59 protein-coding genes and 1 other RNA gene (1 of these 60 cut by a window edge) are annotated in these 57671 nt (G+C 33.1%); 55 read left to right on the top strand and 5 right to left on the bottom strand.

The genetic code is table 11. The features are described from left to right. Both ffh and AC37UB_RS02920 read left to right on the top strand, forming a co-directional pair. Positions 1-605: the 3' end of a signal recognition particle protein gene (ffh, locus tag AC37UB_RS02925; protein WP_117972928.1), read on the top strand. It extends 829 nt beyond the left edge of the window; the window shows 605 of its 1434 coding nt (coding positions 830-1434); the start codon falls outside the window, past its left edge; it ends in the stop codon at positions 603-605. Positions 606-770: 165 nt separating this feature from the next. Continuing rightward, a complete protein-coding gene (locus AC37UB_RS02920; RefSeq protein ID WP_490685310.1) occupies positions 771-2216 on the top strand; it encodes an amidase family protein in 1446 nt (481 codons plus the stop codon). Between the two features lie 21 nt (positions 2217-2237). On the opposite strand, the gene AC37UB_RS02915 is transcribed toward AC37UB_RS02920, so the two are convergent. Further along, the gene (locus AC37UB_RS02915; protein WP_490685309.1) at positions 2238-3452 is read right to left on the bottom strand and encodes an FtsW/RodA/SpoVE family cell cycle protein; all 1215 of its coding nucleotides are present in this window, start codon (positions 3450-3452) and stop codon (positions 2238-2240) included. 190 nt (positions 3453-3642) lie between these two features. Between AC37UB_RS02915 and AC37UB_RS02910 the strand changes: the two genes are divergently transcribed. The 33 genes from AC37UB_RS02910 (at position 3643) to AC37UB_RS02750 (ending at position 35392) form a co-directional block, all read left to right on the top strand. Then, entirely contained in the window at positions 3643-4806 is a 1164-nt protein-coding gene (locus AC37UB_RS02910; protein WP_158559432.1) for an MFS transporter, read from the top strand. 80 nt (positions 4807-4886) lie between these two features. After that, positions 4887-5855: an asparaginase gene (locus AC37UB_RS02905; RefSeq protein WP_117972922.1), complete on the top strand. Its 969-nt coding sequence runs from the start codon at positions 4887-4889 to the stop codon at positions 5853-5855. 272 nt (positions 5856-6127) lie between these two features. Beyond that, the gene (locus AC37UB_RS02900) at positions 6128-8578 is read left to right on the top strand and encodes a 5'-nucleotidase C-terminal domain-containing protein (protein ID WP_490685308.1); all 2451 of its coding nucleotides are present in this window, start codon (positions 6128-6130) and stop codon (positions 8576-8578) included. A gap of 146 nt (positions 8579-8724) precedes the next feature. Continuing rightward, entirely contained in the window at positions 8725-9471 is a 747-nt protein-coding gene (locus tag AC37UB_RS02895) for an NADPH-dependent oxidoreductase (protein ID WP_241699095.1), read from the top strand. Positions 9472-9500: 29 nt separating this feature from the next. Beyond that, positions 9501-10409: a YitT family protein gene (locus AC37UB_RS02890; RefSeq protein ID WP_233519174.1), complete on the top strand. Its 909-nt coding sequence runs from the start codon at positions 9501-9503 to the stop codon at positions 10407-10409. 221 nt (positions 10410-10630) lie between these two features. Continuing rightward, a complete protein-coding gene (gene fabT, locus AC37UB_RS02885) occupies positions 10631-11071 on the top strand; it encodes a fatty acid biosynthesis transcriptional regulator FabT (RefSeq protein ID WP_117972919.1) in 441 nt (146 codons plus the stop codon). Positions 11072-11089: 18 nt separating this feature from the next. Next, positions 11090-12058: a beta-ketoacyl-ACP synthase III gene (locus AC37UB_RS02880; RefSeq protein WP_241699094.1), complete on the top strand. Its 969-nt coding sequence runs from the start codon at positions 11090-11092 to the stop codon at positions 12056-12058. Positions 12059-12078: 20 nt separating this feature from the next. Continuing rightward, positions 12079-12324: an acyl carrier protein gene (locus tag AC37UB_RS02875; protein WP_117972917.1), complete on the top strand. Its 246-nt coding sequence runs from the start codon at positions 12079-12081 to the stop codon at positions 12322-12324. A gap of 67 nt (positions 12325-12391) precedes the next feature. Beyond that, positions 12392-13366 (top strand): enoyl-[acyl-carrier-protein] reductase FabK, encoded by a 975-nt coding sequence (gene fabK, locus AC37UB_RS02870; protein ID WP_241699093.1) that lies wholly within the window; start codon positions 12392-12394, stop codon positions 13364-13366. Between the two features lie 3 nt (positions 13367-13369). Beyond that, positions 13370-14314 (top strand): ACP S-malonyltransferase, encoded by a 945-nt coding sequence (gene fabD, locus AC37UB_RS02865; RefSeq protein ID WP_490685307.1) that lies wholly within the window; start codon positions 13370-13372, stop codon positions 14312-14314. Then, positions 14315-15049: a 3-oxoacyl-[acyl-carrier-protein] reductase gene (fabG, locus tag AC37UB_RS02860; protein WP_490685306.1), complete on the top strand. Its 735-nt coding sequence runs from the start codon at positions 14315-14317 to the stop codon at positions 15047-15049. It abuts the gene before it with no gap. 10 nt (positions 15050-15059) lie between these two features. Continuing rightward, complete coding sequence (gene fabF / locus AC37UB_RS02855; protein ID WP_490685305.1) at positions 15060-16298, top strand: beta-ketoacyl-ACP synthase II; 1239 nt, start codon at positions 15060-15062, stop codon at positions 16296-16298. Between the two features lies 1 nt (position 16299). Next, positions 16300-16770 (top strand): acetyl-CoA carboxylase biotin carboxyl carrier protein, encoded by a 471-nt coding sequence (gene accB, locus AC37UB_RS02850; protein WP_490685304.1) that lies wholly within the window; start codon positions 16300-16302, stop codon positions 16768-16770. Positions 16771-16782: 12 nt separating this feature from the next. Beyond that, positions 16783-17211 (top strand): 3-hydroxyacyl-ACP dehydratase FabZ, encoded by a 429-nt coding sequence (fabZ, locus tag AC37UB_RS02845; RefSeq protein WP_117972911.1) that lies wholly within the window; start codon positions 16783-16785, stop codon positions 17209-17211. Positions 17212-17214: 3 nt separating this feature from the next. Then, on the top strand, positions 17215-18576 hold the full coding sequence (locus tag AC37UB_RS02840) for an acetyl-CoA carboxylase biotin carboxylase subunit (protein WP_125956753.1): 1362 nt from the start codon (positions 17215-17217) through the stop codon (positions 18574-18576). A gap of 20 nt (positions 18577-18596) precedes the next feature. Then, on the top strand, positions 18597-19463 hold the full coding sequence (gene accD, locus AC37UB_RS02835; RefSeq protein WP_490685303.1) for an acetyl-CoA carboxylase, carboxyltransferase subunit beta: 867 nt from the start codon (positions 18597-18599) through the stop codon (positions 19461-19463). Continuing rightward, positions 19456-20244, top strand: a complete 789-nt coding sequence (gene accA / locus AC37UB_RS02830) for an acetyl-CoA carboxylase carboxyl transferase subunit alpha (protein WP_117972908.1) — start codon at positions 19456-19458, stop codon at positions 20242-20244. The genes accD and accA overlap by 8 nt, the downstream gene beginning before the upstream one ends. An 84-nt stretch (positions 20245-20328) precedes the next feature. Then, positions 20329-20664, top strand: a complete 336-nt coding sequence (locus AC37UB_RS02825; RefSeq protein ID WP_117972907.1) for a metal-sulfur cluster assembly factor — start codon at positions 20329-20331, stop codon at positions 20662-20664. 502 nt (positions 20665-21166) lie between these two features. Continuing rightward, positions 21167-23104, top strand: coding sequence for a cation:proton antiporter (locus tag AC37UB_RS02820; RefSeq protein WP_242093581.1), 1938 nt, complete (start codon positions 21167-21169; stop codon positions 23102-23104). 184 nt (positions 23105-23288) lie between these two features. After that, positions 23289-23489: a hypothetical protein gene (locus AC37UB_RS02815; protein WP_117972891.1), complete on the top strand. Its 201-nt coding sequence runs from the start codon at positions 23289-23291 to the stop codon at positions 23487-23489. 390 nt (positions 23490-23879) lie between these two features. Continuing rightward, positions 23880-24581, top strand: a complete 702-nt coding sequence (nagB, locus tag AC37UB_RS02810; RefSeq protein WP_117972890.1) for a glucosamine-6-phosphate deaminase — start codon at positions 23880-23882, stop codon at positions 24579-24581. A 107-nt stretch (positions 24582-24688) separates the two neighbouring features. Further along, the gene (locus tag AC37UB_RS02805; RefSeq protein ID WP_490685302.1) at positions 24689-25729 is read left to right on the top strand and encodes a hypothetical protein; all 1041 of its coding nucleotides are present in this window, start codon (positions 24689-24691) and stop codon (positions 25727-25729) included. After that, complete coding sequence (locus AC37UB_RS02800) at positions 25726-26451, top strand: CPBP family intramembrane glutamic endopeptidase (RefSeq protein ID WP_117972888.1); 726 nt, start codon at positions 25726-25728, stop codon at positions 26449-26451. Before AC37UB_RS02805 ends, AC37UB_RS02800 begins: the two co-directional genes overlap by 4 nt. Positions 26452-27224: 773 nt before the next feature. Next, positions 27225-27635: an Ohr family peroxiredoxin gene (locus AC37UB_RS02795; protein WP_117972887.1), complete on the top strand. Its 411-nt coding sequence runs from the start codon at positions 27225-27227 to the stop codon at positions 27633-27635. A gap of 599 nt (positions 27636-28234) precedes the next feature. Continuing rightward, complete coding sequence (gene tsaB, locus AC37UB_RS02790; RefSeq protein WP_158559426.1) at positions 28235-28960, top strand: tRNA (adenosine(37)-N6)-threonylcarbamoyltransferase complex dimerization subunit type 1 TsaB; 726 nt, start codon at positions 28235-28237, stop codon at positions 28958-28960. Positions 28961-28978: 18 nt separating this feature from the next. After that, positions 28979-29437, top strand: coding sequence for a ribosomal protein S18-alanine N-acetyltransferase (gene rimI, locus AC37UB_RS02785; RefSeq protein ID WP_241699086.1), 459 nt, complete (start codon positions 28979-28981; stop codon positions 29435-29437). Positions 29438-29447: 10 nt separating this feature from the next. Continuing rightward, entirely contained in the window at positions 29448-29876 is a 429-nt protein-coding gene (rimI, locus tag AC37UB_RS02780) for a ribosomal protein S18-alanine N-acetyltransferase (RefSeq protein WP_117972883.1), read from the top strand. An 11-nt stretch (positions 29877-29887) separates the two neighbouring features. Further along, complete coding sequence (gene tsaD, locus AC37UB_RS02775) at positions 29888-30904, top strand: tRNA (adenosine(37)-N6)-threonylcarbamoyltransferase complex transferase subunit TsaD (RefSeq protein WP_117972882.1); 1017 nt, start codon at positions 29888-29890, stop codon at positions 30902-30904. A 151-nt stretch (positions 30905-31055) separates the two neighbouring features. Further along, positions 31056-31871, top strand: a complete 816-nt coding sequence (gene racE / locus AC37UB_RS02770; protein WP_117972881.1) for a glutamate racemase — start codon at positions 31056-31058, stop codon at positions 31869-31871. Between the two features lie 3 nt (positions 31872-31874). Then, entirely contained in the window at positions 31875-33236 is a 1362-nt protein-coding gene (gene rph / locus AC37UB_RS02765; RefSeq protein WP_117972880.1) for a ribonuclease PH, read from the top strand. Beyond that, positions 33233-33751 (top strand): metallophosphoesterase, encoded by a 519-nt coding sequence (locus AC37UB_RS02760; protein WP_117972879.1) that lies wholly within the window; start codon positions 33233-33235, stop codon positions 33749-33751. Before rph ends, AC37UB_RS02760 begins: the two co-directional genes overlap by 4 nt. Positions 33752-33778: 27 nt before the next feature. Next, positions 33779-34243 carry a cyclic-di-AMP-binding protein CbpB gene (gene cbpB / locus AC37UB_RS02755; protein ID WP_117972878.1) on the top strand — a complete coding sequence of 155 codons (465 nt, stop codon included), beginning with the start codon at positions 33779-33781 and terminating at the stop codon, positions 34241-34243. A 15-nt stretch (positions 34244-34258) separates the two neighbouring features. After that, entirely contained in the window at positions 34259-35392 is a 1134-nt protein-coding gene (locus AC37UB_RS02750) for an N-acetyldiaminopimelate deacetylase (protein ID WP_490685301.1), read from the top strand. Positions 35393-35438: 46 nt separating this feature from the next. Here AC37UB_RS02750 and AC37UB_RS02745 read toward each other — a convergent pair whose 3' ends face one another. Beyond that, complete coding sequence (locus AC37UB_RS02745; protein ID WP_158559419.1) at positions 35439-36338, bottom strand: mechanosensitive ion channel family protein; 900 nt, start codon at positions 36336-36338, stop codon at positions 35439-35441. A 121-nt stretch (positions 36339-36459) separates the two neighbouring features. Between AC37UB_RS02745 and AC37UB_RS02740 the strand changes: the two genes are divergently transcribed. From AC37UB_RS02740 to AC37UB_RS02695, 10 genes are all read left to right on the top strand, one after another. After that, entirely contained in the window at positions 36460-36888 is a 429-nt protein-coding gene (locus tag AC37UB_RS02740; protein WP_117972875.1) for a DUF948 domain-containing protein, read from the top strand. Between the two features lie 22 nt (positions 36889-36910). Then, positions 36911-37351: a YtxH domain-containing protein gene (locus AC37UB_RS02735; protein WP_117972874.1), complete on the top strand. Its 441-nt coding sequence runs from the start codon at positions 36911-36913 to the stop codon at positions 37349-37351. Positions 37352-37636: 285 nt separating this feature from the next. After that, complete coding sequence (locus AC37UB_RS02730) at positions 37637-38215, top strand: MptD family putative ECF transporter S component (protein WP_117972873.1); 579 nt, start codon at positions 37637-37639, stop codon at positions 38213-38215. A 22-nt stretch (positions 38216-38237) separates the two neighbouring features. Beyond that, on the top strand, positions 38238-38942 hold the full coding sequence (locus tag AC37UB_RS02725) for an energy-coupling factor transporter transmembrane component T (protein WP_490685300.1): 705 nt from the start codon (positions 38238-38240) through the stop codon (positions 38940-38942). Further along, on the top strand, positions 38939-40342 hold the full coding sequence (locus AC37UB_RS02720) for an ABC transporter ATP-binding protein (protein ID WP_117972871.1): 1404 nt from the start codon (positions 38939-38941) through the stop codon (positions 40340-40342). Before AC37UB_RS02725 ends, AC37UB_RS02720 begins: the two co-directional genes overlap by 4 nt. 42 nt (positions 40343-40384) lie before the next feature. Beyond that, on the top strand, positions 40385-41443 hold the full coding sequence (locus AC37UB_RS02715) for a YdcF family protein (protein ID WP_233519179.1): 1059 nt from the start codon (positions 40385-40387) through the stop codon (positions 41441-41443). Positions 41444-41632: 189 nt separating this feature from the next. Then, positions 41633-43351 carry a phospho-sugar mutase gene (locus tag AC37UB_RS02710; protein WP_242093577.1) on the top strand — a complete coding sequence of 573 codons (1719 nt, stop codon included), beginning with the start codon at positions 41633-41635 and terminating at the stop codon, positions 43349-43351. Positions 43352-43366: 15 nt separating this feature from the next. After that, on the top strand, positions 43367-43669 hold the full coding sequence (locus tag AC37UB_RS02705) for an ArsR/SmtB family transcription factor (RefSeq protein WP_117972868.1): 303 nt from the start codon (positions 43367-43369) through the stop codon (positions 43667-43669). Positions 43670-43824: 155 nt separating this feature from the next. Continuing rightward, positions 43825-44191: a transfer-messenger RNA gene (gene ssrA, locus AC37UB_RS02700) on the top strand. A 141-nt stretch (positions 44192-44332) separates the two neighbouring features. Further along, a complete protein-coding gene (locus AC37UB_RS02695; protein ID WP_117972867.1) occupies positions 44333-44551 on the top strand; it encodes a hypothetical protein in 219 nt (72 codons plus the stop codon). 165 nt (positions 44552-44716) lie between these two features. On the opposite strand, the gene AC37UB_RS02690 is transcribed toward AC37UB_RS02695, so the two are convergent. The 3 genes from AC37UB_RS02690 to AC37UB_RS02680 all read right to left on the bottom strand — a co-directional run bounded on the left by AC37UB_RS02690 (position 44717) and on the right by AC37UB_RS02680 (position 46332). Continuing rightward, entirely contained in the window at positions 44717-44866 is a 150-nt protein-coding gene (locus AC37UB_RS02690) for a hypothetical protein (RefSeq protein WP_199500898.1), read from the bottom strand. A gap of 180 nt (positions 44867-45046) precedes the next feature. Further along, positions 45047-45964 carry a membrane protein insertase YidC gene (gene yidC, locus AC37UB_RS02685; protein ID WP_117972866.1) on the bottom strand — a complete coding sequence of 306 codons (918 nt, stop codon included), beginning with the start codon at positions 45962-45964 and terminating at the stop codon, positions 45047-45049. 92 nt (positions 45965-46056) lie between these two features. Continuing rightward, positions 46057-46332 (bottom strand): acylphosphatase, encoded by a 276-nt coding sequence (locus AC37UB_RS02680; RefSeq protein ID WP_117972865.1) that lies wholly within the window; start codon positions 46330-46332, stop codon positions 46057-46059. Positions 46333-46447: 115 nt separating this feature from the next. Between AC37UB_RS02680 and AC37UB_RS02675 the strand changes: the two genes are divergently transcribed. From AC37UB_RS02675 to AC37UB_RS02630, 10 genes are all read left to right on the top strand, one after another. Continuing rightward, complete coding sequence (locus AC37UB_RS02675; RefSeq protein ID WP_117973189.1) at positions 46448-47206, top strand: TrmH family RNA methyltransferase; 759 nt, start codon at positions 46448-46450, stop codon at positions 47204-47206. A gap of 116 nt (positions 47207-47322) precedes the next feature. Continuing rightward, complete coding sequence (locus AC37UB_RS02670; protein WP_117972864.1) at positions 47323-47823, top strand: HD domain-containing protein; 501 nt, start codon at positions 47323-47325, stop codon at positions 47821-47823. Between the two features lie 85 nt (positions 47824-47908). Further along, the gene (locus tag AC37UB_RS02665) at positions 47909-48235 is read left to right on the top strand and encodes a winged helix-turn-helix transcriptional regulator (protein ID WP_117972863.1); all 327 of its coding nucleotides are present in this window, start codon (positions 47909-47911) and stop codon (positions 48233-48235) included. Positions 48236-48537: 302 nt separating this feature from the next. Next, positions 48538-49584, top strand: a complete 1047-nt coding sequence (gene pheS / locus AC37UB_RS02660) for a phenylalanine--tRNA ligase subunit alpha (protein WP_117972862.1) — start codon at positions 48538-48540, stop codon at positions 49582-49584. Positions 49585-49590: 6 nt separating this feature from the next. After that, positions 49591-52017: a phenylalanine--tRNA ligase subunit beta gene (gene pheT / locus AC37UB_RS02655; RefSeq protein ID WP_490685299.1), complete on the top strand. Its 2427-nt coding sequence runs from the start codon at positions 49591-49593 to the stop codon at positions 52015-52017. A gap of 119 nt (positions 52018-52136) precedes the next feature. Then, positions 52137-53552: a DUF1958 domain-containing protein gene (locus AC37UB_RS02650; RefSeq protein ID WP_490685298.1), complete on the top strand. Its 1416-nt coding sequence runs from the start codon at positions 52137-52139 to the stop codon at positions 53550-53552. Between the two features lie 33 nt (positions 53553-53585). Continuing rightward, positions 53586-54434 (top strand): aldo/keto reductase, encoded by an 849-nt coding sequence (locus tag AC37UB_RS02645; RefSeq protein ID WP_117972859.1) that lies wholly within the window; start codon positions 53586-53588, stop codon positions 54432-54434. A 60-nt stretch (positions 54435-54494) separates the two neighbouring features. Continuing rightward, a complete protein-coding gene (cls, locus tag AC37UB_RS02640) occupies positions 54495-56027 on the top strand; it encodes a cardiolipin synthase (protein ID WP_241699078.1) in 1533 nt (510 codons plus the stop codon). Positions 56028-56062: 35 nt separating this feature from the next. Then, positions 56063-57211 (top strand): cysteine desulfurase family protein, encoded by a 1149-nt coding sequence (locus tag AC37UB_RS02635; protein ID WP_241699077.1) that lies wholly within the window; start codon positions 56063-56065, stop codon positions 57209-57211. Positions 57212-57270: 59 nt separating this feature from the next. Beyond that, a complete protein-coding gene (locus AC37UB_RS02630) occupies positions 57271-57612 on the top strand; it encodes a cysteine desulfurase (RefSeq protein ID WP_117972856.1) in 342 nt (113 codons plus the stop codon). The last annotated feature ends 59 nt before the right edge of the window (positions 57613-57671 follow it).

Here is a 57671-nt window from a genome sequence, read left to right as displayed (position 1 = left end):
GTGAAAAATTAACTGATATTGAAGTATTCCATCCTGATAGAATGTCTAGTCGGATTCTTGGTATGGGAGACATGTTAACCTTAATTGAAAAAGCACAAAAAGAATATGACGAAGAAAAAGCAGAAGAATTAGCGCAAAAAATGCGTGAAAATAATTTTGATTTTAATGATTTTATCGAACAACTTGATCAAGTAATGGGCATGGGGCCATTAGAAGATTTGATCAAGATGATTCCAGGAATGAATAACATGCCTGGTCTTGACCAATTACAAGTTGATCCAAAAGATGTGGCTCGTAAAAAAGCGATTGTCTTCTCAATGACACCTGAGGAACGAGAAAATCCAGAATTGTTAAATCCAAGTCGTAGAAGGCGTATTGCAGCAGGTTCAGGTAATTCAGTTGTTGAAGTCAACCGTATGATTAAACAATTCAATGAATCTCGTAAAATGATGCAACAAATGTCTAAAGGAAACATGCCAGCTGGACTTGAAAATATGATGGGTAGTGGTGTACAAGGTAAATTAGGTAAGATGGCTATGAATAGAATGATTAAGAAAAATAAAAAGAAAATGAAAAATAAAAACAAAAAGAAAAAGAAAAAATAAGAGGAGGCTATGAGCCTTCTTTTTTTATAAAACAATGTTGTCTTTTTTTTATTCTTATTATTGATTAAATCGTTTAATTAACATAATTTAACCTTATTTTATAGTAAAAACGCCACAAGATAGTTAGACTTTATGTATCTTATTAAATAAAAGGAGTTTTATCGGATGAAAGATGCGACCTTTTGGGCAAATGAAATTAAACAAAAACACATATCAGTAGAAGAATTATTAAATGAAACATATAGTAAAGTTATCAAACATAGTGAATTAAATTGTTTCGTTGGATTCGATGAAGAAAGCTATCATCAACTATTACAGTCTTTAAAAACGTCTAATCAAGAAAGCCCATTTTATGGGGTACCTTTTCCATTAAAAAATATTGGTCAACAAAAAAAAGGATGGCTTAATACTGCTGGAGCTAAGTTAATGACTGGTAATCAATCGTCATCAACGGATAATTACGTGAAACAGATAGAAGAAGCTGGATTCATTCCATTTGGTAAAACCAATGCACCAGAATTTGGATTTAAAAATGTGACAGATCCTTTAATCTATGGCGTAACAAAAAATGCTTGGAATAAAGATTATCATGCAGGGGGTAGTAGTGGTGGTGCTGCTTCAGCCATAGCTTCAGGTGTTATCCCATTAGCAGGCGCAAGTGATGGTGGTGGTTCTATTAGAATTCCAGCGAGTTTTTCTGGATTATTAGGACTAAAACCAAGTCGGGGGAATATAGTGACAGGGCCTGATGAGTGGCGTGCTTGGCAAGGTGCTTCTGTTAATTTTGTGTTGGGCGTTTCAGTCAGAGATGCAAGAGCGATGCTAGAGATATTAAAACCGACACAACAAATTTCACCATTTTTAGTCCCACAAAATTTTTATAAACAGAAAAAAACACTAAAAATAGCTGTTTGCAATGACTCACCAGTTGGCAATAAGGTCTCACATGCAGCCAAACAATCAGTTGAGAAAGCTATTAAATTTTTAGTGAGTGAAGGACATGATGTGGTTGAAATTCCCTATCCGGTTAATGGAGATGAGTTAATTCGAAGTTATTATACAATGAATGGCGGAGAAACATCTGCCATGATGACTTCATTCAAAACACATTTGCAACGAGAATTATCTATTGAAGATATGGAACAAATGACATGGACGTTATATCAGTATGGCGAAACATTATCTGCCTCAGATTATGTTCAAAGTTTTTACGCATGGGATAAAGCTACACAAGTTATGGAAGAATTATTTGAGGAATATGATTTGTTTTTATCACCATCTGCTACAACAACAGCTCCTAAAATAATAGAAGATTTACAAAGTAATCAAATTCGACAATCAATGAGGATGGCACATGAATTGACTAAAAATGAATTAGCAGAATTAGTGTATGCGATTTTTGAAAAAAGCTTGCACATGACACCCTACACGCAGTTAGCTAATTTAACAGGTCAACCTGCGATTAATTTACCAATCTATGTAGCAGAAAATGGGTTACCAATTGGCGTTCAATTTATGGCTGCTAAAGGAAACGATAAACTACTCCTTGATGTGGCAGAATTATTCGAATACCATCAGCAATTTGTTTTGCCAATGTATTATAATCATTAAATAAACATGACTAAGAGGGAATTAAATCTCATTAGTCATGTTTATTTGTTTGTAAGGTTGTATTTCTAAAGCGTGTCCTTCATATAGTTGATGACGTTTTTCATCGGCGCTAATATTAAGAGCAATACCAACTAATATGGATAATGTCATTAAGTTAGATCCTCCGTAACTCATGAAAGGAAATGGCACACCAGTCATTGGCATAATACTTAAAATCCCACCTAGATTAACAAATGATTGAAGTAAAATTGCTGTGCTAATTCCAATACAAGCCAAAGAGTTAAAGGCATTAGTTGAACGAATCCCAATGGATAAAATTCTTAGAATTAGATAGAAAAGAATCATTAAAATAATAATACTGGCGATTAATCCGAGTTCTTCCATGGTGATAGAAAAAATAAAGTCCGTTTCAGCAACTGGTAAGAACCCTTTTTTCTGAATACTTTTTCCTAACCCTTTACCAAACCACCCACCATTGTAAATCGCAAAATATGAGTTTACTAATTGGAAACCATTGTTTAACTTATCCTCGAACGGATTACTCATTACAGAAAAGCGTTTATATACATGGGAAAAACGCTCAGGTATTAGCATCCCCCCATTGAACATAACAATTTGCCAAACTAGTCCAATAAACACGACAAGCCCGCCAAAACTTAGAAAGGTATACCCCGCAGGAATCCCACTTGAGAGAATTAATACAGAAAATAAGAAGAAAATAATGGCTGCACCGCCAACATTTGGTTGAATTAACACTAATAAAATCATCCCACCAACGATGGCAGTCGGGACCATAACAGATTTGAAAAAATCTTGATTGATGGTTTCCTGTCGTTTTGAAAAAATAAACGCACAATAGAGAATAGTTGAAATCATAACAAATTCTGATGGTTGAAAACTAAAACTACCAATAGAAATCCACCTTTGTGCCCCACTTATTGTCTTTCCAAGACCCAAGACACTGGTGGCAACGAGTAAAATATATGTAAGACCAAGCATAATTTTTTGAAAAAGATCTGTTTGATAAACCTTTAATTTTGTTTTATAAATAACAGCAATTAAAATTAGCGAAATCACAAAGAAAATCCCTTGCTTGGTTGCAATAGAAAAAATACTTTTTCCTTGCTGGTTGAGTTTATAAGAGCTAGCACTAAAAATCATGATGATACCAATAATATTTAGTACAATATATGGAATCAAAATTTTAAAATCTATAAATTGTAATTTTTTTCTCATGGAGAAATCCCCTTTATTACGAATACATTTTTATATATACTAGACTAGTATAACAAAAAATAAGGCTAAAAAAAGATGATTTAACAAAAAATAATAATTTTATAAGGAATAGGAAGAATTTAAAGTATCCCTATCTGAAGTATTAGAATAATGGTATTATAGTGGAGTTGATAGCTAAGGAGAGTGTATGATGAAAAAAAAGGTTGAAATGAATTCTTTTACTGCCATGGCAATTTTATCGATTTCATTTATTTTGACAAGTGGGGTGTCGATAAATGGTACGTTACCATTTATAAAAAAATCGCTTGAATTAACGCAAGTTAAAGCAGAGTTACTTAGTACCATTCCGAGTATTACAGTGATAATATTTATTCTATTATCTTCTAGTATCTCAAAAAAAATAGGAATGAAAAAAACAGTGGTGATTGGATTACTACTGGTTTGTCTAGGCGGAGTATTACCAAAGTTTATCTCAAATAATTATCTGATGATATTTCTTGGACGGCTATTATTAGGAGCTGGATTTGGTATGTATAATGCGTTGTCCGTCAGTTTTATAAATGGATTATATAGTGGAAGAAAACGTTCTGAATTGTTGGGGATTAGAAACGCGATCGAAGGGCTTGGTCAAATGGTTTTAACGTTTGTTGCGGGATTACTTATTACCATAAATTGGACCAATGCTTATCTTATCTATTTTTTAAGTTTGCCAATCGCGTTATTTTTTTACCACTATGTTCCAGAAGTTGAGATACAAACAGATAGAAAAAAAAATCCTTTTTCATTAAGCAAGCCACTTGTTTTTACAGCTATTTTTGCTTCAAGTTTGGTGATGAATTCAATTGCTGTAGCTGTCAGATTTCCATCATTAGCAATTGAGTTAAAAGGTGAGACGATTAATACTAGTTTATTTCTATCTATTATGCCGGCATTAGGGATTATTGCGGGATTTCTTTTTGAAAGAGTTATTCGATTATTTCATTTTAAAGTCATTTATGTTGCGTTAGGTATTAATATTTTATTTAATTTATTTGTCTATTTATCTGATTATTCGTTTATCTTACTACTTATCGGATTATTTATTTCAAGCGTTCCGGTGGCATGGATTTTACCTTATATTTTTAACCATATCGAACAAATTGCTAAAGGCGTAGATATTAATCAGTCGACATCGGTTATTTTTATTGGTTGTAATTTAGGTGTTTTGTTATCTCCAGTTATGATGAGTCTATTAAATGGACTATTTCATACAACAGATTTAAAATTTCCTTTCCTATGTTTTGTGGTATTTTATCTAATAGTACTATTAGTGATTCGACTAAACCATGATAAGATTGAGAAATTCATGAATTAAAAATGAGAATTTATTCCCCTTTAGCGTTTTATGATAAAGATAAGTCTATAATGGTTTTATAAAATGATGAGGTGAAAGAAATGAAAAGAGTACTCGTTTTACACACAGGCGGAACGATTTCCATGACGCAAGAAGATGGTGTAGGGGTTAGCTTATCCAATAAACATCCACTAGGTGATAAATTTTTACCATTACCAAAAGACATAGACTTAGTTGTTGAAGAGGTATTCAATTTACCCTCACCACATATCACCCCTAAAGAGATGTTATTATTAAAAGAGCGTATCGTAAAAGCCCAATCAGAAAATTTTGTGGGTGTTGTGATAACTCATGGAACCGATACATTAGAAGAAACAGCCTATTTTTTGGAATTGACATTGAAAAATAATTTAGCAATGGTATTAACAGGAGCAATGAGAAGTAGTAATGAAATAGGATCAGATGGCTTGTATAACTTTAGGCAGGCAATTATTACAGCTGCCCATGAATCAGCTCGTGATAAAGGTGTGTTGGTTGTGATGAATGATGAAATACATGAGGCACGATTTGTCACAAAAACCCATACAACAAGTGTCGATACCTTTCGTGCTCCAACTTTTGGTCCAATCGGTATTTTATCCAAAAACAAACCTATTTTTTTAAAGGATGTTATCGAAGAAGAAGTTTATCCAATTACAACAGTGGAAGGAACTATTCCTATTATTAAGGCTTATGCTGGTATGGATGGAACATTATTTGATCTATTAACAGAACGAAGCATCGATGGGATTGTGATAGAAGCTCTTGGTGCTGGAAATTTACCTCCAGCTGTACTGCCGAGTTTGGAAAAAGTTTTACAAAAGAATATTCCTATAGCTCTAGTTTCAAGATGTGCCAATGGCATAGCAGAAGATATATATAGTTATGTTGGTGGAGGAGTAGAATTAAAAAATATGGGCGTGATGTTTGTTAGAGGTATTACTGGTCCTAAAGCACGATTGCGTCTATTAGTTGCATTAAATGCTAAACTCAATAAAGAAGAACTTAGACATTATATGACTGAAATTTAATTAAATAGACAAGATAAAAAACAGATAGAATTGGCTATCTGTTTTTTTATTTGATAGGTATCAATTTAATTATTATTATAACTAGCGTTATCTAGGTTTTATAAACGAATATGTATTTGTTGTTTGTCTTGTTTGATGGAACATTATTTAATTTGTCCATTTATTAATTAATGAACTACTAACTCAATAGTTGGATTAAACATAGCTTATTTTGTGAATTTTGTTATAATAAAGTGTGTAAAAATGAATTAATTATAATGGAGGAGATGGCATTGGAAAAAGGAAAGGTTTCGGTAAAATTTATTAGTTTGTTATGCTTTATGTTAGTTTTTGGTATTCTTTCTCCAGCAATACCAGTGTTTGCTGAAGAAACACAAGAAACGACGACAACTACAACAGAAAATGTAGAAATACAAGAAAATAATCAAAAAGAAACAAGTACATCTACAAAAGAAGAAAAACAAACAGATGATAGCGAATTGTCTACTGATGAATCAGTAACCAATTCAGAAAGTAGCCAAGAAAAGAAAAATAAACCAACAGATTTTAATTTTAGTATTATGCATACAAATGATATGCATGGACGTATGCAGTATGAAGATGGAAAAGTGATTGGTTTAGCTAAGCTAAAAACATTTAAAGATAGCAAAAATCCAACATTAATGCTTGATAGTGGAGATGCTATGCAAGGATTAGCCATTTCAAATTTTGGTAAAGGGATGGACATGGTACGTGCTATGAGCCATATTCCTTATGATGCTGTTGCAGTTGGAAATCATGAATTTGATTTTGGTTATGATCAAGCCATGGCATATCAACAGATTTTACCTATGGTATCTGCTAATGTTGAAAAAAATGGTAAAGAGTCATTTAAGCCCTATAAGATGATTGAAAAAGACGGGAAAAAATTTGCAGTGATAGGGTTATCAACACCAGAGACAGCGTTTAAAACACATCCAGATAATGTTAAAAATGTGACATTTGCTGATCCAATCCCTGTAGCTAAAAAAATGATGGAGCAATTGAAAGGTAAGGCAGATGTGTTTGTCTTTTTGAGTCATCTTGGAGTAGATCAAACAACTCCGGTAGAGTGGCGTGGGGATACATTAGCAAAAAATTTATCTGAGACATATCCTAAAGAAAAAATAGTGGTATTAGACGGTCATTCTCATACAGCTCTTCCTACTGGCCAAACCTATGGGAATGTATTACTAGCACAAACTGGAAATTATTTAAATAATGTTGGGTTAATTAATATCAGTTATAATGGTGAAAATCCAACTTTTAAAGCAGAATTAATACCAGCATCAGAGTTTAAAGACATTAAAGAAGATGAAACGATAAAGAAAATAATTGATGAAACAAAACAGAAATTTGATGACGAAATGAATCAAGTTGTTCTAGAAAATAATCCTGTTCAATTTGAAGGTCAAGGAGATAATGTTCGGACAAGAGAAACAAACTTAGGAAATATTATCGCTGACTCACTATATGATTATGGACAAACTGGATTTAAAAATGGACAAACAGACTTGGCTGTAATTAATGGTGGAGGAATTCGCACCAACATTAATAAAGGAAAAGTGACAAAAGGGGATATTTTAGCAGTTCTACCTTTTGGCAATACTATTTCTCAAATTGATGTGACAGGTAAAGAAATCAAAGAGATGTTTGAGTATTCCCTACGTTCTGAGGTTCAAAAAGATAAATCAACAGGTCAGGTTATGATAGATGAAACAACAAAACAGCCTATCTTAGGACGCAATGGTGGATTCTTACAAGTATCAGACTCTGTAAAAATTCATTATGATTCAACGAAACAAGGAGCAGGTAATAAACCTGAAGATAATCAAGCTGGACAACGTGTTTGGTCAATTAAAATTAAAAATAAAGCAACAGGAGAATTTGAACGTTTAGATGAATCTAAAATGTATAAATTAGCCACTAATGATTTCTTAGCAGCAGGTGGCGATGGTTATACTATGTTAGGTGGCTCTCGTGAAGAAGGACCATCATTAGATCAAGTATTTACTGATTTTTTAAGTGACATTAGTGTAGATAAGAGTGAAAAAATACTCCCAATTCGTTCTGCAAAATATGCTATTATGGATTATGAAAAAGCAATCCCTTATTCACGTATTATACCAAGTGAAACTAGTGAAGATATTATAGTGACAACTTTAGAAGAACTTGAGAAAACGATAACTGAGAGTAAAAAATTATCGGAATCTGATTATACAGTAAAGAGTTGGATAGCTTTTAGTGAAGAGTTAGTCAAAGCAGAAAAAGTATTAACAGATAAAGACGAATCAAAAGCAAAAGAAATCAATAATGCCTTAGTAAAACAAAAAGAAGCATTGGTATCAATAAAAACATTAAAAGCTTTAGTAAAAGAAACAGATCGTTTAAAAGAAGTGGATTATACAGTTAATACTTGGCACGTATTAACTAACGCTCTAACAGAGGCAAATAAGGTATTAACAGATGCCCAATCAAAAGAGATAGATGTAACGGTAGATACTGTAAAAGAAGTTGAAGAAGCTCTTACAAAAGCTATAAAGAATTTAGCTAAAGCAACTGCTAATAATGCGACTAAAAATAAACCAACAACAACAAATAGTTTACCAAAAACAGGTGAAAAAGTATTTAATTTTGTTAGTATTGGTCTGATTCTAACGGCAGTGGCTTCAGCTGCTTATGGTTTTAAAAATAAAGCATCTTAAATAAATGAATGATTAATAAAAGCAAGGGACCAACTATCTCTTGCTTTTATTTTATGAATTCTAACTTGTTCATCATGATTTTTAAACCAACCAATGTTATACTACGATTAGTTATATGAAATTTTTCTAGAAAGGGAGTTTTAATGATGAATGAAGTAATTCATTTACAATTAAATCATAAGAGTATTAGAAAATTTAAGGATAAAACATTATCACAAGATATTGTTGATACATTGGTTGATGTTGCCAGACATACCGCAACAAGTAATTTTATGCAGTCGTATAGTATAGTGTGTTTAACATCAAAAGAAAAGAAACAAAAGTTGGCTAACATTTGCAATCAACCTTATGTGGCTGAAGCAAGTCATGTGTTTATTTTTGTGGCTGATCAATATCGAAATAAACAAATTGCGACAGAAAATAATCAAGAGACCTCTGTTCTACATAATATGGATCGTTATATGGTTGCAATGACCGATGCTGTTTTAGCTGCGCAAAATGTAAATTTAGCTGCTGAAAGTTTAGATCTTGGTACTGTTTTTTTAGGAAGTATTTTAAATGATAATGAGGCAGTAAAAGAATTATTGGAATTACCAGAATTAACCTTTGCCGTTCTGGGGTTAGCTATAGGTTATAAAGATCAAGAGCCACAATTGAAACCACGTTTACCAAAAGAAATGATGTTTTTTGAAGAAAATTATCAAACGTTTGATAACTATATTGGTAAATTAAAAAAATACGATAATATCGTAACTGATTATTATGATTTGCGAGATGCTAATAAGAGAATTGACTCATTTACTCATCAAATTACACAAGGGATGAATCGAAAACCTGAAAAACGATTGAGAATAAAATCAGATATTGAAAAACAAGGATTTATGATTGACTAATTTATGATGAATAAAGGGAGGCAGTTGATTTGGGAAATATCACCGAGGCATATCGTAAAAATGAAGCAATTAAGCAAGGGCTAATTATTATTATTGCTGGTTTAGCCATAGCTGTTGGCTTAAATATGTTTTTGATTCCCGCTGATGTTTTTTCAGTCGGGGTAAACGGGATATCGCAATTAATTTCTGGTGTTTTAGCTAAGGCATTTAATATAAATATTGGGACAGGGATTTGGATTTTTATATTAAATATCCCGATTGCTATTTTAGGTTGGATAAAATTAGGTCGTTCGGCTACCATTCTAAGTTTATTAACTGTCTTGTCAGTATCTGTGATGACCATCGTTATTCCTGTTGTACAAGTGACAGATAATCCCTTAATGAATGCAATCATTGGTGGGGTATTGTCTGGGTTAGCTGTTGGACTTACGATGAAATATGGATTTAGTACTGGTGGGATGGATATTGTCTCTTTAGTTTTATCAAAGACAACCGGTAGAACAGTGGGATCACTGATGTTTATTATCAATCTATTTATCATTGCAGCTGCTGGTTTCTTATTCAGTTGGGAATCAGCGTTATATACTATTATTTCAATTTTTTGTACAACTCAAGTGGTAGATAAAATACACACAAGTCATCAAAAAGTGACCGCTTTTATTATGACAAATAGAACGGAAGAAGTTATTTTTTCTGTTCAACAATCAATTGTACGTGGGATGACTTTGTTACCAGGAACTGGAGTATTTTCACGTAAAGATGTTTCAGTTATTATGATGGTTGTGACTCGCTATGAATTATATGATTTAGAACAGGCCGTCTATAATGCAGATGATAAAGCCTTTATTAATATTATTCCAACTCAAACAGTTGTTGGCCAATTTTGGAGCGAAGATGATCAAAAGAAAATTAGAGCATCAAGAGTGGAGGGGTTATAAACCTCTCTTTTTTTTATATTTAAAAACCTTATTATATCAATGTTTAACGTAATGATTAAATGCCAAAATAAAAATTTTATAAAAAAAAGCTTGCATTTTATAAAACCATTCCATATACTTTGATTATCAAATCATTTGATTATCAAACTATTTCACATTGCTTTTTCTTTTTTTTACCCATATACTTTGATTATCAAACAATTAAAGGAAGAGGCAAGTATATGGATGAGAAAATTACGATTGTCAATTCACAATTAGTTAAAGTATTTAATGACATTTTAACCATTGAAGAAACTGAACTAAAAAAGAGTGATTTTTCTGATTTATCAATTAAAGAAATGCATACCATAGAAGCCATTGGTATGGGTGGAAACAAAACAACAGGTGAAGTAGCAAAAGAATTGTCAATAACCGTCGGAACATTGACTGTTGCAATCAATAATTTGGTGAAAAAAGGTTATGTTGATCGTGTGAGAAGTGAAAGTGATCGCCGTATTGTTCGATTAAAATTAACAAATAGAGGTCGATTATTTTATCGCGTCCATCAGCATTTCCATAAAAAAATGGTTGAAGCAGTGCTAGAGGATATGTCTGAGGAAGAAAAAAAAGCATTGGTTAAAGGCCTTAGTAGCTTGCATCATTTTTTAAAAAAATATTATTAAGTAAGTAGGGAGTAAGTGATGCTATATCCTAAGATAACTAAAACAGCGAAAGCATTACCGAAAAAGAACGTCACGAATAAAGAGCTAGAAATATTTTTAGATACTAGCGATGAGTGGATTGAGCAACGAACAGGAATTAAAGAGAGACGTATTGCTGTAGAAGAAACGACAACTTCATTAAGTATTGAGGTAGCAAAACAATTAGTAAAAGATATTGATGCTAACTCAATTGATTTAATTATCGTTGCGACAATGTCAGCTGATATGTCAACACCGTCTGTTGCGTGTTTAGTACAAGAGAGTATTGGGGCTCACCGATCGATTTGTTTTGATATTAATGCTGCTTGCTCTGGATTTATTTATGCCTTATCAGTGGTAAAGAACTATTTGTCAGGAGAACATATACAACGTGCTCTTGTGATAGGGACAGATGTGATGAGTCGGCTAGTTGATTGGTCAGATAGGCAAACAGCTGTATTGTTTGGCGATGGATCAGGTGGTGTTTTAATAGAAAAAACTTCTGATACACCTAGTTTTATAGGAGAATTGATCCAAGCAGACGGTAGGAGATCAAGTGCTTTATATGGCCATAGTCATATAAGACAAAATCGTTTTAGTGATGTAACTGGACAGCCTTATTTGACAATGAATGGGAAACAAATTTTTGATTTTGCATTAAGGGATGTCTCGAAAAATATGGTGCAGATTTTAGAAACTAACAATACGACATCTAACGAAATTGATTTTGTATTAGCTCATCAAGCCAATTATCGTATTCTTTTAGCTCTTTCGAAAAAAACGGGAATCAAGAAGGAAAAATTTTTAACTAACGTGGCACAATTTGGTAACACGTCAGCTGCATCTATCCCTATTTTATTGGATGATGTGGTGAATAAAAAAATAGTGACACTATCTGGTAACTCATTGTGCCTATTAACAGGATATGGTGCAGGTCTTACTTGGGGTAGTCTATTAATTAAATTATAAATTTATTGGAGGAAACAACTATGACAACATTTGAGAAAATTCAGGAAATCATTGTGGATCAATTAGGGAAAGAGGAAGAAGAAGTACAATTAACAACAAACTTTAGAGAAGAATTAGATGCAGATAGTTTAGATTTATTCCAAATTCTAAATGATATTGAAGACGCATTTGAAGAATATGATGTCAAGATTGAAACAGATGAAGGATTAACAACAGTTCAAGATTTAGTTAATTTCGTTGACAAACAAATTGCTGCAAATAAATAAGATATAAATAGCATTGGTTGTTATTGACCGATAGCTATTTTTTTAAAACCAAAAATGAGGTGAATCGATGAAACAATCGACAATTTGTCAACTTTTAAATATAGAATATCCCGTCATTCAAGGTGCAATGGCTTGGGTGGCGGAAGAAACATTAGCCAGTGCAGTGTCAAATGCAGGAGGTTTAGGACTGATTGCATCAGGTCATGCACCAAAAGAGGTGATTCAAGAAAAAATTCAAGCGGCAAGAACGCTAACTGATAAAACATTTGGGGTCAATATCATGTTAATGTCCCCATTTGTTGAAGACATCGTTGACTTAGTGATTGAAGAGCGAGTAAAAGTGATTACAACAGGTGCAGGTTCACCAGGTAAATACATGAAACGTTTTAAAGAAGCAGGCATTATCGTGATACCAGTTGTTGCGTCAGTGGCACAAGCCAAGCGCATGGAAAAAGAAGGCGCAGATGCGGTTGTGGTTGAAGGAATGGAAGGTGGCGGACATATCGGAAAATCTACTACCATGACGCTCGTTCCGCAAGTAGCTGATGCAGTTAGTATCCCTGTTATCGCTGCAGGGGGAATTGGGGATGGACGAGGTGTTGCAGCAGCATTAATGCTTGGCGCACAAGCTGTTCAACTTGGAACTAGATTTTTAGTATCAAAAGAATCTATTGCTCATAATAATTTTAAAACAAAAGTAGTTAAAGCAAAAGATATAGATACCGTTGTGACAGGAATGCTAACTGGTCATCCAGTTAGAGGCCTTCGAAATAAATTGACTCAAACATTTGAAAAAGCAGAACGTGTTGAAGGTGGTAAAGAACAACCTGATTTTGATCGATTGGAAGATCTAGGTAAGGGAGCTTTAAAACGAGCAGTCATTGATGGGGATATAAAAAATAGTTCTATGATGGCAGGACAAATTGCTGGTATGATCAAAACGGATGATCAAACGTGTGAGGAAATTATTCAAGAACTTATAGCTGAAACACAGGATGTTTTGAAAAATCGTTACACTGAATGGATACTAGATAAGGAGTAATTTATGACAATCGGATTTATGTTTAGCGGTCAAGGTAGTCAATATATTGGTATGGGAAAAGAATTATATGATGAATTTCCGATATTTAAGGAGCATGTTGAGTGTGCTAGTGATGTCTTATCCTTTGATATGGCTCAGTTATTGTTTGAAGAAAACAATCAGCTACATATGACAAAATATACACAACCAGCCATTTTAACGATGAGTTGTGCCACGTCAGCTGTTGTTAAACAAGAATTTGGCATAGTAGCTTCTATGGTAGCAGGTCTTAGTTTAGGTGAGTATAGTGCTTTGGTAGAAAATCAGTCACTTTCTTTTTCTGATGCGGTGGCGTTAGTTTTCAAACGAGGTGATTTGATGGCATCAGCTGTAAAAGAAGGTCAAGGAGCCATGAGTGCAGTGATTGGATTAGATAGAGAAACAGTTGAAACGATTTGTCAGTCGATTACGCAATTAAACCACATAGTGTTACCTGTGAATTATAATATGCCACAACAGATTGTGATTGCAGGAGATACGTTAGCTGTAACAGAGGCAGAAAAGCAATTAAGTGAATCTGGCGCTAAAAAGGTTGTTCGTCTTAATGTGAGTGGTCCGTTTCACACTCCATTAATGGCACAGGCAGCAGAGATATTTTTTGAAACGTTGCAACGGATCAATTTTTCCGCTTCTAGTATTCCTTTAATCACAAATGTTACAGGGAGTATATTACCTGATACGGTTGATATCAAAGAAAATTTGACACACCAAATGATGTCGCCTGTCTATTGGGAAGAAACAGCCCATACATTTAAACGAGAATCAGTTGAAAACTTAATCGAGTTAGGTCCAGGTAAAACATTAAGTCATTTTATTCGAGCAAGCGAGAGTACGATAAACGTACAAAATATTGAAAATATAAAAACACTACATCAACTTGATAAAAAGTTGATGAAATGGGGGTACTAGATGTTTAAAGGAAAAACAGTTGTGATTACAGGAAGTTCACGAGGAATTGGTAGGCAACTAGCGATTCATTTTGCTAAAGAGGGGGCAAATATTGTATTAAATGCAAGAAAAGAAGTACCTCAAGAACTGATTAAAAAAATCGAATCTTATCAAGTGGAAACACATGTTGTGATTGGAGATGTACAAGAATTTGACGAGGCTAAAAAATTAATTGATGAGGCACATAGTCGGTTTGGACGTGTGGATGTTTTAATTAATAATGCCGGAATAACAAGAGACACTTTATTAATGAGAATGACAGAAGAGATGTTTGATGAAGTGATTTCTGTTAACTTAAAAGGAACATTCAATACGATTCATCATGTGTCAAAATTAATGTTAAAGCAACGTTTCGGTACCATTATTAATATGTCGAGTGTCATTGGGGAAATTGGTAACGCTGGACAGGCGAACTATGCAGCTAGTAAAGCAGGTATTATCGGATTAACCAAATCAACAGCTAAAGAATTGGCAGCTCGAGGTATTACGTGCAATGCAATTGCACCAGGATTTATTGAAACAGATATGACGGATCATTTATCTGACAAAATAAAAGAAACAACGTTATCTCATATTCCGTTAAAACGATTAGGAAAAACAGATGATATTGCAGATACCGCTCTATTTTTAGCAAGTCAGTCATATATCACTGGTCAAGTGATTAATGTTGATGGCGGTATGGTAATGAATGGTTAGGAGGAATTTCATGAAACGAGTAGTTGTGACAGGAATTGGTGCCGTGACGCCGATTGGAAATACAGCACAAGAATTTTTGACCAATATTCAAGCTGGGAAAAATGGGATTGCTCCTATTACGAAATTTGATGCATCAGAAACAGGGATTCACGTCGCTGCTGAAGTAAAGGATTTTGATCCCACTCTTTATATGGAAAAAAAAGAAATCAAACGAATGGATATGTTTTCTGTTTATGGTATCTCAGCAGCTAAACAAGCAGTTGCCGATAGTCAGATTAATATTGATGAGATTAATGCAGATCGATTTGGCGTCATCGTCAGCTCAGGAATCGGTGGGATGAAAACGATTGAAGATCAGGTCATTCGAATGCATACAAAAGGACCAAAGCGTGTAGCACCATTTTTTGTTCCAATGGCAATTAGTAATATGGCAGCAGGGAATATTGCCATAAAAGTGGAAGCAAAAGGAATTTGTACGTCAATCGTCACAGCGTGTGCTTCTTCAACAAATGCGATTGGTGAGGCATTTAGAAATATCAAACATGGTTATTCTGATGTTATTTTAGCTGGAGGGGCAGAGGCAACTATTTGTGAAATAGGTATTTCTGGATTTGCTGCATTGACCGCTTTATCGAATTCAGATAACTCAAAACGAGCATCAATTCCCTTTGATAAAGAGCGAAATGGGTTTGTCATGGGAGAAGGCAGTGCTGTTTTAGTATTGGAAGAATTAGATCATGCGAAAAAACGAGGCGCTAAAATATATGGAGAAGTTGTTGGATATGGTTCTAATTGCGATGCGAATCATATCACCAGTCCAAGTAGTGATGGGTCTGGAGCTGGGAAATGCATGATGTTAGCTATGGAAGAGGCAGGTATTACACCAGAAGACGTGAGTTACATCAACGCTCATGGAACAAGTACACCAACAAATGACGGAGCAGAAACCATGGCGATAAAATATGCTATGAAAGAATCTGCTTATACCACACCTGTATCAAGTACAAAAAGTATGGTGGGACATTTATTAGGTGCAGCTGGAGCGGTTGAAGCGTTAGCTTGCTTAGGTGCGTTAATGAGTGACACTATCCCACCAACTATTGGATTACAAGAAGCAGATGAAGCGTGTGATTTAGACTATGTACCAAACGAAAAACGAAACATACCTGTTAATTACACATTAAGTAACTCACTAGGTTTTGGTGGGCATAATGCTGTTATCGCGATGAAAAAATGGCGAGGTGAGTAATGTGAGTATTGAATCTGTTAAAGAATTAGTGAGTCAATTTGAACAGAGTGATATTCGTGAAATGAATATCACTATAGAAGGATTATCTCTCTATTTGAGTAAAAATGAAATCAATCATCCTAACGAACCTCAAACATTACCCAAAGTATCAAAAGCAGACGTCAGCCATATCATGGAAGAAACAAAATCAGTCTCAGCTAACGAACCCCAAATTGATAAAGTAAGTGAACCATTAGATGGAAAAATTATCACCTCGCCAATTGTTGGAGTCATTTACACGTCAAGTGAACCTGGAAAACCATCTTTTGTATCAGTCGGAGACAGTGTATCTGTTGGCGACACGCTATGTATTATTGAAGCCATGAAGATTATGAATGATGTCGTGAGTGATACATCAGGAACTATATCAGAAATATTTGTGGAAAATGAGCAAATTGTTGAATTTGGTCAACCATTATTTAGAATTTCTTAGGAGGAAGAACACATGCAATTAAATGTACAAGAAATTATGGAAATTATTCCAAATCGTTACCCAATCATGATGGTTGATAGAGTATTGGAACTAGAACCTGGAAAATACGTCAAAGCAGTAAAAAATGTGACCTACAATGAACATTTTTTCCCTGGACATTTTCCTGGTGAGCCAGTAATGCCTGGCGTATTGATTTTAGAAGCACTAGCACAAACTGGATCCATTCCTTTATTAAAAAGTGAAGAATTTCAAGGGAAAACTGGGTATTTAGGAGGAATAGACAAAGTAAAATTCCGTCAAAAAGTTGTACCAGGTGATGTATTAATCATGGAAATGGAAATCATTAAGCAAAAAGGGAACATTGGCATAGGAAAAGCAACGGCAAAAGTGGAAGATAAAGTGGTGTGTCAAGCATTGATGACCTTTATTATAGGAGCTTAAACCATGTTTGAAAAAGTACTAATAGCAAACCGTGGAGAAATCGCTGTTCGGATTATTCGTGCTTGTCAAGAACTTGAAATAAAAACAGTTGCTATTTATTCTGAAGCGGATAAAGAGGCTCTTCATGTGGCGTTGGCTGATGAAGCCATTTGCATTGGTCCAGCTAAAGCAACAGATTCTTATCTTAATATGCATAATATTTTAAGTGCTGCCGTTATAACAGGTGCTCAAGCCATTCATCCTGGATTTGGTTTTTTGGCAGAGAATAGCCTATTTGCAGAGATGTGCGAAGAATGTCAAATTACTTTTATCGGTCCAAAGGCGAAGACAATTGATGAGATGGGAAATAAAGTGAACGCAAGAAGACTGATGATTGAAGCACAAGTCCCTGTCATACCCGGTAGTAATGGTGCTATAGACTCAATAGAGGAAGCAAAAAAAATCGCCAAAAAAATTGGTTACCCTCTGATGCTAAAAGCCGCAGCAGGCGGTGGTGGAAAAGGGATTCGTAAAGTGATGAGTGAAGAGGAGTTAGCGACTCATTTTTCATCTGCCCAAAAAGAAGCCCTAGCAGCTTTTGGTAATGGCGACATGTATATTGAAAAAATTATTTATCCAGCAAAACACATTGAGGTTCAAATATTGGGTGATCATTTCGGACATGTGATTCATTTAGGAGAGCGAGATTGTTCGCTTCAAAGAAATAATCAAAAAGTCTTAGAAGAAGCCCCTGCCCATTCCTTAACAGATCAATTGAGACAAGCAATTGGTGAAACAGCGATAAAAGCGGCGAAAGCTGTGAACTATCAAAATGCTGGAACGATTGAATTTTTAGTAGACGAATACAATGAGTTTTATTTTATGGAAATGAACACACGAATTCAAGTAGAACACCCTGTGACAGAAATGATTACAGGAGTAGATATTGTTAAATGGCAATTAAAAATTGCAGCGAATCAACCTTTACTACTAAAACAGAAAGATATTCAGTTGACAGGTCATGCCATTGAGTGTCGCCTAAATGCGGAAAATCCAGCATTTAATTTTGCGCCATCGCCTGGTACTGTTTCAACGTTATTTTTACCTTCTGGATGTTTAGGTTTAAGAGTGGACAGTGCGATGTATCAAGGTTATACAATTCCACCATTTTACGACTCTATGATTGCGAAAATTATTGTACATGGAAAGACTCGTGAGGAAGCCATACTCAAAATGAATCGAGCTTTATTAGAATTGGTGGTAGAAGGTGTGACAACAAATCAGCTGTTTCAAATTGATTTATTGACCCATCCGTCTGTTGTAAAAGGCGAGTATGATACCTCATTTTTACAAACGACTTTTTTGCCAAATTGGTCTAGTGAGTAACATGCAAAAGGAGGATAAGTATGGGATTATTTAAAAAAAGAGATTATATACGAATCACTCCTGTAAAAAAAGAAACTAAATCGAGTGACAAACCTCATGTCCCTGATGGTATATGGGAAAAATGCCCAAATTGCGCCAAAGCACTTCATCAAAAAGAATTAGGTCAAGAACGAACATGTCATCATTGTGGCTATTGCTTTAGATTAGATGTTTATAGTCGATTAAATATGATTTTAGATGAGGGAACATTTGAAGAGATGGATACAAATTTACCTTTTAAAAATCAGATTGACTTTCCTGGTTATGAAGAAAAGCTAAAGCAAGCGAAAGAAAAAACCGGATTAGATGAAGCTGTTGTGACAGGAATAGGACAAATTAATCAACAAAAAGTGATGATTGGTGTCATGGATAGTCGATTTATAATGGGGAGCATGAGCCATATTGTTGGAGAAAAAATCACTCGCTTATTTGAAAAAGCAACAAAAGATAAACAACCCGTTATCATCTTTACAGCGTCTGGTGGTGCACGCATGCAAGAAGGAATCATTTCTCTCATGCAGATGGCTAAAATATCTGGTGCTGTCAAACGGCATAGTGAAGAAGGATTACTTTATATGACAGTTCTCACAGATCCCACAACAGGTGGTGTGACAGCAAGTTTTGCTATGCAAGGAGATATTATTTTAGCAGAGCCGCAAGCATTGATTGGCTTTGCCGGACGACGTGTCATTGAGCAAACCATTCGTCAGACGTTACCAGATGATTTTCAACGAGCTGAATTTTTATTAGAACATGGTTTTGTCGATAAAATTGTGAAACGACAACATATAAAATCTGTTTTATCGCAACTATTACATTTGCATCAAGGTGGTGAAGTGTGTGACTAAAAAAACAGCTAATGACATTGTTCAATTAGCACGAGACAACCAGAGAATAACGACAAGAGAGTTAATTGGTGGATTAGTTGATGGATTTATCGAATGTCACGGAGATCGATACTATGGCGATGATAAAGCGATTATAGGTGGTATAGGACTCATTGAAAAAATACCTGTGACAGTTATCGGAATCCAAAAAGGTCAAACATTAGAGGAAAATGTCCAAACAAAATTTGGCTCACCAACACCTGAAGGGTATCGAAAAGCACTTAGATTAATGAAACAAGCAGAAAAATTTAAGCGTCCTATTATTACATTAGTCAATACACCTGGAGCTTTTTGTGGAATTGAAGCAGAAGAAAGAGGTGAAGGAGAAGCTATTGCCAAAAATTTATATGAAATGAGTCAACTCAAAGTGCCTATCCTGTCAATTTTAACAGGCGAAGGAGGTAGTGGTGGTGCATTAGCATTAGCTGTAGCAAATGATGTATGGATGTTGGAAAATAGCATTTATTCGATTTTATCACCTGAAGGATTTGCGTCAATCCTTTGGAAAGATAGCAGTCGCGCTTCAGAAGCTGCTGAAATAATGAAATTAACTGCTCCTGATTTAAAGAAATTAGGAGTGATTGATAAAATAATAAGAGAAACAGATGACATCGGTGAGTTGTCGAAGTCTCAACTAATAGGACAATTGAAGCAAAAAATCTTAAAGCAACTTGATTATTATAAAACATGTTCCACTTCAGAGCTACAAGATCAACGTTATGAACGATTTAGAAAATTTTAATAAAGGCATTAATCTAAGTCATTTACAAACATTCGTTTCTCGGTTAATATAAAAGTGAGTTTATATTTAGGGGGTAAGACGAAGATGAGTGAGTCAAAATGGACAGATGAAGAATTAAGTGCGATACAAGAAGATATTATTGCTGCTCTTGAGACAGTTATTGACCCAGAGCTTGGGATAGATATTGTTAATTTAGGATTACTTTATGAAGTAAATTTGGAAGAAGACGGTTATTGTGAGATTAAAATGACTTTAACTACTATGGGGTGTCCACTGGCGGATGTTATTACGGAACAAATTCACGAAGCGTTAAGTGATATAGATGAAATTAAAAAATTAGAAGTGAAACTAGTTTGGTATCCAGCGTGGACGACAGATAGAATGAGCCGATATGCTAGAATTTCTTTGGGAATAAGATAAGACTGATATAGCAAGGATTTGACAGGGTTTAACAGGGTTTAAACAGTAAATTTATATAAATACAGACAATAAGTAAAACGTTCCACCGATCTTTATATTTGGAATGGATACCTCACTTGTTGAGCAACTAGACTTTCTTGCCTTTTAAACTTAAAAGGTGAGGAGGTCTTTTTGTATGTTTCAGACATTGTATTGTTTTAGTATCTATGAAAAATGGAATCGGCAGATTGTTGTTGCTGTTTTTTTAGTGTTTATAAAAACTATTGGTAGTTAGTAACAAATTAAAGGATATCAACTTAATTAACCTGATATAGGCATTCTATATCTATAAAAAGGACTGTTTATTTAAAAAAATATTTTAATAAGGCACGATATAAAAATGGATGATTCTATTAAAAATTACCTTAAATATTTAAAATTTTTTTCAGATAATTGACATATTCAAATAATAAACATACTATAAAACTATGTTTAAAATTGAATAAAATTAGCGAGGTGTTATATGCAATTATTCGAGGGTATTTTAGTGATGTTATCAATGGTATTGATTTCGAATATCATGAGTCGATTTTTCCCTAATATTGCGACCCCCCTAATACAAGTTGTGTTAGGATTTGGAATAGCTCTACTATCATTTGTTCATTCGTTTGAACTTGAATCGGAATTATTTATGTTAGTTTTTTTAGCCCCTTTATTATTTAATGAAGGTCAGATGGTTGACAAAAAAGCTTTATGGAAAGAAAAAAAAGCAGTATTAACTTTATCTATTTTATTGGTATTTATTACGGTAGGTATTTTAGGATATGTGATCCACTTACTTGTTCCACTAGCTCCATGGGCAGCATGTTTTGCTTTATCAGCAGCATTAGCCCCTACAGACGCGGTAGCAGTTGGTGCTTTAGCAGAAAAAGTAAAAATTCCACATAGAATGTTGCATACACTAGAAGGGGAGTCTTTAATTAATGATGCGTCTGGTCTTGTGTCATTTCAATTTGCCTCAGCTGCACTTTTAACAGGTGTATTTTCATTAGTTGATGCTGAAGTGAGTTTCGTTTTGATTTCTCTAGGTGGCGTTTTGATTGGTGTGGTATCAGGGTTATTAGGTTTATGGTTTATACGCTGGATGAAATCACTTGGTATTGAAAATAATGTATCATACATTTTATTTGAACTGCTTTTACCATTTATAGTTTTTTTAATGGCAGAGACACTTGGTGTGAATGGTATTTTAGCGGTCGTAAGTGCGGGGCTAATTTACTCATGGAATTACAAAAAAATAAATCCTGAAGTGGCTCAACTTAATATTTTGTCAAAAAGTACGTGGTCTATTTATAGTTTTAGCTTAAATGGCTTGGTTTTCGTGTTATTAGGGACACAACTTCCCGATTTAGCTCATTATGTTTGGAAAACCAATCAAATTAACAACTGGACCATTTTAGGTTATGTTTTAATCGTTACAACTGTATTATTAGGGATTCGTTTTTTATGTGTTCTTGTTTGTAATAACTTTGATGGATTTAAAGGAAAACACGATATAAAAAAATCATTACTTTATACAGTCTCAGGTGTTCGTGGGACAATTACGTTAGTCAGTGCCCTTAGTTTACCAACAGTATTAAGCACGGGTGACATATTTATTGAGCGTGAACTATTGATTAGTATAGCAGCAGGAGTCATTATTGTGACACTGCTTCTAGCCAATTTTGCTATGCCATTATTAGCAGATAAAAAAGAAGAATCTATTGAAACCAATACAGAAATAGAAGTTCAAATATTACGTCGCGTTACTGAACAGCTCAAACGTAAACAAACCGAACAAAATACTTCAGCGATTCGTAAAGTGATTCAACTGTACAACGAGAGAATTGTATCATTAGTGAATCATGATGAGTTTAGTGAAAAAAATAAAGAGTTGATGGAATTGGTTTTAGTTTGGCAATTAAAAGATACATTAGAATTAGTTGAGTCTGGTGAAGTCAGTTTACAAATGGTTTTTAGACGGTTAGAAGTATTAGATAGACGCCTATTTCGATTAACTCATAAACCTGAGTATAGTAAAAATTCGTTTTACAAAAATATTATAGGAACACATTTGAAATTCTTAGGAACTCGCTTAACTAGTTTTGATAGAAAAAAAGAGTTAAAAATTAAATTAAAAGAAAGTAATCGAAATTATGTGATAAGAATGCTTAATCAATTAGATACAACTGAATTTCCACCTGAACTAATCGATTTTTATTTGACGCGATACGAGGATAGAGATCAAACAGTCATTGATATGAGTGAAGATACACTGGATGAGTGGTTAGATTACGCGATACAATTAGAACGAGATTACATTCAGAAAGAATTTGAAAAAGGGAAAATGAATCGTCAAGAGCTAACCATTTATCGTGAAAATTTATCGGCGATTGAAAGTAGTATTCAATTTATTGCTTAGAATTATAGAAATAAAAAACAGAATGTTAATATTAAGCATTTTGTTTTTTTTATTGTTTTTAATTCTTCATTTATTAATCGTTAATATTTTATAGTTTTATTATAACTGTTCAGTAGTTAAGAGTTAAAATATATTTGATACATAATTAATTGTCCGTGATTAATAAAAGAAAGGCTGATAAATAATGAAAAAAGATTATCAAGAAACATCCAAAAAATTAAATCAAAATGTGGCACTAAAATTAGTTCAGGATCGATTGGAAAAAAATGGGAAGAAAATTACGATTAATTGTACAAGTATTGAAGAAGCAGAAGATATATATATTGAGCTAGTTCAAAAACAAGCTATGAAATATGCTGATGGTGAGAATCATTATAGTTATTAAAAGAGGCATTATCTTACTTTTTAAAAAGTAAGGTGATGTTTTTTTACATTTAATTTATATTATAGTATCGAGTTGTATTGGGTGTATCAAATAATATGTACTACTATTTGATTAGAAGATAAAAAAAATTGATGAACTCGGATAATTTTTCAAGGATTAAAGTCTAATGTGACTGTTTGATTATTTTACTTTGTGACTTATTGTATGTATAAATGAACAATATTCATTTAATATTTAGTATTTAAAGAAAAATAGCGTCTTAAAAAATGATTGCTGGTGGTATATCTTTAGTGGGCAATAGCTAGTTAAATCATGGAAAAAAAACTCTTTCTTGAAAAAAGAAACAGATAAGAGTATAATTGGACTATACCAATGATGGAGGGATTTATTATGAAAATCATTAAAGTAAAAGACCAATTTGAAGGTGCAATAGTTGCTTTTGATATGATTAAAGATGGAATGGCTAATGGAATTAAAACGCTAGGTTTAGCAACTGGAAGTACTCCTGAGGCATTATATAAAGAAATGATAGAAAGTGATGTTGATTTTAGCAATATGACGTCTGTTAACTTGGATGAATATGTCGGACTTAAAGCAGACAATCCACAAAGCTATCATTATTTTATGAAAGAACATTTATTTAATGAAAAACCATTTAAAGAAACATTTTTACCAAACGGCATGGCAAAAAATGCGAAGGAAGAATGCAAACGCTATGATGAAATTTTAGAAGCACATCCAATTGATATTCAAATTTTAGGAATTGGCGAAAATGGACATATTGGATTTAATGAGCCAGGATCTTCTTTTGATGGTAAAACAAGTGAAGTTAATCTAACGGAATCAACGATTGAAGCAAATAGTCGAAATTTTTCTGATATTTCAGAAGTTCCAACAAAAGCGTATTCAATGGGAATTGGGTCTATTATGATGGCAGATAAAATTATTTTATTAGCTTATGGACCAAAAAAAGCTCAAGCTATTTATGAAACGGTTAAAGGACCTGTATCTGAATTAGTCCCTGCAAGTGCTTTACAAGTTCATCCTGATGTGACTATTATTGTAGATGAAGAAGCGGCTAGTAAATTATAATGAGAAAAATCTGTTGTTTTTAAAGAGGAAATTCTTTGAAAAAACAGGTTTTTTTTGTAAAAATAGTTTATAATATTGGTTAGTCAATTTAATAAAGGAGAATCATTATGAAAGACTCTCAGGTAGTTTATGATTTTGTTAGTTTAGCGATTGAATCCGGTGGCTGGATGCGACTAGATCGAGTTTATCTTCAAAATAAGATAGCTGAAATGATTGGGTGTGGAGAAATAGTCGATACCAGAAATCAAATTTCTAATCTTTCAACAGAGGGATTGTGTCACTCTCTAGTAAAAATTGCTAAGAAAAATAAGCCAGATTGTTATCAAACTGATAAAGATATTGAGTTTTTATCACAAAGTTTGATGGATATTTTAACACCACCACCATCTGTCGTGAATGCTATGTTTGCTAAAAAATTTGAAACCTCTGCAGTTGAGGCAACAAATTATTTTTATTGGTTGAATCAAGTGAATGGTTATCTAACAGGTGAAACACATGAAGATTATGATAATGAGGAAGAAGGAATTTGTCCCATCTGTTTTTGTAATGAAGGAGTATTTGTTCATCACTCAGATTATTTAAAAAAGACTAGACGATTTATTCGGTTAAATTTAGCTAATGACAGTTGGGGATATCAATTAAACCCAACAAAAAAAGAAATCGAAGAAGGAATATTTTTTACAGAGGCTCACACATATTTATTAATGAATAGTTATTTGTTGGATAGAATGACAGGAATCGTTGATTTATATCCACAATATGAATTACAGTATTGTAGTGAAAATTCATTTAAAGGACATAGTTATTTGATTGGAAGAAGACCTCAAAAAAATAGAAAAATGACTTGTCATCAAACTCTGCCATTTTTTAAAGATTCTTTGCTATCTTATAACAGTCTAAAAAATAATGAGTTGGTTATTCAAGTAAAGAAAGCTAAGGATTTATGGCTGATTTTTAGTTATATTTTTTCTCTAACAGTTTCTTTAAAAAAAGGATTATTTAGTACAGATTTTACTTATGATTTATTAAAAATAGATACAGGCTACCAATTTATTATTACATTAAATGAAGAAATTTTTGAAAAATCACGAGATAATTGGTTATGTACAATGGAAATATTAAGCAATGAATTGGAGGTTAAGTATTGAAAGAAGAAGTTTCTATAGGTAAAAAAATCGCATTATTTATTATTGGTATTTTTATTATTTTAGGTATGTTGATAGTGAGTGAGTTTCCTTCAGTATTGTTAACCCTGTTTCAACCTATTTTTAATAAAAAACAAAATGGTGTGAGTTTTATTTTGTTTATGTGTTGGTTAATTGTATTGGTTGGTGTGATATGGTTTATTTGGAGATACTATAAAAAAAAATCACATGATATTGATACAAGTGTTACAGGAAAAGACATATGGCGTGCGTTTAAAATCTTTTTATTAGGACGTGTGATAGCTATTGTTGGAACTGGTTTAATGCAACAATTTTATGGAACTGGTTCAAGTGCTAATGATGAAGCGATTGCGGCATTATTTTCTCAAGATGAATCGATTTATTATGTGTTGATTATGACTATTACCATAGCTATTAAAGCTCCTATTCTAGAAGAACTAATTTTTCGTGGGTTACCAACGACATTACTGTTTCCAAAAATGCCTGTCTGGGTTCCAATGATTGTGACCTCTCTAGTGTTCTCCAGCGTTCATTTATCTTCAAATATTATTTCTTTCGGGATGTATGCCTCTTTAGGTGCTTTGATGTATTGGGCATATAGTTCACGTGGTCGAATTATTGATTCTATGTTAGTACACTTTATGAATAATATTATGGGAGCTATTGTTCTATTACTGTCTTACTTATTTGGCTTATCCATTTAAAATAGGTTAAATTAAAGAGAAAGCTTGATAATATAATTAGGTACAATATTGTTCTGAAAAATGGGATAATAATAAAAAACAAGTTTAGACTATAAATTTCCGATACTTTATTGGTAATTTATAGTCTAATTTTAGTTTATATTAATTAATATGTATGTTAAAAAGAGCTCTATTTAAATTATAATAATTTTTATTTTTTCAGCATATTTTATTTTACATTCATATATACTATTTTTATTTAGTAGTAATTTATAGTTATTAATGACTTTATACATATCTTTTATTTAATTTTTCTATTTTTATTGGTTACCAAATATATTGATGTTCGATATTAATATAGTTATATTTAAACATTATATTATTACAATTAGAAAAGGAGAATTATATGAAAAAATATAAACATTCTTTTTATATTCTTTTAGTAGGTATTTTGTTATTTTCTATTACTATAATGTGGCAAAACTTATTAGGAGCAGATAGTAAACAACTGATTATTTGGGGGTGATATTAGTTATTCAAATTGTTAGTTTTTTAATATTTCTTTATTCTTGTTTTAAAATAATAATCATAAAATTAAAAGAGATAATAAACGGAGATAGACAGTATAAATGAGTTAAATTTTATATAGTTATATAGTATTGTATTAAATTAAAAGGTATCAGTTTGTAAATCTCAATATTTATAGTGATGATTATTATCCTATAGTTCAGTTCGATTATTTGAAAATAATACAACTTTTTTGTAAAATTGATTAATAGATAGGAGGAATAGGTATGTCAAAAAAAATGTCAATTTCAACTGTAGTAAATAGTGGAGGCCGTGAAGGAGAAAGTAAATCTATAACTGGATTTTTAGATTTAAAAACTAGCGGACAAAAAAAGGAAGGTTATACTAATCCAGAAGAATTATTTGCAGCAGGTATCTCTGCTTGTTTTAATGGTGCATTAGAATTTCCTTTGAAGCGTGATGGGTTAGCTGATCATCATCGTGAAATTAGAGCAGAAGTTACGTTACTTGGTGATTTACCCGATGAACACAGTTTACATCTTGAAGTCACTTTAATTGGTAAAATAGACGGTTTATCTAAAGACGATACAATGAAATATCTAAAGGAAACTGAAACCATTTGTCCTTATACAAAGGCAATTAAAGGAAATGTTGATATTACATTACTTGCAGAGTAATATTATGACGTTATTTCATATAGTGTTAACCCCTCGATTATTTTTAATATCGAGGGGGTTTTTTTTATGTTGAGAGAGTTTAATTACCAATTGTGATGATGCTTTTTTTTTTTAACTCTGGCTATTTCAATTATTCCTAAAAGAACACTAGCATATATACCTGAACCAATAAAATTTTTATTAATTAAATACTCAATTAGTATTCCAACTAGACTAGCGATACTTAAAATAAAAATGACATGCCAATATGGATGGTTCTTGGCCAATTGTTTATAGTAATTTAACATAAAGTAATCCTATTCTATTTTTATTGTATATTTTAAAGGTAATGATTTAACTTTTATGAAGCCAAACTATAATGTAAAAACATGTATTATCATGTTGCCTAAAAGATATCAATCATACTGGAAGTTTAATAGTTATATGAATGAATCGATACATATCATTTTGACTGCTTTGGTTAGTTGAATCCTTATCTAATCTTCTTATTATCAAAACAAGTAAGAAGACTCTTTTTCTTTTTTATTTCTAAATAACACAAGAAGGTAGTCTTTTATGCTACAATGAAACAGAAAAATAGAAAAAGGATTGGTATAATTATGACAGTACTAGGTATTGATACATCAAATAAAGCGCTAGGTGTCGTACTTGGAGAAGAACAGAATCTCATCTCGTCTTATTACAGTCAAGCAAGTAAAAATCATAGTGAAACATTGATGCCAGCGATTGATTTTTGTGTTCGTGAAAGTCGGTTAGCACCGACAGATATCACTAAAATAATTGTGGCAAAAGGGCCAGGTTCCTATACGGGGTTAAGAATTGGTGTGACAACAGCTAAAACATTAAGTTGGAGCTTGGATGCCTCTTTATATGCTATATCTTCACTTGCTTGTTTAGCAAAAAATATTCAACAAACAACTAAATTAATTGTGCCATTTATGGATGCTAGGCGAGGCTTTTTATATACAGGTGCTTATAAATATGACGGCTCTAAATTAATGAATGTTATTGAAGATCAATATATATCATTTGAAGAGTGGACTAAAATCTTACTAAGTTATGGAGAATCGATTGTTTTTATCGGAGAAGATTTTGGTAAATTACAAAGTTTATTTGAAACATTTTCCCTTGAAGCAGAAATCGAGTTAATCATTCAACCTTCTAATCCAGCTGTTATGTTGGAATTAGAATATCTTATGGAAGAAATAACAGATATCGATGTCTTTGTTCCAACTTATTTGAAAAAAGTTGAAGCAGAAGAAGAATGGTTAAAAAAACAGTATGGGGAAGTTGAAACACAGTCTTACGTTGAACGTTTAAGTTAATCAATGAGGGGTGATGTTATGATTGAAGCGGATTTGGAATTTCAAATAGCCAAAATAACTGACATTATGGCGTTTCAGCAATTATTAAAAAATGTTTACGATGGTGAGTCTCCTTGGAGTACGGCTATTTTGTGGATGGAACTAAGTAAAAAAAAGTATGGTCGGTACATCAAAGCACAATTAAATCATGAATTAGTCGGATTTGGTGGTATTCGGATAGAGTGTGATGATGCTCATGTTACGAATATTGCTGTATTGAAAAATTACCAATTACAAGGTATTGGAACGCAGATTCTTCATCAATTAAGAAAAGAAGCAGTTAAAATGAATTGTTTAACCATGAGTTTAGAAGTAAGAGCATCTAACCATCAAGCCATTTCAGTATATCGAGTATTTGGATTTAAACAAATTGGTGTGAAAGAAAATTATTATATTTCTTCGAATGAAGATGCAATTGAAATGTCTTTAAGACTTTAGGACGTGAGTTATGAATAATAAAAATTTGGCTAGGCAGTTAAAAAAAGTAAGTGATACTATTTTTGAACATGGCAGCCCATGGACTGAATCACAGTTTGAATCACAACTTATGCAAGCAAATACTGAAATCATTTACCATTGTGAAGATGATGAAATGATAGGGTACATCATTTGTCAAAGAGTATTGGATGAAGCTGAATTATTATTGATAGGCGTTATCCCTAGTTATAAACATCGAGGAATTGCAACACAATTGTTGAAAGATATGTGTCAACGATTAAAACAGAAAAAAGTGTCACACTTATTTTTAGAAGTGAGAGTCAAAAATATAGAAGCAATTTCTTTTTATGATAAACACGGTTTTAAAGAGTTAGGAATACGAAAAAATTATTACAAACACCCAAGTGATGATGCGAAAATAATGCAGTTAGAGATTTAGGAAGTGAAAAAATGGAAAAAAAAGAAATATATATTATTGCAATAGAAAGTAGTTGTGATGAAACAAGCGTTGCTGTTGTTAAAAATGGCAATGATATTTTATCTAATATTGTTGCATCTCAAATAAATAGCCACAAGCGATTTGGTGGAGTGGTTCCAGAAGTCGCTAGTCGTCATCATGTAGAACAAATTATACAGTGTATGTCATTAGCTATAGATGAAGCTAATATCACAGTTTCTGATTTGTCGGCTGTTGCAGTAACTTATGGACCTGGATTAGTAGGGTCTTTATTGATTGGGATTACTGCAGCAAAATCATTTGCATGGGCAAATGATTTACCACTTATTCCCGTTAATCATATGGCTGGTCACATCTATGCAGCTCGCTTTGTGGAAGAGATGACATTTCCTTTAATGGCATTACTTGTAAGTGGTGGACACACTGAACTTGTGTATATGACTGAACATGGTGAATTTGAAGTCATTGGTGAAACACGAGATGATGCAGCAGGAGAAGCTTATGATAAAGTAGGTAGAGTATTAGGATTAACCTATCCTAGTGGAAAAGAAATTGACGAACTAGCTCACAAAGGTCAGGATAATTATCATTTCCCAAGAGGCATGATAAAAGAAGATAATTTTGATTTTAGTTTTAGTGGACTAAAAAGTTCAGTGATTAACCTGGTGCACAATGCCAAACAACGTGACGAAGTACTTTGTGATGTTGATTTAGCAGCAAGTTTTCAGCAAAGTGTGATTGATGTTTTAGTCGATAAAACTATAAGAGCTTGTAAAGTGTATGATGTGAAGCAATTAATTGTCGCAGGTGGTGTCGCTGCTAACAAGGGGCTTAGAGATACCTTGAAAATTGAATTAGCAAAAGAATTACCAAATGTGACACTAGTTGTGCCACCAATTAGTTTATGTGGAGACAACGCAGCAATGATTGGAGCAGCTGGATTTGTGGAGTATCAAAAACAGCATGTTTCTGATTGGCATTTAAATGCTAAACCAAGTTTAACACTATAATTTGTTAAGAGTAACAGGAAACTGTTACTCTTTTGCGTTAATAAGACAAGATATAATAAAGCATTAAAATTTAACGCTTTAACTTGAATTATCAATGAAATAAAGAGAAAATAGAGGTTGGATGAATTATATAAAGAATGAGGTAGACGTCATGAACAATCAGCCAATCGGTTTTTTGGATTCTGGTGTAGGAGGATTAACAGTTGTAAGAGAAGCATTAAAACAACTACCAAATGAGACACTGTATTACATTGGAGATACTGCTAGATGTCCATATGGACCACGTCCAGTTGAACAAATTAAGGAATTCACATGGGATATGGTTCACTTTTTATTAAAAAAGAATGTCAAAATGATTGTGATTGCATGTAATACTGCAACTGCTGTCGCTTTGGAAGAAATTAAAGAGTCATTAGATATTCCTGTTGTAGGGGTAATAGTCCCAGGATCTCGAGCTGCTTTACGAGAAACGCATAATGGACGTATTGGTGTCATCGGAACGGTTGGAACGATAAATAGTGAAGAATATACCAAAGAAATAAAACGTAAGTCATTAAATGTTAATGTATTAGGGCTTGCTTGCCCAAAATTTGTTCCTATTGTAGAAAGTCATGAGTATCAATCAACTATCGCTAAAAAAGTTGTAGCTGAAACGTTGGAGTATTTTAAGACATCAGACATCGATACGTTAGTAATGGGATGTACTCATTACCCATTATTAAAACCATTTATTAAAGATGTCATGGGAAAAAAGGTTAAATTAATTGATTCAGGAGCTGAAACAATTACTGAAGTGAGTGTGTTACTTGATTATTATGAAATAGCAGCCCTACCAGATACAACATTAAAAGATCACCAATTTTACACAACAGGATCGGTTCGAAACTTTGAAAAAATCAGTTCTGATTGGTTGTCATTAGAAAACATAATAGTAGAACATGTAGATATTACACGTATGGGAGATTAGAAAATGAGACATGATAAACGAAAAAATAATGAAATGAGAAAAGTATCTTTTGTATTAGACTATTTAGATTATCCTGAAGGGTCAGTTTTAGTTAGTTTTGGAAATACAAAGGTTATTGTTAATGCAACGATAGAAAACTCTGTTCCTCCATTTTTAAGAGAGACAGGAACAGGATGGGTAACGGCCGAATATAGTATGTTACCACGAGCAACGCATACTCGAAATAGACGGGAAAGTAGCAAGGGTAAACTAACAGGTCGTACAATGGAAATACAACGATTGATTGGTCGATCACTACGTTCGGTGATTGATTTGAAAAAATTAGGTGAACGCTCGATTGTAATTGATTGCGATGTGATTCAAGCAGATGGAGGTACTAGAACAGCTAGTATTACGGGTGCATTTTTAGCCTTAAAAATGGCAGTAGACACTTTAGTAGAAAGCGGAGAATTAACAGAAAATCCAATTACATCTTACTTGGCTGCGATTAGTGTGGGGTTAAATCACTACGGAGAAGTAATCACAGATTTAGATTATGAAGAAGATTCAGCAGCTCAAGTTGATTGTAATGTTGTGATGACAGAAAAATTAGAATTAATTGAGATTCAAGGGACAGGTGAAGAGGCAACCTTTACAAGAGGAGAGTTGAATCAATTATTAGATTATGCTGAAAAAAGCGTGACAGAACTTATTCGCTTGCAAAAAAATGCGTTAGCGTTAAGAAATGTTGCGAAAAAACAAGAAGCACCTGTTTTGAACAATCATTTATTAATTGCGACAAGAAATGAAGGAAAAGCAAAAGAGTTTGTTGACTTATTTAAATCAAGAGGATACGAGATTAAAACATTACTTGATTATCCAGAAATGGCAGATATTGAAGAAACAGGAAAAACATTTGAAGAAAATGCTCGACTAAAAGCAGAAGGGATTGCTAAAGAGTTACATTGCTTGGTTTTAGCAGATGATTCTGGTTTAAAAGTAGATGCGTTGGGTGGACAACCAGGCGTTTATTCAGCAAGATATGCAGGGGAGAGAAAAAGTGATGCAGCGAATAATGCTAAGTTATTACATGAATTAACTGATATACCAATGAATGAACGTACAGCACAGTTTCATTGTACGCTAGTACTTGCTGAACCAGGAAAAGAAAGTTTGGTGGTATCAGGCGAATTATCAGGTATGATTGGGCGTATTCCACGTGGAAATAATGGGTTTGGTTATGATCCATTATTTATTATTCCAGAAACAGATAAAACCTTAGCAGAAATGACGGCAGATGAAAAAAACAAGATTAGTCATCGAGCAAAGGCTTTACATGAATTGGATAAAAAAATAGATACTTGGTTAGGAGAGAAAAGTAAATGAAATATTTAATTGTGAGTGATAATCATGGTGTGGTATCTTATTTAGAAGATATAAAAGCAAAATGGTTAAATGATGTGGATTATTTTTTTCATTGTGGGGACTCGGAATTATCTCCTAAGGACGATATTTGGTCAACGTTTCATGTTGTGCGTGGAAATTGTGACTATTATCAGGAATACGATACTGTTGAAGTTATAGAGACATCAGAAGATAAAGTTTTATTAACACATGGGCATTTATTTAACGTGAATATGACATTTGATAAATTACTCTATCAGGCTGAAGAAGTACAGGCAAACATCGTATTATATGGACATACACATCAGTTATTTGTGGACATGGTCGATGATATTTTGTTGTTAAACCCAGGTAGTATTTCTCAACCACGGGGTAAGTATAGCTATTTAAAGACATATGCTATCATTACACACCAATCAGATGGATATTTAGTTGAATATTATAATGAAAGACATGAATTACAAAAAGAATTAACCCATTTCTTTTTAATGGATTAGTGATTTAAGGTGTATGGAGGAAATGATATGATTGGATCGACCGTAAAAAAATTATTGTTAGAAAATGAAGCAGATTTTTTAATATCCGCAGAAAATGTGGCGACATTAAATGAAATAAATTCACTTGAACATGCTCTACTTGTTTTAACGAAAATAGGGTATTCTCGAGTACCAGTTTTAAATAAAGAAGAACAATTAGTAGGTTTGGTTTCTTTGTCCCAAGTAGTTGATCAAATGTTTGGGATAGAAGATTTTGAACCACAAAATTTGTCTGGTAAAAAAGTATCTGATGTAATGGATACCAATGTTTCACCTGCACAATTACCGATAGATTTAGAAAAAACACTTCATTTATTAGTTAATAATAATTTTATTCCTGTTGTGAATAAAGACAATCAATTTATGGGGATCATTACGAGAAAAGAAATATTAAAAGCTGTTAATCATTTGGCACATGAATTAGAAACGGAATATAACGTGATGATGAAATAAGTAAGGGGGACATATATGGAACGTATTTCAGAAGATGAGTTGATTCGAATTAGAAGAAAGTTACATCAAATACCAGAAATTGGCCTGGAAGAAGAAAAAACTTCGACCTATTTACTAGAAAACATCTATGCATTACCTCAAGATAGATTGATTATTAAAGTACAAGATACTGCTATTATAGTGATTGTTAAGGGGAGAAACCCATCAAAGACGATTGCTTGGCGTACAGATATGGATGCATTACCAATATTAGAAAACACTGATTTAGCATTTCAATCAACACATGAAGGCGTTATGCATGCATGCGGTCATGATTTCCATATGACCATTGCCTTAGGATTATTAAAAAATGTGGTGAATGCCCAATTAAATAATGATGTGGTTTTCTTTTTTCAACCAGCTGAAGAAAATAAAAGTGGTGCTAAAATATATACAGATAATCATTTTTTAGATGTAGCAATGATTGATGAAATCTATGGATTACACGTGAGCCCAACATTACCAGTAGGAAGTGTTTCAACGTGTGTGGGAACATTGTTTGCTGGAGATTGTGGGTTTAGTGTTCGTTTTTACGGAAAAGAAAGCCACGCAGCATTACCTCATGAAGGAAATGATATGATTGTTGCAGTGTCATCGTTTGTTCAACAAATTCAAACTATTGTGAGTCGAAATGTTAATCCAATGGAATCAGCTGTTATTACCTTTGGGCAACTCAATGCTGGTGTTGCGAGCAATGTTTTACCTGGGTCAGCTGATTTAACTGGAACGATTCGAACATTGACACATGAGATGACTGATTTAGTTGTTCAGCGTGTAAAAGATATTGCAAAAGGTATTGAGATTTCCTATCAGTGTAAAGTCGATATTAATTTTGATCAGCTTGGATATGTTCCAGTTGTAAACAATTACTTTACGACAAAAAAATTAATTGATTTTTTTAATGAACAACAAAATATTCTATTTGAAGCAGCCACTCCATTGATGACGGCTGAAGATTTTGGTTATTTATTAAAGCAAATACCAGGGACAATGTTTTGGCTTGGAGTGGACAGCCAATATGGACTACACCATCCATCATTTAATCCTCATGAGTCTGCTTTAATAAAGGGCGTAACACTGATGACTGATTATTTTATATCGCAAGATTAATAATGGTAGAGTCTCCTACCTAATAGTAGAAGACTCTATCACTATGTTATAGTTTAAGGTTAAGCGGTGTAGAAGGAAGTTTTATGCCTGCTTTTGTTAAAGCTTCAATGTAAGCCGTCATCATTTGTGTTTTGACTCCAAATTGAGACCCACTAATAGCATAAACAGTTGAACGAATAGCGAAATAACCATTACCTAAATCAACTAATCCAACAAGGTTAGGCTCAGAACGGATATCGGTTAAATTAATAATTTGTTCTTCATTAATTGATTTCATAATAGCCATTATTTGATCAATATCATCGGTTGGGTTAACTCTGATATCTACTACAACTAATTGATTGCCTCTAGATAAGTTACTAACAATAAGGATTTGGCGATTAGGTATATAGTTCATTGTCCCATTAAAACTTTTAATACGAGTAGTGCGTAGTCCAATATCATTGACAATTCCTTCAATATCATCAATTACAACATGATCACCTACATCTAATTGACGTTCATAAATAATAAAAAATCCTGTTAATACATCATTAATAAACCCTTGTGCTCCAAGACCAATAGCGATACCGGCAATTCCAGCCCCAGCTATTAATGATCCAACAGGGACACCTATAATGGTCAAGAATGAATAGATACCTATGAAAAATAAACTATACTGTACTGCATTGCGGGATAAGGTTCTTAACGTATGCATTCTATTTTCGCTAAAATTATCTTTCTTTTTATTGTTATTCTTAAATGATTTATCAATCACTTTAAATAAGATTTTACGAATAATCGTCAGTAATAGTAAAACGATTAAAATTAAGATAGCCTTATTAATAACCGAAGCAATTATTTTATTCCAGTCAAGTTGATTCAAAAAATGATTGATCCCTCTCACATTTTTTGCAGCCTCATTTAGTACTTCTGGTGTCTGAGAACTTGTTGTTGTTTCTTGCAAAATAAACACTCCTTTCATATCAAGCATTACTTACTATAATAATGTATAAATTGTTGTGAAATCAAGTAGATAATGGTATTCTATTGTTAGTAATTTACAAGAGAGGTAGGAGATGTTTTATATGACAGGGACCGAAGTAGCCGCTATAATAGCAGCTGTAGCGTTTGCAGTATTAGTAGTAGTGCTAGTCATTTTTTTATTGCAATTAAATAAAAATATAACCAAATCAATGGAAAAAGTTAATGGAATTTTAGATGAGGCGGACAAAACTGTCACAGTTTTAACACAAGATGTTGATATACTGTTAAAACAAAGTGAGGATTTATTAGTCATTGGAAATGATTTACTATCTGATGTGACGCAAAAAGTAGAAACAATTGATCCACTATTTCATGCAGTAGCTGATTTAAGTGAAAGCGTATCAGAATTAAACAGTTCAAGCAAAACAATATTATCAAAAGTAGGGGAAGCAAGTAAGACAGCAGCTACTGCAACAGTTGTGGGAAAGGCAGCACAAACAGCTTCTCACTTGTTTAAGAAAAATAAATAGAATAATATTAGGAGGAAATAGCATGTCCAAAAAATCAAGTGGCTTTTTAGCAGGTGCAGTTATTGGAGGAGTAGCAGCAGCAACAGCAGCTCTTTTATTAGCACCAACCAGTGGAAAAAAATTGAGAAAAGATTTAATAGAACAATTAGATGACTTATCTGATGGTAAAGCAAGTGAATTAGTTGATTTAGCTCAAGAAAAAGGGGTTGAATTAGGAGAGTTAGCAAAAGAAAAAACTGCTGAATACCCTTGGGTAGGAGAACAGATTTCCCAATTGAAAGATGATTCTTCTGAGTTATTAGATAATTTTAAAAATCAAACACAAACGTTGAGTGAAGGTTTTCAAACTAATTCTGATAAACTAAAGTCCACTGTAAACCCTATTATAGAAGATGATATTGTGTTAAGTGCTGATGATATTGCATATGATGTAACTGAAGCAATTGATGATAGACAAAAATAGTAGCCAAAGCAACGATGATAACCTTTCGTCGTTGCTTTTTTGTTTCGTTTTATATATTAAAAAAGTTAGTGGCTTGTTATTAAAATATGAGCATTATATGGAAGAATTACAGATTATTATTAATTTAAAGAATGATAAATTATATGATAATCATCTCATGTAAAGATTGGAATAGTTTGTTATTTTAAGAAAAGCTCTGTGAATTTTTTAGTGAAAAAATGTCTCATAATTTTTAACTATGTTATAATGACTAAGTTAAAAAAATTTTTAGGGAGTTTTTATGTTATGAAAAAGTTAAAAGTTCAAGATTTGATTTCTATAGGTGTGTATGCAACAGTCTATTTTTTTACAGTATTTATTGCCACGATGTTGATGCGTTTTACCGTGCCGGTTTTTCATAGTTTGCTTGTTCCGAGCATGTCAGCACTTATTTCTGGCACAATATACCTTATTGTGGTAAATAAAATACCAAAATTTGGTGCAATTACTATTGTTGGGTCTGTTATGGCTGTTTTCTTTTTTGCTTTTGGATACTTTCCGTTAGCGTTCTTACCTAGTTTTTTATTTCCTTTGTTAGCTGACTTTGTTCAAACTAAAACAAAAATAGCAGATAAACCCAAAATAATGTTGAGTTATACTATTTTTAGTTTTGGTTTGACTGGTCCTATTTTACCACTTTGGTTTATGAGAGATGCTTATATAGATTCTTTATTAGCTAAAGGAAAAGATATGACTTATGTTAATAGCGTTTTTGAGGGAGTTAGTACTGCTAGTTTTTTTGTATCAATGATATTAGTCGTGATTACAAGTTTTGTGGGACTTAAAATTGGGCAGATTATTTATAATAAACATTTTGCAAAATAAATAAGTTAGAGGTGGATTGGTTTTGAAAAATAATAGATATATTATATTTGATCCAAGAAGTAAATTAGTGACCGTTATTTTTGCCAGTTTAATCTTAATGTCACGAGCCAATCCATCAATGGAACTTATTTTTATGGTATTTATGACCTGTTTATTGTGTTTGAGTGGTTCGATAAAAAAAGCGATGGTCATATTTATGAGTTATATTGCATTAGTTTTTCTCACAACACAGTTCTTTCATGAGATTACAGGAGTATTATCCGCTATAATCTCATTTATTTTAGTTGTCTATAAAAGTTTGCTTCCACCAGTTGCCGCAGGAATGTTTGCAACACAAAATACCTCTGTAGGTGAGTGGGTAGCTGCTATGAAAAAATGGCATATGCCGAACTTTTTAATTATTCCTTTTATTGTCATTTGTCGTTTTTTTCCGACACTACGTCATGATTTTAAATCAATTAGACAGGCTATGAAATTTAGAGGGATTTATTTATCTTTTTCTCAAGTGGTTAAACATCCTATTCAAACAATGGAATATTTTTTAGTTCCAATTTTAAAGCAAGTTGATTATACAGCTCAAGAATTATCTGCTACAGCACTTGTGCGTGGTTTGGGATATGAAGGCCAGCGTACGAGTGTTATCTCGATTAGATTAAAGGTTCAAGACTATTTACTACTGGCAAGTTTATTGGTATTGTTATTAATTGAGGGAGGTGTTATATTATGATTCATTTTGACCATGTTAACCTCTTAAGAGATGATAAAACTGTGTTAAAAGACATTCAGTTATCAATCAATACTGGTGAAGTAGTTGTATTAACTGGAGAAAGTGGCAGTGGGAAAAGCTCGCTTATTAGTCTACTAAATGGTTTAATCCCCGAATTGTACGAAGGTGAAGTAACCGGTGATGCAACTGTATTAGAAACAAGTTTACCACCATTAGATTTTAATCACTATGTAAAAGATATAGGGGTAGTATTTCAAAACCCTAAAACGCAGTTTTTCACTACTTCTGTATTTAGTGAATTGGCTTTTTCAATGGAGAATTATGGAGTACCTGCTAATCAGATTGAGACTCGTATAGATGACATTATAGAATTGTTCAATTTGAGAGAGTTGATAGGAAAAAAAGTAACGGAACTCTCAGGCGGACAAAAGCAGCGGATAGCCTTTGCATCAGCTTGTATGCTACCACATCGTTTGTTTTTATTTGATGAACCGTCTAGCAATCTTGATTATTCAACAATCAAACAACTATCATCTTATTTATCAATTTTAAAGCAACAAGGTTGTACATTAATTATTGCAGAACATCGTCTGTTTTATTTAACACATTTAGCAGATAGATATATTGTGTTAAATAAGGGAAAGGTTTGCTATAATTTACCTTCTGAAGACTTCTATTCACTCTTTCCAACTATTCAGAAAGAGATGGGTTTGCGTACGTTAAATGAGCCAAGTGAATTATTAATAAATAACTGTTCTAAAGAAGTAATTCATTCTTCTAAACTTCATATAATGAATCTTAATTTTCATTATAAGCATTCAAATACTATCCTTAGCATAGACGACTTATCGCTTGATACGTCACATATCACGGGATTAATCGGTCAGAATGGTTCTGGAAAAACAACTTTTGTTCAAATGTTAACAGGATTGTTATCTGATAATTGTCAAAGATCCAAGTTTTTAATTGATGGTGTACCATTATCTGCTAAAGAACGCCTTAATCGTAGTTTTCTTGTTATGCAAGATGTGAATTTGCAATTATTTTTTGAAACTGTAGAAAAAGAATTATTAGTGCAATCGAAGAGAAAAGAGTTGTTTGATGAAGTTGTTGAGGAATTAAGTTTAGGGTCTTTATTACAGTTACACCCTCAAAACTTGTCTGGTGGTGAAAAACAACGTGTAGCTATAGCCAGTGCTATTTTATCTGGTAAAGAATGGATTATATTAGATGAGCCAACAAGCGGCTTAGACTATCGTCACATGGTTTCTGTTAGCCAATTATTGAAAAAAGTTCAGTCATATGGCTTATTTGTTTTAGTCATCAGTCATGATAATGAATTTTTAACCAAAACAGCGTCACATATTTTACAAATGAAAGATGGTAAAATAGTGAGTTAATTTACCATTTTATGGTGGAAAGGAGTGTCTATCTTGTTAAATATGACCGTATTTTTTTATGTCATTTGTGTTGGAGTTCCACTAGTCTGTTTTTTATATTGGAATTATTTTAGACCAACTAGTTTATGGAATGGCTTTTTCTTTTTAATCTCTTCAGGAATGCTCTATCTATCGTTTATTCTATTATTGGATAAAGTTAATGAAAATATTGCACTTGTCTTTTTAATTCCGGCTATCTTAGTTATTTTATTTTTAAGTGTGTTAGGATTAAGTTCTAGTATTGTTGGATTATTTTGGAACGAAAAAGTTTTATTAAAAAGAGAGGGACGCTCATTTAGTAATTTGGTCCCTTTGATTGTTGCCTTAGGTTTATTAGGTGTTCAGATATTAATATTATTTGTTACGTTTTATTCAGGGAACATTTTTATAACAACATTATTAGGTTTTTTAACTGTAACATTATCCTATCTTATTTTTTTGTTTATTATGTATGGGACAACAGCCATTTTATATAATTATTTTCCCATTACCAAAAAAGTAGATTATATCATTATTTTAGGTGCTGGATTAATTGATGGTGAGCGTGTGACCCCTTTATTAGCTAGTCGAATTGATCGGGGAATAGCGCTGTATGTTAGACAAAAAAGAAAATATGGACATGAACCAACGATTATTTTGTCTGGGGGTAAAGGTTCAGATGAAAAAATATCAGAAGCACAAGCGATGAAAGACTATTTGGATTCATTACCAGTCATTGTAAAAACAGTTTATTTGGAAGAACAGTCAACAAATACGCAGGAAAATATTAAGTTCTCTGAAAAACTTGCTGGGGTAAGAGATGGCATTAGTGACTTTAAAGATAAACAGGTTGTGATTGCAACCAATAATTATCATTTATTGCGTGCTGGAAAAATAGCAGCACGTTTGGGCGTACAGGCTAGAGGTGTAGGTTCTAAGACAAAACTGTATTATTTACCGGCTGCATTTATTCGTGAATATGTAGGGTATTTAGTGATGACAAAACGAAAACATCTACTTTTCATAGGATTTTTCTTTGTTATTTTTTTATTACAGTTAATAATATATTTTATAGCGAATTAATCTATTGAATTAAGGTCACTTTTAGGAACAGTGTATTAAGATTACTCCTAAAGGATGACCCTTTTTCATCTAATTGGTTAAAGAGAAGGTTATTGAAATAAAAAATTGCAAGGGATAATTTTTTATCTTTAGTAAATTAAATGACATAGTGCTATAATAAACATTACGAAATAATGATGAGGTGACATGATGGATTGGAAAGAAACATATTCGACGTGGAAACAATTTAGAGAGTTGGAAACAACTTTAAAAGATAATTTAAATCAATTAGAGAAAAATGAAAACGAATTACAGGAGGCGTTTTATGCTCCTCTAGAGTTTGGTACAGCTGGTATGCGAGGAATATTAGGTGTTGGTATTAATCGTATGAACATTTATACCGTTCGACAAGCAGCAAACGGTTTAGCATTATTTATTAGTACATTAGGTGAAGACGCAAAAAAAAGAGGTGTTGCGATTGCGTATGATTCAAGACATCAATCTCCTGAATTTGCGATGGAATCAGCTAAGACTTTAGCTAGTCACGGCATCAAATCATATGTATTTGAGAGTTTAAGACCGACGCCTGAGTTATCATTTGCTGTACGTTATTTTGGCTGTGTAGCTGGAATTATGATTACTGCCAGTCATAATCCTGCCAATTATAATGGATTTAAAGTGTATGGTGAAGACGGGGCTCAAATGCCACCACAAGATGCCGATAAGGTGACTGAATTTGTTCGTAGTGTGGCAAATCCACTTGAAATAGAAATCATTGATGATAGCCAGTCAAACGATTTTATCACTATAATTGGTAAAGAAGTAGACGATAGTTATTTGAAAGACATATTAACTGTTACCATTGATGATGAATTAATTAATAGAAGCGGTTCAAAATTAAATATGGTCTTTACTCCACTTCATGGGACAGGCAAAATGCTAGGTGAGCGTGCCTTATCACAAATTGGCTTTACAAATGTTTCATTAGTAGAAGAGCAAGCGATTGCGGATCCAAATTTTACTACTGTAACATCTCCTAACCCAGAAGAATTATCTGCTTTTGAATATGCTATTCGTTTGGGTGAAGAATTATCAGCTGACTTATTAGTGGCCACTGATCCAGATGCGGATCGATTGGGAGCAGCAGTAAAACTGCCAAATGGCGAGTATCGTGTGTTGACTGGAAATCAATTAGCCAGTTTAATGGTTCATTATATTTTAACTAAAAAAAACGAGAAACAAGAATTACCTGAGAACGGTCTAGTCTTAAAATCAATTGTTTCGAGCGAATTACCAACACGTATTTGTGAAAAATATGACGTTGAAATGAAAAATGTTTTGACTGGTTTTAAATTTATTGCGGAACAAATTAAAGAAGCCCAAAGAACACAATCAAATGAATTTCTGTTTGGTTTTGAAGAAAGTTATGGTTATTTAGTCAAACCATTTGTTCGTGATAAAGATGCGATTCAAGCATTGGTTTTATTAGCAGAGATGGCGACTTACTACATGGAAAAAAATCAAACATTATATGATGCTTTATTAGAAATCTACAAAGAATTTGGTTATTTTAAAGAAAAAACCATTTCAGTAACAAAATCAGGGATGGAAGGATTAAAAGAAATTACTCGCTTGATGCAAGACATTCGAAATAACTTACCAACCTCATTTGGTGGGATTAAAGTAAACTTCACGGAAGATTATTCTGTTGGTAAAAGAATGCTTTCTGATGGTAAAATAGAATTGCTAGATTTGCCAAATGCTAATGTTCTAAAATTCTTTTTAGAAGATGGTAGCTGGATTGCGATTAGACCTTCTGGAACGGAACCAAAAATTAAGTTTTATATTGGTGCTGTCGATGAAACGCAAGAAGCTGTTGACAATAAAATGGATAGATTTGGTGAAGAGCTAGCAAAATATCGTGATTAAGGGGGAGTTATCGATATGAAAGAATTAAATCCTCAAACGATTCAACAAACAAGTCGTTTTTTTAAAACAATCGGAGATTCTACTCGTTTAAAAATTCTTGTAGCACTATCTGAAAAAGAAATGAATGTTAGTAGTATTACTGAATTTTTAGATATGGAGCAATCTGCTGTTTCTCATCAATTAAAATTGTTACGAGAAAATCATTTGGTGAAATCACGTAAAGAGGGAAAAAGTGTGGTGTATTGTTTGGATGATAAGCACGTGAAAAGTATCTTATCACAAACATTTGACCATATGAACCACATAAATCATGACTAAATTCATAAGTCTTAAAGGTCGATTGCTTTAAGGCTTAGTTTTTATGTGTAGCAATTAGCATTGTGTTTCTTTGTTCAATACAGTGATTCAATTTTAGTTGTTGGATAATTGAAAACAGTGTAAAGTTATGTTATACTAGCTTAGTTAATAAATAAGGGGGCGTTACGGATTCGACAGGCATAGTTTGAGCTTGAATTGCGCTTCGTAGGTTACGTCTACGTTAAAACGTTACAGTTAAATATAACTGCTAAAAACGAAAACAATACTTTTGCCTTAGCTGCCTAAAAACAGCGGGTAAAGATCCTCTTGGCATCGCCCATGTGCTCAAGTAAGGGTCTCAAATTGAGTGGGATACGCTAAATTTTTCCGTCTGTAAAATTTAGAAGAGATTACCAGACTAGCGAAAGTCACGGCCTGTTATTCGGCAGAGACTTGAGTGAAACTCAAATAGGATAACTATGAGCGTAGATGTTTAAGTGGCAATATGTTTGGACGCGGGTTCGACTCCCGCCGCCTCCATTCCAATAATAAGATAAGACTGTTTAAACCTTGATGTATCAATGATATGTCAGAGTTTAGCAGTCTTATTTTTGGTTTCTTTTTTTATAAAAAACTCCTTTTTTAAAAGTGTGCTATAATAAAAGAAGAAGGGATTGATTTAATTTGTCTAAAGGATTAGTTTCTATAGGTTCGATTATTGATTACCCTACCGTTCACGAGAAACATGTTATTGGTAAAGTAGAATTGATTTTAAAAAATACCGTTGTTGTGAGGGATAGGTTTGAGGATACTCATCTCGTTCTGATTAAAACGCTAGAAGAGGACGGGATGACAGTAGATGATGAAACCTATGTGTACAAGAATAGGTATAGTCGAAGTTAAGTTAGTTAAACCACTTAGAATTGTGGTTTTTATTTTTGTTTTTTTATAGAGAAAATAAAATTTGTCTCTCTTTTTATGCAATAAAATAAGCATTTACCATTAATAGTTATTAAAAGGTAAATGCTCTTCAGTACGAACTGGTGTCATCCATTAGGTCGTTACTCCTTATGCAATTTTTTGTAATTCATGTACTGCGTTTTGAATAGTAGTACCAGTAGCCAATTTAGTTTCATCATCTTTTAGAAAAACGATAAATAAGTTTAACTCAGTGTCTAAAGTTACACGGTACTCTATTGTAGTGTTATTGAATGTCATATAGCATTCTCCTTTCTTAATCGTAACGAAAGGCAACTAAAACGTTCATAACGAAATTCCATTTATAAGTATATCATTTAAAAAGTATCATTGCAACTAATAGTTTAAAGAAAAAGATCATTAATAGAGTAACGTATAAAAAAACTGATGAAAAACAGGAAGTTTTCATCAGTTCTAGTCTTATTTTTTATTTTGTTTGCCTTGATTACGTCCACCGTTATTTGTAGTAATCTTATTTTTCGGTGTATTCTGTTTTGTTGGTGTTGGCTTAACAGCTGATTTAACCACTTTCACTGGATTTTTTTCAAAATGTTCAGCAATTTCTTTTTTTACTTTTGGTTTATGATATAGGTTAGTAATCAATGATTGGATGCAACTAAAGATACCACCAATAACCCAATACAATGTCACACCAGCAGGAGCTTTGAATGAGAAGAAAATAATCATAAGAGGAGACAGATACGTCATCATTCGCATTTGTTTTCTCTGTTCATCACTCATCCCAATCATACTGATGTAACTTTGTAAAAAGTAACTAATACCAGCTAATGCCACTAAAATTAAACTAGGTTTCCCTAAATTTATTCCAAAGAACACAGATTCAGAAATACCAGGTGTCACTTTTGCAGCAAAGAATAGTGCTGTAAAAATTGGCATTTGTATCAATAAGGGTAGACACCCAATTCCTCCCATAATATTGATATCATTATCTTTATAAAATTGTTGTAGTTCTTGTTGTGCTGCCATTTTTTCTTCTGGTGATGTGGCAGTTTTCATACGTTCATTAATAACATCCATATGCGGTTTGATCGCTGCCATTTTTTCTTGTTGAATCATTGATTTTTTCATTTGGCTTAAACCAAGTGGTAAAATGATTAATCGAACGATCATCGTTAATAAGATAATTGACCAACCAAATCCTAATCCCCAATTCTCTGCAAAGAAGGTAATCAAATGACTCATGGGTTTTACTAATACATTATAGACGAATCCCTCGCCTGTAGGAGCACCTGTTGAGTCGGTCTTTACACATCCGGATAAAAAGATTAATAATCCAAACAGTCCAGAACCAATCATCCAACGTTTTAAATTTTTCATTTATTTCTTCCTTTACTATAATCTTCATAAATCTACACAAGCATTACTATATCGAATTTTTCGCTATAATTCAATTATTTTATAGAAATAATTTAAGAATAAACAACGTTAAATTGATGATGCTCTTTAAAACTTGGCTCAAAATCAATCGAGTAGTTTGTTACGTTTCCCATCGGAGCAGGTGATTTTTTTACTTCTTCAATAAATTGTTGAACAGCTAATTTATCTCCGTTCGCCTCGATGTAAACACCACCGTCATCTAAATTACGGACAATTCCATAAACCCCTAACTCATCAGCGACTATCTTTGTCATATAACGAAACGCGACACCTTGAACTCGACCATGAACAATCATAGAAATTTTCATTTAATCACTTCCTTTGTGTTTTTTTATTCTATTATACAATTTTTAATGATAAAGGGGTTAAACAAATAAAAAATCTGATATAATGAATCCAGAATTGAGAGGAATGAATATAGATATGAAGCGAATCGAATCTTTGACTAATCAATGGGTAAAAGAAACCAAGAAATTACATAAAAAGAAGTATCGTGATATAACCAATCAATATATTTTAGAAGGAGAGCATTCTGTTCAGGAAGCTTTAGAAAATAATGGGTTGATTGATTGCGTGATTACAACTGATGATGGATTATTAAAATATAAGTCTATTCTATCAAAGGTATCAGAGGAACAATTGGTTGTTGTAACTGATGGGATATTAAAGCAACTATCTGAATTACCAACACCACAAGAAATTATCGCGATTATGAAAAAGTCAGAAGAATTAACAGGATTTGGGGAAAAAATCTTAGTTTTAGATCATGTGCAAGATCCTGGAAATGTGGGAACGATGATCCGAACAGCAGATGCAGCTGGTTTTGATCAAGTTATATTAAGTGAAGGATGCGTAGATGTCTATCAATCAAAAGTGCAACGAGCATTACAAGGCAGTCAATTTCATGTATCTATTGTGACTAATGTTGCGTTAGATAAATGGATAGTACAGGCAAAAATGCGACATATTTTAACAGTTGCAACAGCATTAGATGATACTGCGATGTCTTTTAAAGAATTAAAGCTAACAGAATCAATTGCTATTATTATGGGGAATGAAGGCCAAGGCGTGTCACAGGAAGTCTTATCACAAGTTGATAAAAAAGTGTACATTCCAATGAAAGGACAAGCAGAGTCGTTAAATGTCGCAGTTGCTGCTGGGATTGTTATGTTTCACTTTTAAATTATTATAAATTTATTAAAGTCATGTTTTTTGATATGTTTTTTAAAAAATAACTGATATATTGTTATCATGAAACGATTGATAAAGTTATTGTTTAAGAAAGAAAGTGATAGTAAATGTCGTTAAATTGGCAAGAAGATACTGCTTACTTAGAACTTGTTGAAGATTTAATTTATACAGATGACGTTCAAAGTTTAAAAAAATACACACAACATCATTACTCAAATCGTTTAGAACATTCGATTCAAGTATCTTATAAGAGTTACAAACTCGCAAAAAAATGGGGTGGAAATGTTAGGGCGACTGCTCGAGCAGGCTTACTTCATGATTTATTTTTCTATGATTGGCGTGAACAAAAAATGGGCGAAGGCACACATGCTTATGTTCATCCGCGTATTGCTTTAGAAAATGCCAAAAAATTAACAGATATCTCACCATTAGAAGAAGATATCATTATTAAGCATATGTTTGGTGCGACAATTGCACCACCTAAATATAAAGAAAGCTATATTGTCACACTGGTTGATAAATATTGTGCCTGTGAAGAAGTTATTAAACCATTGTTTAAAAAAGTAAAATTAAAAGCCGCTGAGTATTCTAAAGTGGTACATTTGTAAGCTGACAGATAGTATTTGTCAGCTTATTGTTTTATACTAGAAGATATCGTATAAAAATTGATAGTTGATGGTGAGGAGGCAGTTTATGAATTCTTGTGAGAAAAGACAATTTGAACTTTGTCCAAAATTTGAAAAAACATTTGATATGTTAGGTAAAAAATGGAATGGTTTGATTATTGATGTATTACTAGAGGATGGCACACAGCGATTTGTTGAGTTAGCTAATAAAATACCAGATGTTAGTGACCGAGTGTTGGTTGAGCGATTGAAAGAATTGGAAGAAAAGGGAATTATAACACGAGATGAACACCCTATAGAAAAAAAACGCATTGATTATTCTTTAACTGAAAAAGGAGAAGCGTTACGTTCTGTTATGAATGAAGTTCAAAGCTGGGGAGAAAAATGGATGTAAGAATCATCTTGACGGACCATTTTATTTCTTGTACACTTTAGATATATAGTAAAAAACGTTTACGGAAACGAGTAATTTAGTATTTTTCTCGCTCAGGGAGGTTTGTCAAAGACTGAAAGCAAACTGTGGAAAATCTAGACGAAGTTCACTTCCTTAGTTGTTTGGTTATCAAACCGGTGATTATTATCATCGTTAACAAATAAAGATGCTTTTAGCATAAAAATTGGATGGTACCACGAGACATCGTTCCTTTTCATTAAGGAATGATGTCTTTTTTGTTGGATTAAGAAAGGATGAAACAAATGGAAATCAAAGAAAGATTGGAATCACTACGTAAAGATTTTATTGAAAAGATTGCGCAAGTGGAAACATTAGACCATTTAAATAACATACGGGTTGAGGTAATGGGAAAAAAAGGAAGTATGACAGAAATACTTCGTGGAATGAAAGATTTATCAAATGAAGAGCGACCAGTTGTCGGAAGTTTGGCTAATGAAATTAGAGATGTATTATCCACACAAATAGATGAGAAAAAACAAGAACTTGAAGAAGAAGCACTTAATCAGGCGTTATTAAATGAAACGATTGATGTGACTTTACCGGGTAAAGTATCAAGTACTGGTACACCACATATCTTAACGCAAGTGATGCAAGAAATTGAAGATGTTTTTTTAGGTCTAGGTTATGAAATTATTGAAGGCTACGAAGTTGAAAAAGATTACTACAACTTTGAGAGAATGAACTTACCTAAAGATCACCCAGCTCGTGATATGCAAGATTCCTTTTATATTACAGATGATATGTTATTACGTACGCATACCTCACCTATTCAAGCACGTACGATGGAAAAACATGATTTTTCAAAAGCACCACTTCGTATGATTAGTCCAGGGAAAGTTTACCGACGTGATAGTGATGATGCCACTCACAGTCATCAATTCCATCAAATTGAAGGATTAGTTGTTGATAAACATATCACAATGGCAGACTTAAAAGGAACGCTTGAAGTGTTACTTAAAAAATTATTCGGGGAAGATCGTCATATCCGTCTAAGACCAAGTTACTTCCCATTTACAGAGCCATCAGTTGAGGTGGATATTAGCTGTTTCAAATGTGGTGGTAAAGGCTGTAACGTATGTAAACACACTGGTTGGATTGAAATTCTTGGAGCAGGCATTGTGCATCCAAGCGTTCTTGAAATGTCAGGCATTGATTCAAGTGAATACAGTGGATTTGCTTTTGGATTAGGACCTGATAGAGTCGCAATGTTAAAATATGGTGTCAATGATATCCGTTATTTCTATCAAAATGACGTCAGATTCTTAGAACAATTTAAGGTAAAGGGGTAGAGATAAATGTTAGTATCATATAAATGGTTACAAGAATTAGTTGATGTAAAAGATATTGATGTAAATCAATTAGCAGATAAAATGTCTCGTTCAGGTATTGAAGTAGAAGATGTGACGATCCCTGAAGAAGGACTGAAAAAAATTGTTGTTGGAGACGTTAAAGAATGTGTTCCTCATCCAGATAGTGATCACCTATCAATTTGCCAAGTAGATGTTGGCGAAGAAGAGTTGTATCAAATTGTTTGTGGTGCGCCAAATATCACGGCAGGAAAAAAAGTGATTGTGGCTTTACCAAATTCACGTATTACTGGAAATGTCAAAATTAAAAAAGGTAAAATGCGTGGTGAAGTGTCATTAGGTATGATTTGTTCATTACAAGAATTAGGTTATTCAGACAGTGTGGTGCCAAAAGAATACGCTGAAGGGATTTATTTCTTACCAGAAGATGCAGTACCAGGTCAACCAGTATTCCCATATTTGGAAATGGATGATGCGATTATTGAATTATCTGTCACACCAAACAGAGCCGATGCTTTAAGCATGCTAGGGGTGGCTTATGAAGTAGCCGCGATTTATGACAAAGATATCACGTTACCAACTGTGACAATCAATGAAAATCCAGATGAACCAGTTGAAAGTTATGTATCAATCAGATTGGAAGATGAAGAAGATGTGCCATCTTATGGTATGAAAATCATTAAAGATGTCACAATTAAAGAAAGCCCAATGTGGTTACAAACTCGTTTGATGAATGAAGGCATTCGCCCGATTAATAATATTGTCGACGTAACAAACTATACCTTATTATTATTTGGTCAACCACAACATGCGTTTGATTATGATAAACTTGATTCAAAAGAAATCTACGTTCGCCGTGCAACAGACAAGGAAGAGTTGACAACCTTAGACGGAGTTGAAAGAGAATTAACTACTGAAGATTTAGTGATTACAAATGGTAAAAAAGCCATCGCTTTAGCTGGTGTAATGGGTGGAGAAAATACTGAAATCACAAATAATACCACAACGATTGCATTAGAAACAGCTGTTTTCAACCCAACTCGCGTTCGTCGTACAGCAAGAAGACTAGCTTTATCAAGTGAATCGAGCCGTCGCTTTGAACGTGGAATTAATTGGTCTGTGATTCGTCAAGCTAGTGAATTTTCTGCCAACTTAATCGCTGAACTTGGTGGTGGTACGATTGTGACAGGTGAAGCTCTTGTTGAATCAAGTGTTCCAACAGAACCAACTGTTTCCATCACCTTAGAGAAAATCAATCGTTCATTAGGAACTGAGTTATCAGCAATGGATGTAGAAAAAATCTTCTTACAATTAGGATTTGATGTGTCATTAAGTGGTAAAACATTTGATGTGACAATCCCATTAAGACGATGGGACATTAAGATTCCAGCTGATTTGATTGAAGAAGTTGCTCGTATTTACGGCTATGACAACTTACCATCTACTTTGCCAAGTGGTGCCTCATTACCAGGTAAATTATCATTTAAACAACAAATGACTCGTCATATTAGATCATTATTAGCAGGAAAAGGATTAACTGAAGCGATTAGCTATGCGTTAATGTCCCCTGAATCAGCTGTTCAATTTAAACTAGATACGAAAAATTCAGAAGACATTGTTGAACTTGATTTTCCAATGAGTGAAGAACATTCAGTCTTACGTCAAAGTTTAATTAATGGCTTACTTAAAGATGTTTCTTATAATGTCGCGAGAAAAGCAAATGGTGTAGCATTTTACGAAATAGGTCATGTCTTTAATTGGTATGATAAATCAGATTTACCGAAAGAAACAACTCATTTAGGTATGGCGATGACAGGTGTTTCTCGTAAAAAAGACTGGAAAGAATCACAAGAAGTAGTTGATTTTTATACAATGAAAGGTATTGTTGAATCATTAATTAGCTTCTTAGGACTTGAAAATGAAGTGGTTTATCAACCAAATCAAACACTAAAAGAGATGCATCCAGGACGCACAGCAGATATTTTAGTAGGTGAAACTCGCGTTGGATTTGTTGGACAAATCCATCCTAAACTTTCTAAAGATATGGATTTAAAAGAAACATATGTTGTTGAAATTGACTTAGATAAATTATTTGAATTTGTTCCAGAAGATAATGTTTATAAAGAAGTTGGTAAATACCCATCAATTAAACGTGATATTGCCTTGCTAGTGGACGAAGCAGTGACATATCAACAAATTGTGGACGTTATTGAAGCAAATGGTGGTAAAAACTTAAGATCTATTCATCTGTTTGATTTATTCAAAGGAGAAAAATTGGGTAAAGGGAAAAAATCTCTTGCTTACTCTCTTGTATTCCAAAATGACGACTCAACTTTAGTTGAAGACGAAGTGGTTTCTGTTATGAAGAAGATAGAAAAAGCGTTAGTTAATGAGTTAAACATTGAATTCAGATAATATAAAAACAATTAGTATGTGATAATAATCATGTGCTAATTGTTTTTTTATTTAAAAGGACAGAAAAACAAATAAAAGTTTGGTATTATAAATGGGATAATATATTAAAGGAGATTGGGATGGTATTAAAAAAGTGTTTAAAAAGATTATTTGTGGGAATGATCTTTTTTAGTTTTCTATTTGTAACACAGGTTTCAGCAGAAGAGATGCCAAGCATGATGGATTTAATTAATGAATCGGGTTTTACTGTCAATGAAGCAGATAAACCAAAAGGTGCTGTTTTGATAGATGCAAATACAGGACAATTCTTGTGGGGAGAAAATCCTGATACGCCACATAATCCAGCAAGTATCATGAAGCTGATGGTTGTTTATTTAGTTTATCAAGCAATTGAAGAAGGACAACTCACACTAGATACAACAATTGAAGCCAACGAGCGCTATGTGGCAATTTCTCAAATTTATCAATTAAGTAATAATAAGATTCAGTTAGGAGCTTCCTATCCAGTAAGAGAATTGCTAAAAATGGCAGTTGTACCCTCTTCAAACGTCGCGACGGTCATGTTAGCTGATTTAGTTGAACCAAATGCGGTATTAATGTTACAAAAAATGAATGATACAGCAAAAGAGTTAGGTATGACAAATACTAAAATAGTTAATATAACAGGGGCAGAAATTAGTGCGTTTCAAGGGATGTATGCAGCAGAAGGGGTAGATACATCAACCTTAGAAGTGGAGGCATCTAATACAACAACAGCAAGAGATTTAGCAACATTTACTTATTGTTTACTATCAAAATATCCTGATATTTTAACTATCACTAACTCACCAAAAGTGACATCAATGCTTGGAACACCATTTGAAGAAACATTTGACACGTATAATTATTCGCTACCAGGATTAGAATATTCTTATGAAGGGGTAGATGGGTTAAAGACAGGTTCGAGTCCTTCGGGTGGATTTAATATAGATATGACAGCCAAAAAAGGGGATTTACGTCTTATCGCGATTGTGTTAGGTGTGGGAGATTGGGCAGATCAAACGGGAGAATACAAACGCCATCCCTTTGCCAATGCAATGTTAAATTACGGCTTCAGTCATTATGAATACAAAACTATTTTAGAGTCTGGTGAACATGAAATAGATGGTAAAGTTATTATGACAGATAAGTCGCTATATGACACAGTGAAAAAAGATGAATCTTATACATTGAGTTTAGATGATGGCAATGTACTTGTTGTTAATGGGATAGAAAAAATTTCAGCGACTATTCCAGTAGTGGAAGTGTCCTATAAAGAAAAAGAAGAAGAACATTCTGTTAAAAAAGCATTAAAAAATACACCTGTTGAATCAATAGCATTAAGTATCCCAACAACGCAATCTGAATGGTTGCAGATAGCAAAACGATTTTGGAAAGAAATAGTTATTGGATTTATTAGTTTAATTTTTTTACTATTTTTAATAATATGGTATATTATTAAAAGAAACCGACGAAAAAGGATTAAAGAGAGAATGAAACGCTATTCTCGAAGGTAATTTTCGTTGAAAAAAATAAGGGAGGATGTAATGATGACAGAACAGACTTACTATACTCTAAAGGATGGTAACAGAATTCCAGTAGTGGGATTTGGTACGTGGCAAGCTGAAAGTGGTGAAATAGCAAAACAAGCAGTAAAATCTGCACTAGAAGCGGGTTATCGTCATATTGACACAGCAATGATTTATGGTAACGAAGAAAGTGTAGGCGAAGCAATTAAAGAAAGTGGTATTCCACGTGAAAGATTATTTATTACCACAAAGTTATGGAACAAAGATCATTCATACGATAAAGCAAAACTGGCTATCGATGAGTCCTTAGAGAGATTAGGTCTTGATTATTTAGATTTATATTTAATTCATTGGCCAAATCCAGTTGATTATCGGGACCATTGGCAAGAAGCGAATGCTGGTGCTTGGAAAGCAATGGAAGAAGCTCTCAACTCTGGAAAAGTAAAAAGTATCGGCGTTTCCAATTTTATGATACATCATTTGAAGGCGTTAGAAGAGATAGCTTCTTTTCAACCAGTGGTGAATCAAATTTATTTAAATCCTAGTGATCAACAACAAGAAATTGTTAGTTATTGTAAAAATAAGGGGATTTTACTAGAGGCATATAGTCCACTAGGGACAGGTGATATTTTTAAATTAGATGAATTAGAAGAAATCGCTAAAGCGCATGGTAAGACTGTAGCACAAGTTGTATTACGTTGGTCTCTTCAAAAGGGATTTGTGCCACTTCCTAAGTCTGTCACTCCTAGTCGAATTAAAGAAAATATTGAGTTGTTTGATTTTGAACTATCTGAATTTGAGATGGGACTCATTGATGCTTTACAAGGAAAAGCTGGTCAGGCAAGAAATCCGGATGAAGTTACCTTCTAAAAGGCTCTTTATTAAGAGCCTTTTTCTTCATTAAAAAGATGAGTAGATTGGGAGAAATTGATGGAAAAGTTATTAAAAGTTATCTCAAACAGAGCTGTTATTATTGTGTTATTAATCCTTCTTCAATTAGGTGTGTTATTTGCGATTGTGTTTAGATTTCAAAATTATTTTGTTTATTTTTATACGTTCTATTTATTAATTTCCAGTTTTGTTGTGATAAAAATTATTAATAGTCGAAGTAATCCAGCTTACAAAATTGCTTGGATTATTCCAATTATGTTAATTCCTGTTTTTGGGACAGTTATTTATTTAGTATTTGGACGTGTTCGCTTTAGTAAAAAAGAAAAAACAAAAATGGAAGTCATTCAAGAAAGAGAACAACTTGCCAATGAGCGAACAGTATCAAAAGCAAAAATAACAGATGGGAATCAAAATGCTATAATACAGTCTAATTATTTAAGTAAATATGGAGAATCTTCTTTGTTTACACATACAACCAGTGAATATTATCCATTGGGTGAACAAGCTTTTGAAGCCATGATTGAGGATTTAAAAAAAGCTGAAAAATACATTTTTATGGAATTTTTTATCGTTAATGATGGTGAAATGTGGCAAACTATTCTTGATATTATGATAAAAAAAGCAAGAGAAGGTGTAGATGTTCGATTTATTTATGATGATTTTGGATGTTTGTTTACATTACCTCATGGATATGATAAAAAGTTAAGAAAAGAAGGCATAAAGTGTTGTGTTTTTAATCCATTTATTCCTGTATTATCTCCAATTTTCAATAATCGTAATCATAGGAAAATAACTGTCATTGATGGAAAAATTGCTTATACAGGTGGGATTAACTTAGCTGATGAATACATTAATGCGATTGAGCGTTTTGGTCATTGGAAAGATAATTCAATCAAACTTGTCGGAGAGGCAGCATGGGGATTTTCTTTGTTGTTTTTATCTATGTGGGATTTTGTAAATTCAACTGAAAGTAGAGTAGAAGAATTTATTCCAATCTATGAGGCCAATGAACTACCGGAAACAAAAGGATATTATCAACCTTATGTGGATTCTCCATTTGATAGAGAAACAGTTGGAATGAATGTCTATTTAAATCTAATCAATCGTGCGACGGATTATGTCTATTTTACTACTCCTTATTTGGTCATTGATAATTTATTGATGGAAGCTCTGTGTAATGCCGCAAAAGGTGGTGTCGATGTGAGGATTATTACCCCACATATTCCTGATAAGTGGTATGTCCATACTGTGACCAAATCAAACTATGCTCAACTAATTGAAGCAGGAGTAGAAATATATGAATATACACCAGGTTTTATCCATTCTAAAACCTGTGTGGTGGATGGAGAGTATGCAACTGTCGGCACAGTCAATTTAGATTATCGTAGTTTATTTTTACATTTTGAATGTGGTGTGTGGATGTATAAAACGAAAGGAGTAGACGATGTCCTACAAGATCACTTAGAAACAGAAAAATTAAGTCAATTAATTACATTAGAAGAAGCAAAAAACGTGTCATTCCCTAAAAAAGTTTTACAGGCGTGTTTATCGGTTTTTGCCCCGTTATTGTAATAACAAAAAGATAGAAAAATGAGAGAGTGAAAAATATGCAAGCAGTTTATTTAGATCATGCCGCAACGACTCCGATGGCTCCTGAAGTGATTGAAGAAATGACACGAATTATGTCATCAACATTTGGTAATCCATCTAGTGTGCACCAATTTGGTCGCCAAGCAGAGTTTGAATTAGATATGGCAAGAGATGTCGTTGCTTCTTCGATTGGTGCACAGTCACGCGAAATCGTCTTTAATGGTGGTGGTTCTGAAGGTGATAATACAGTGTTGTTGGATATTGCTAGACAAATGAAACATCAAGGGAATCATATCATTACCACTAATGTTGAGCATTCAGCAGTAATGAACCCACTAAAAAAATTAATGGAGCAAGGATTTGATGTGACTTTTTTACCAGTAGACAACACTGGTAAGGTTACAATAGAACAAATTAAAGAAGCGTTAACTCCTGACACCATATTAGTGTCAATAATGTATGGAAACAATGAAATTGGAACGTTAAATCCAATTAAAGAAATTGGTCAGTTACTTCATGAAGAAAATGTTTTATTCCATACAGATGCAGTACAAGCATTTGGTAGTGAAATAATAGATGTGAATGAGTTGTTAGTTGATTATCTGACCATCTCTGCTCATAAAATTAATGGACCTAAAGGGGTTGGGTTTACTTATATTCGTTCAGGTCAACCAACGCCTGTTTTAATACAGGGTGGTGACCAAGAAGAAAAAAGACGAGCAGGAACCGAAAATCTTGCTGGAATAGTGGGACTAAAAAAGGCTGTATCACTTCTTACAGCAGAGAAAAAAGCTGAAAATAAAGAACATTATAAACAATTCGAACGCCTTATTTTAGAGGCATTAGATGAGCAACAGATAGAGTATCAGATAAATGGAGACACAGAAAATAAATTACCTCATATTTTAAACATTTGGTTTAAAAATGTTCCTAATAACATTTTGTTATCTCGTTTAGACTTAGCTGGTTTTGCCATATCAATTGGATCTGCATGTAGTGCAGGAGACGTAAAACCGTCACGCATTATTCAAGCCATTTATTCAAAAGACAGTAATGCAGCTAAAGAATCAGTCAGAATGAGTTTTGGCTATGGGGTGACAGAAGAGCAAATTATTGAATTTGCACAAACCTTAGTATCGACGATTCAATCAATGTTGAAAAATTAGTTGGTATTTGTAGACAGAGTCATTATAATGAAAGTATCAATTTTATTAGGAGGGTTATTATGTCATTTTTAGAAAAGGCAACAGTAGAAGGGTGCCCACAGTTCTACAAAATAAATCCAAAGGCAAGAGCCTATACGTTTAAAGATTATGGTTTCCAAGCAACACCTTCAGGAAATTTACAATTGGTGAGACCATTAGATATTTCACCACAAGCTAAACAAAGTCCAAAATTAAAAATTACTGTAGCAAAAGACTTAAAGACTTTAAAAATGTCTTTAACAACTGCTAATGGATTAAAAACGATTAATATTTTTAAATCGGATGATCAAAAAGATAAACAAGAGCAATTTTACTACATTATGGAAGATTTAATGTCTTTTGATTGCCTTGAAAAAGCATAAAATGATAAAAGAACTGTCATGTGACAGTTCTTTTTTTGTGTCAAAGAGATGATTTTATT

This window comes from Vagococcus changpingensis (assembly GCF_058211775.1).
The sequence above is the reverse complement of the archived record's forward strand: the minus strand, read 5'-3'. Positions and strand labels throughout refer to the sequence as shown.

What these genes read in the sequence shown, in the direction of transcription:
- tsaD (WP_117972882.1), top strand. Translation starts at nt 29,888, where the DNA reads ATGGAAAAAAAAGAAATATATATTATTGCAATAGAAAGTAGTTGTGAT.
- AC37UB_RS02895 (WP_241699095.1), top strand. Translation starts at nt 8,725, where the DNA reads ATGAATGAAGTAATTCATTTACAATTAAATCATAAGAGTATTAGAAAA.
- fabD (WP_490685307.1), top strand. Translation starts at nt 13,370, where the DNA reads ATGACAATCGGATTTATGTTTAGCGGTCAAGGTAGTCAATATATTGGT.
- fabG (WP_490685306.1), top strand. Translation starts at nt 14,315, where the DNA reads ATGTTTAAAGGAAAAACAGTTGTGATTACAGGAAGTTCACGAGGAATT.
- AC37UB_RS02825 (WP_117972907.1), top strand. Translation starts at nt 20,329, where the DNA reads ATGAGTGAGTCAAAATGGACAGATGAAGAATTAAGTGCGATACAAGAA.
- yidC (WP_117972866.1), bottom strand. Translation starts at nt 45,964, where the DNA reads ATGAAAAATTTAAAACGTTGGATGATTGGTTCTGGACTGTTTGGATTA.
- pheT (WP_490685299.1), top strand. Translation starts at nt 49,591, where the DNA reads ATGTTAGTATCATATAAATGGTTACAAGAATTAGTTGATGTAAAAGAT.
- AC37UB_RS02915 (WP_490685309.1), bottom strand. Translation starts at nt 3,452, where the DNA reads ATGAGAAAAAAATTACAATTTATAGATTTTAAAATTTTGATTCCATAT.
- nagB (WP_117972890.1), top strand. Translation starts at nt 23,880, where the DNA reads ATGAAAATCATTAAAGTAAAAGACCAATTTGAAGGTGCAATAGTTGCT.
- rimI (WP_241699086.1), top strand. Translation starts at nt 28,979, where the DNA reads ATGATTGAAGCGGATTTGGAATTTCAAATAGCCAAAATAACTGACATT.
- AC37UB_RS02730 (WP_117972873.1), top strand. Translation starts at nt 37,637, where the DNA reads ATGAAAAAGTTAAAAGTTCAAGATTTGATTTCTATAGGTGTGTATGCA.
- AC37UB_RS02880 (WP_241699094.1), top strand. Translation starts at nt 11,090, where the DNA reads ATGCTATATCCTAAGATAACTAAAACAGCGAAAGCATTACCGAAAAAG.
- fabZ (WP_117972911.1), top strand. Translation starts at nt 16,783, where the DNA reads ATGCAATTAAATGTACAAGAAATTATGGAAATTATTCCAAATCGTTAC.
- AC37UB_RS02910 (WP_158559432.1), top strand. Translation starts at nt 3,643, where the DNA reads ATGAAAAAAAAGGTTGAAATGAATTCTTTTACTGCCATGGCAATTTTA.
- rimI (WP_117972883.1), top strand. Translation starts at nt 29,448, where the DNA reads ATGAATAATAAAAATTTGGCTAGGCAGTTAAAAAAAGTAAGTGATACT.
- AC37UB_RS02710 (WP_242093577.1), top strand. Translation starts at nt 41,633, where the DNA reads ATGGATTGGAAAGAAACATATTCGACGTGGAAACAATTTAGAGAGTTG.
- AC37UB_RS02715 (WP_233519179.1), top strand. Translation starts at nt 40,385, where the DNA reads ATGACCGTATTTTTTTATGTCATTTGTGTTGGAGTTCCACTAGTCTGT.
- AC37UB_RS02690 (WP_199500898.1), bottom strand. Translation starts at nt 44,866, where the DNA reads ATGACATTCAATAACACTACAATAGAGTACCGTGTAACTTTAGACACT.
- AC37UB_RS02680 (WP_117972865.1), bottom strand. Translation starts at nt 46,332, where the DNA reads ATGAAAATTTCTATGATTGTTCATGGTCGAGTTCAAGGTGTCGCGTTT.
- AC37UB_RS02805 (WP_490685302.1), top strand. Translation starts at nt 24,689, where the DNA reads ATGAAAGACTCTCAGGTAGTTTATGATTTTGTTAGTTTAGCGATTGAA.
- racE (WP_117972881.1), top strand. Translation starts at nt 31,056, where the DNA reads ATGAACAATCAGCCAATCGGTTTTTTGGATTCTGGTGTAGGAGGATTA.
- AC37UB_RS02735 (WP_117972874.1), top strand. Translation starts at nt 36,911, where the DNA reads ATGTCCAAAAAATCAAGTGGCTTTTTAGCAGGTGCAGTTATTGGAGGA.
- AC37UB_RS02820 (WP_242093581.1), top strand. Translation starts at nt 21,167, where the DNA reads ATGCAATTATTCGAGGGTATTTTAGTGATGTTATCAATGGTATTGATT.
- accD (WP_490685303.1), top strand. Translation starts at nt 18,597, where the DNA reads ATGGGATTATTTAAAAAAAGAGATTATATACGAATCACTCCTGTAAAA.
- AC37UB_RS02635 (WP_241699077.1), top strand. Translation starts at nt 56,063, where the DNA reads ATGCAAGCAGTTTATTTAGATCATGCCGCAACGACTCCGATGGCTCCT.
- AC37UB_RS02740 (WP_117972875.1), top strand. Translation starts at nt 36,460, where the DNA reads ATGACAGGGACCGAAGTAGCCGCTATAATAGCAGCTGTAGCGTTTGCA.
- fabT (WP_117972919.1), top strand. Translation starts at nt 10,631, where the DNA reads ATGGATGAGAAAATTACGATTGTCAATTCACAATTAGTTAAAGTATTT.
- cls (WP_241699078.1), top strand. Translation starts at nt 54,495, where the DNA reads ATGGAAAAGTTATTAAAAGTTATCTCAAACAGAGCTGTTATTATTGTG.
- AC37UB_RS02875 (WP_117972917.1), top strand. Translation starts at nt 12,079, where the DNA reads ATGACAACATTTGAGAAAATTCAGGAAATCATTGTGGATCAATTAGGG.
- AC37UB_RS02760 (WP_117972879.1), top strand. Translation starts at nt 33,233, where the DNA reads ATGAAATATTTAATTGTGAGTGATAATCATGGTGTGGTATCTTATTTA.
- AC37UB_RS02665 (WP_117972863.1), top strand. Translation starts at nt 47,909, where the DNA reads ATGAATTCTTGTGAGAAAAGACAATTTGAACTTTGTCCAAAATTTGAA.
- pheS (WP_117972862.1), top strand. Translation starts at nt 48,538, where the DNA reads ATGGAAATCAAAGAAAGATTGGAATCACTACGTAAAGATTTTATTGAA.
- AC37UB_RS02705 (WP_117972868.1), top strand. Translation starts at nt 43,367, where the DNA reads ATGAAAGAATTAAATCCTCAAACGATTCAACAAACAAGTCGTTTTTTT.
- AC37UB_RS02815 (WP_117972891.1), top strand. Translation starts at nt 23,289, where the DNA reads ATGAAAAAAGATTATCAAGAAACATCCAAAAAATTAAATCAAAATGTG.
- AC37UB_RS02650 (WP_490685298.1), top strand. Translation starts at nt 52,137, where the DNA reads ATGGTATTAAAAAAGTGTTTAAAAAGATTATTTGTGGGAATGATCTTT.
- AC37UB_RS02920 (WP_490685310.1), top strand. Translation starts at nt 771, where the DNA reads ATGAAAGATGCGACCTTTTGGGCAAATGAAATTAAACAAAAACACATA.
- AC37UB_RS02840 (WP_125956753.1), top strand. Translation starts at nt 17,215, where the DNA reads ATGTTTGAAAAAGTACTAATAGCAAACCGTGGAGAAATCGCTGTTCGG.
- AC37UB_RS02645 (WP_117972859.1), top strand. Translation starts at nt 53,586, where the DNA reads ATGACAGAACAGACTTACTATACTCTAAAGGATGGTAACAGAATTCCA.
- AC37UB_RS02630 (WP_117972856.1), top strand. Translation starts at nt 57,271, where the DNA reads ATGTCATTTTTAGAAAAGGCAACAGTAGAAGGGTGCCCACAGTTCTAC.
- AC37UB_RS02750 (WP_490685301.1), top strand. Translation starts at nt 34,259, where the DNA reads ATGGAACGTATTTCAGAAGATGAGTTGATTCGAATTAGAAGAAAGTTA.
- cbpB (WP_117972878.1), top strand. Translation starts at nt 33,779, where the DNA reads ATGATTGGATCGACCGTAAAAAAATTATTGTTAGAAAATGAAGCAGAT.
- AC37UB_RS02905 (WP_117972922.1), top strand. Translation starts at nt 4,887, where the DNA reads ATGAAAAGAGTACTCGTTTTACACACAGGCGGAACGATTTCCATGACG.
- AC37UB_RS02720 (WP_117972871.1), top strand. Translation starts at nt 38,939, where the DNA reads ATGATTCATTTTGACCATGTTAACCTCTTAAGAGATGATAAAACTGTG.
- AC37UB_RS02675 (WP_117973189.1), top strand. Translation starts at nt 46,448, where the DNA reads ATGAAGCGAATCGAATCTTTGACTAATCAATGGGTAAAAGAAACCAAG.
- fabK (WP_241699093.1), top strand. Translation starts at nt 12,392, where the DNA reads ATGAAACAATCGACAATTTGTCAACTTTTAAATATAGAATATCCCGTC.
- tsaB (WP_158559426.1), top strand. Translation starts at nt 28,235, where the DNA reads ATGACAGTACTAGGTATTGATACATCAAATAAAGCGCTAGGTGTCGTA.
- AC37UB_RS02795 (WP_117972887.1), top strand. Translation starts at nt 27,225, where the DNA reads ATGTCAAAAAAAATGTCAATTTCAACTGTAGTAAATAGTGGAGGCCGT.
- AC37UB_RS02670 (WP_117972864.1), top strand. Translation starts at nt 47,323, where the DNA reads ATGTCGTTAAATTGGCAAGAAGATACTGCTTACTTAGAACTTGTTGAA.
- fabF (WP_490685305.1), top strand. Translation starts at nt 15,060, where the DNA reads ATGAAACGAGTAGTTGTGACAGGAATTGGTGCCGTGACGCCGATTGGA.
- rph (WP_117972880.1), top strand. Translation starts at nt 31,875, where the DNA reads ATGAGACATGATAAACGAAAAAATAATGAAATGAGAAAAGTATCTTTT.